The organism is Rathayibacter sp. AY2B7, from assembly GCF_002931635.1.
Lineage (GTDB): Bacteria > Actinomycetota > Actinomycetes > Actinomycetales > Microbacteriaceae > Rathayibacter.
Genome location: NZ_PSUC01000011.1, coordinates 1 through 51,884, shown reverse-complemented (window position 1 = coordinate 51,884; position 51,884 = coordinate 1). Strand labels below are relative to the sequence as shown.

Genomic DNA, 51,884 nt, shown 5'->3' with positions numbered 1-51,884 from the left:
CTGTCGCGAGAGCGGGAGGCGATCGGCGAAGGGCAGTGACATCCGGGGCTCATTTCGTGACGGGGGCCGCGAGGACCGCTGTCGCGGGCCTTCGACGGCATCGGCGGGACAGCGCGTGGCGGCGGGCCGGCCGGGCACGAGCCGCCTACCCTGGAAACCATGGCCAGATCCCATCTCACTCTAGCCGCGCTGGCCACCTCGGCCGTCGAAGGCCCGCGACAGCGGTCCTCGCGGCCCCCGTCACGAAATGAGCCCCGGATGTCACTGCCCTTCGCCGATCGCCTCCCGCTCTCGCGACAGGCGGCCGACCGCGACGGCGTCGGACGCTCACGGCCCGCGCTCTTCGACGAGCTGCTCGCCGATCCCGCCACCCGCGTGCTCGTCCTGCACCACGACCGGACCCTGGTCGAGACCGACCGCCTCCTCCTGCGCCGCCCCGAGGACGTGACCGCCGGCACCCTCCGGATCTACCTCGGCCGCACGCTCGCCGAGGCCCCCGGCGAGCCGGTCGGAACGCCCGTCATCGCGACCGTCCTCACCGACGCGGCCGCCGCCGAGCTCGAGCCCGACGAGGAGCGGTGGAGCGGCCTGCGCCCGATCGCCGAGCGCCTGAGCGACCGCGACGCGGGCCTGTTCACCGAGGCCCTCGCCATCGCGAACTGGCACGCCTCGCACGGCTACTCGCCCCGCAACGGCGACCCGACCGTGGTCGAGCAGGGCGGCTGGGTCCGCCGCTCGCCCACCGACGGCAGCCAGGTCTTCCCGCGCACGGATCCGGCGATCATCGTCTGCGTCCTCGACGCGGACGACCGCCTCCTCCTCGGCTCGAACGCGATGTGGGGCACCGGCCGCTTCTCCCTGCTCGCCGGCTTCGTCGAGCCGGGCGAGTCGCTCGAGGCCGCGGTGATCCGCGAGATCGGCGAGGAGTCGGGCATGCGCGTCGTCGACCCGCAGTACCTCGGCTCGCAGCCCTGGCCCTTCCCCGCCTCCCTCATGGTCGGCTTCACCGCCCGCCTCGCCGAGGACCAGTCCCCGGAGGATCTGCTCCCGGACGGCGAGGAGATCGTCGAGCTGCGCTGGTTCACCCGGCAGCAGCTGCACGACTCGCTCGAGTCCGTGCTGCTGCCCGGCCGCTCGTCCATCGCCCGCGCGATGATCGAGGACTGGTACGGAGGCGAGCTGGAGAACGGCCCGATCGCGTGACCCTGCTCGACGGACTCGACGAAGGGCAGCGCGAGGCTGCGGAGGCGCTGCTGGGGCCGGTCTGCGTCCTCGCGGGAGCGGGCACCGGCAAGACGCGGACGATCACGCACCGCATCGCGCACGGAGTGGCGACCGGCGTCTACACGCCCGGTCGCGTCATGGCCCTGACCTTCACCAGCCGCGCCGCGGCCGAGCTGCGCTCGCGCCTGCGGGTGCTCGGCGCCGGCGGCGTCCAGGCCCGCACCTTCCACGCCGCCGCCCTCTCGCAGCTCGGCTACTTCTGGCCGCAGCTGGTGGGGGGCACGATGCCCCAGCTGCTCGACGGCAAGGCGCGCCTGCTCGGGCACGCGGCCGAGCGGCTCCGCCTGAAGCTCGACACGGCGACGCTCCGCGACCTCTCGGCCGAGATCGAGTGGCGGAAGGTGTCCGCCCTCTCGCTCGAGCAGTACGCCGTCGCCGCCCGCACGCGCCCCCTGCCCGGACGGCTCACCCTGGAGCAGACGGTCGCGCTCGTGGACGAGTACGAGGGGCTGAAGGACCAGCGCCGCCAGATCGACTTCGAGGACGTCCTGCTCGTGACCGCCGGGATGCTCGAGTCCGAGCCCGCGATGGCGATGCAGGTGCGCGAGCAGTACCGCTTCTTCGTCGTCGACGAGTACCAGGACGTCTCGCCGCTGCAGCAGCGGCTGCTGGAGCTCTGGCTCGGCGACCGGAGCGATCTCTGCGTCGTCGGCGACGCCAGCCAGACCATCTACTCCTTCGCGGGTGCGCGGGCCGACTACCTCCTCGACTTCCCGTCCCGCTGGCCGGCCGCCACCGTGGTGCGCCTGGAGGAGAACCACCGCTCGGCCGTGCCGATCGTGCAGACCGCGAACCGCCTCATGCGGGGCAGGCCCGGGGCCCTCTCGCTCCACGCCGTCGCCGCCGCCGAGGCGCCGGAGCCCGCGATCGACGCCTACCCGGACGACATCGCGGAGGCGCGCGGGATCGCGGCGCGGGTCGCGGCCGACATCGAGGCGGGGGTGCGCCCCTCCGACATCGCGGTCCTCTTCCGCACCAACAGCCAGTCGGCGGTCATCGAGCACGCCCTGCACGAGCGGGGAGTGAGCGCGCACATGCGCGGCGGCAAGCGCTTCTTCGATCTCCCCGAGGTCAAGCAGGCCGTGATGCAGCTGCGCGCGGCGTCCGTGTCGATCAGCGGCGAGCCGCTGTTCAAGTCGGTGAGCGACGTCCTCCGCTCGCTCGGCTGGAGCGCCGAGCCCCCGTCGGCGCCCGGTGCGGTGCGCGACCGGTGGGAGTCGCTGGACACGCTGGCCCGCCTCGTCGACGAGGCCCCTGCCGGATGGACCTTCCGCCAGTTCACCGACGACCTGATCGCACGCCAGCAGGTGCACCACGAGCCGGACCGCGGCGCGGTCACCCTCGCCACGCTGCACTCGTCGAAGGGCCTCGAGTGGGAGTCGGTGCACCTGATGGGGCTCGCCGAGGGCCTGCTGCCGATCTCGTACGCCGCCGGCCTCGAGGCGATCGACGAGGAGCGGCGCCTCCTCTACGTCGGCATCACCCGGGCCCGTCGGCGCCTGCGCCTCTCGTGGGCGCGCTCGACGGTCGGCCGCGTCACGCGGAGGGAGCCGTCGCGCTTCCTCGAAGAGCTCGGCACGCGCACTCGGGGTGCGGCTCCCGCTCCCGCACGGTGAACGCTCCGGAGGCGTCGCTGTAGACCCGCTCGGCCGCGCGGAGCCCTCGCCAGCCCGCGAGCAGCCGCCGCAGCACGGCGTCGGCGGCCGCCACGGCGATCGCCGCGCTCGCGAGCGGCGTGCGGGTGGGGGCTGAGCGGCCGAGCACCTGGATGACGAGGCGCGCGCGATCCGGGTCGAGGTCCATCCGGTCCCGCTCGGCGCAGTGCAGGCACGGTCCGGACCCCGGCTCCACCAGGGGTCCGAGGCGCACCGATTCGTCGCCGAACACCACCGCCAGGTGCGGCACATCGGCCGCGAGCCAGTGCGCGGCGCGGGCGGGGGCGACCGCGAAGTAGGCGATCAGCACGGCGAGGTCCGGCGTCCCGTCGTCGGCGAGCAGAGAGCAGCCCTCGCTCCGGAGCAGCGTGCGCAGTGCGTCCGGTGCCGCGCCCGTCCCCTCGACGACGACCCGCGGTGCCGGGGGAGGGCCTGGCTCGACGCTGCGCAGCAGGACCGGCCGGAGCGCCTCGAGCACCTCGTCGACTCGCGCCTCGCTCGCTCCGGCGCGCGCCGCGATCAGGCGGACGGTGCCGGCGCTGGTGCCCACGCGGAGGGCGTCGAGCAGCAGCTCCTCCGGGTAGCCGACGCCGTCCAGCACCGCGTGCGGCCGGTCGAGGCCGAGCTGCACCGCGGTCGCGGAGCGCCAGAGCAGGGGGAGTCGGGGATCGAGCCGGAGCACCATCCGGCGATCATGGCCGAGACCGGCTCGGCGCCGCGCGAGTTGTCCACAGGCGGGCGCCGGACGGGGGGTCAGACGGGGCGGTCGCCCGTGGGGGAGGAGCCGCGGTCGTCGTCGTCCGGCGAGCCGGCGTCGTCGGTCGTGTCCGGAGCGTCCCCGGAGGCGCCGTCGCCCTCGCGCGGCATCGTGCCGTTCAGCAGGTCCTCCAGCGCGCGGTCCATCTCGTCGGGCTCCGGGGTCTCGCCGCGGGCCTCGGCCGTGAGCCGGGCGACGAGCGCGCTCGGGTCGTCCAGGTCCTCCGAGCCGGGGAGCAGGTCGGGGTGCGACCAGAGGGAGTCGCGGGCCTCGGGCCCGACGGCGTCGGTCACGGCCTGCCACATCGCGGCGGCCTCGCGGAGGCGGCGCGGGCGCAGCTCCAGGCCGACGAGGGTGGCGAAGGCGGATTCGGCCGGCCCGCCGGAGGCGCGGCGGCGGCGGACCGTCTCGGCGATCGCCCCGGCGCTGGGCAGGCGAGTGGTCGCCGCCGCGGTGACGACGTCGACCCACCCCTCGATGAGGGCGAGGACGGTCTCGAGGCGGCCGTGCGCGGCGAGCTGCTCCTCCGTCTTCGGCGGGATGAGCGCGCCGGAGGTCATCGCGTCGCGGAGCTCCTCGGGGTTCGACGGGTCGAAGCCCTCGGCCAGCTCCTCGAGGCGGGTGGTGTCGATGCTGATCCCGCGCGCGAAGTCGGTGATCTGCGAGATGAGGGCGAGACGGAGCCACTTTCCGTGCCGGAAGAGGCGGGCGTGCGCGAGCTCGCGGACCGCCAGGTACAGCTGCACCTGGTCCAGCGGGATGTCGAGGCCCTCGCCGAACGCGGCGACGTTCTGCGGCAGGATCGCCGCGTCGTTCTCCTCCAGCAGCGGGATGCCGATGTCGCCGCCCGAGACGACCTCGGCGGCGAGCTGCCCGACGACCTGGCCCAGCTGCAGGGCGAACAGGGTGCCGCCGATCCCGCGCATCATGCCCTCGGCACCGGCGATCATCGCCTGCATCTCCTCCGGGGCCTGCTCTCGGAGCACGCGGGTCAGCGCGTCCGAGATGCTCAGCGCCACCGGCTCGGCGAGCTGGGTCCAGACCGGCATCGTCAGGGAGATCCACTCGAGGCGGCTGATCGAGCGCGGCGTGCGGCTCAGCTCGGAGACGTACGCGACCTCGTCGAGCCAGAGCGCGGCGACGCCGAAGGCCGCGTCGATCGGAGCCCGCACGGAGTCGGACACCGGCGCGGACTCGGCGCGCGCGAGCTGCTTCGCCTGCTCGAGCGAGAGCGTCCAGTTGACGCCGCCGTCGCCGTTCTGCTGCATCGCGCTCTGCAGCTGCGAGAGCAGGTTCTGCAGGGCCACCGGGTCGTTCGGCAGGCCTGCCGCTCCGGCGAGCTGCGAGGGGTCGACCGGGCCGTTCCCCGAGAGGAACTGCCGCAGCATCTCCCGGAACTCGTCCTCGGAGCCGCCGCCCGCTCGGTCCGCACTGTCGCCATCGGCCATCGGGATCAGCCCTCCGTCGCTCACCTGAATCCGGTCGCCGCACCGCCTCCGCGGCCCTGCACAGGGCGCCGGTTCCGGCGCGACTCCCAGTCGTGCAAGCTACGTTAGCCCGAGCGCCCGGGGCCTCGGCGTGCAGAGCACCGCTCGGGCCCAGCCCGCTTCCGCCCGCCGCGAACATCCCGGCGGAGCCGCTCCACCCGTTGCCAGAAAGGCCCCCGTGTCGCTGTTCTCCGACGACCCGCGCCCCTCCTCCTCCTCGCGCCGCCCGTGGGTCGGACCGGTCGTCCTCCTCTCGGGTGTCGCCGTCGTTGTCGGTCTGGGCGTCGCGCCCGCCCCCTACGTGATCGAGCAGCCCGGCCCCGTGTTCGACACCCTGGGCAGCAGCAAGGACGTGCCCCTCATCTCGATCCCGGACCGCACCACCTATCCCACGGCCGGCACGCTCGACATGCTCACCGTGTCGGTCGTCGGCAACCCGCAGAGCCTGCCCACCTGGGTCGAGGTCGCGAGCGCCTGGTTCGACAGGACCAAGGCGGTCGTCCCGGTCGACGCGATCTTCCCTCCCTCCTCCACGGTCGAGGAGCGCGACGAGGCGAACCAGGCCGAGATGACCGACTCCCAGCAGGAGGCGATCGCCGCCGCGCTCACCGAGCTCGGCTACCCCGTCGAGCAGCGCGTCTCGGTCGTGCAGGTGCCCGAGGGCTCTCCGGCCGAGGGCGTCCTGGAGGCGGGGGACGAGATCCTCGCGGTCGCGGGCACCCCCGTCGCCGACGCGACCGCCCTGCGCGCGACCCTGCAGACCCTCGGCACCGGCTCCCCGGTGCAGGTCAGCATCGAGCGCGAGGGCGCCCGGCGGGAGGTGGAGGTCACGCCGCGCGACTCGAACGGCGCCGCCGTCATCGGCGTCCTCCCCGGAGCGGCCTTCGACTTCCCGTTCGAGGTCGACATCCAGCTGGACGACGTGGGCGGGCCGAGCGCGGGCATGATGTTCGCCCTCGGGATCATCGACAAGCTCACCGAGGGCGAGCTCAACGGCGGGCGGAGCGTCGCCGGGACCGGCACGATCGACGCGGCCGGCGAGGTCGGCGCCATCGGCGGGATCCGCCAGAAGCTCTACGGGGCGGAGGGCGCCGGAGCCGAGTACTTCCTCGCCCCCGCGACCAACTGCAACGAGGTCGTCGGCCACGTCCCCGACGGGCTCGACGTGCTCGCGGTCTCGACCCTCGACGACGCCCTCGCCGCCCTGAAGGGCATCGCCGCGGGCGACACCTCCGGGCTGCCGGACTGCAGCACCGCCGCTCCCCTCGACTGATCCCGCCCGCCGACCCCGGGTCGACGCCCAGGTGAGCCGGACAGCCGTCGCATAGCATGGGTGGCCTCCCCTCACATCTCGACAGCAAGAGGCCCTCACGTGAGTTCCACAGCAACCGAAACCCCGCCGCGGAAGAGACGGAGCGTCCTCGCCGTCACTGTCGTGGTGGTGGCCGTCCTGGTGGTGGCGTTCTTCGTCTTCGCCGGTCTGTACACCGACATCCTCTGGTACGACCAGCTCGGCTTCCTCTCCGTGCTCACGACGCAGTGGGCGGCCGCGGGCGGGCTCTTCGTCATCGGCTTCGTCGCCATGGCCGTGCCGGTGTTCATCAGCCTGATGCTGGCGTACCGCCTCCGGCCGGTCTACGCGAAGCTCAACTCGCAGATCGACCGCTACCAGCAGGTCGTGGAGCCGCTGCGGCGCCTGGCCACCTTCGGGATCCCCGCGGTGCTCGGCCTCTTCGCCGGCGTCTCCTCCGCCACCCGCTGGCAGACGAGCCTCACCTTCTGGAACCGCACGCCCTCGGGCACCACGGATCCGCAGTTCGGCCTCGACACGTCGTTCTACCTCTTCGAGCTGCCCTTCTACCAGAGCATCGTCGGCTTCGCGTCGGCGGTCCTGCTGATCTCGGCGTTCGCGACCCTCGCCACCGGCTACCTCTACGGAGCGATCCGGGTGAACGGCCGCGAGATCCGCATCTCGAAGGCCTCGCGCATCCAGCTCGCGGTCATCGCCGCCCTCTACCTCGCCGTGCAGGCGGTCAGCCTCTGGCTCGACCAGTACGCGACGCTCGCGCAGCAGGGGCCCCGCATCACCGGCGCCACCTACTCCACCGTCAACGCGACGATCCCGGGCCTGCAGATCCTGGCCGGCATCGCGGCGCTGGTCGCGATCCTCTTCGTCGTCACCGCCTTCATCGGCCGCTGGCGCTTCCCGGTCATCGGCACCGCGCTGCTGATCGTGTCGAGCCTGCTCGTCGGCTCCCTCTACCCGTGGATCGTGCAGAAGTTCCAGGTCGAGCCCAACGAGCGCACGCTCGAGCAGCCCTTCATCCAGAACAACATCGACATGACCCGCCAGGCCTACGGCGTCAGCGACGTCGACGTCATCCCCTACGACGCGACCACGGACGCGGAGCCGGGCGCCCTGCGCTCGGACGCCGAGACCACCGCGAACATCCGCATCCTCGACCCCGCCGTCGTCACAGACGCGTTCTCGCAGCTGCAGCAGTTCCGCCAGTACTACAAGTTCGGCGACACGCAGAACGCGCTCGACGTCGACCGCTACTCCATCGACGGATCGACGCAGGACGCCGTGGTCGGCGTCCGCGAGCTGAACCTCAACGGCCTCGGCACCAACCAGACCTGGTACAACCAGACGCTCGTCTACACCCACGGCTACGGCCTGGTCGCCGCGTACGGCAACCAGCGCTCGGCCGACGGCGAGCCGGTGTTCATCGAGTCCGGCGTCCCGACGACGGGCGACCTCGGCGACTACGAGCCGCGGATCTACTTCGGCGAGAACTCCCCGCCGTACTCGATCGTGGGCGGCAACGACTCGCGCGACATCGAGCTCGACTACCCCTCGGGCACCGACGGCGCGCAGCAGACCTACACGACCTTCGACGGCGAGGGCGGCCCCGCTCTCGACAACGTCTTCAAGAAGCTCGTCTACGCGATCAAGTTCCAGTCCGAGCAGATCTTCCTCTCGGACGGTGTGAACGACGACTCGCAGATCCTCTACGACCGCGATCCCGTGCAGCGCGTCCAGAAGGTCGCGCCGTACCTCAAGCTCGACTCCGACGCCTACCCGACCGTCGTCGACGGCCGCGTGAAGTGGGTCGTCGACGGGTACACCACCTCGGCCGACTACCCGTACTCGGAGGTGCAGAGCCTCTCGCAGGCGATCGCCGACACGAACACGCAGCAGCAGTTCCCGACCGACGACGTCAACTACATCCGCAACTCGGTGAAGGCGACCGTCGACGCGTACGACGGCAGCGTCACGCTCTACGCGTGGGACACCGAGGACCCGATCCTGCAGACCTGGCAGAAGATCTTCCCGACCACGGTGAAGCCCGTGAGCGACATGTCGGGTGAGCTGCTCAGCCACGTCCGGTACCCGGAGGACCTCTTCAAGGTCCAGCGCGCGGTCCTCGGCACCTACCACGTCACCGACGCGGGCTCCTTCTACTCCCGCGAGGACGCCTGGGCGACGCCGAACGACCCGACCAGCGGAGCCGCGACCACGGCCGCCGCGACCGGCACCAGCCTGCAGCCTCCGTACTACCTGACGCTGCAGACGCCGGACCAGGACGTGCCGTCGTACTCGCTCTACTCGACGTACATCCCGGCGAGCGTCCAGGGCGCGCAGGCCAGCCGCAACGTGCTGACCGGCTACCTCGTGGCCGACTCCGACGCCGGCTCGACGGCGGGCTCCGTGGCCGACGGCTACGGCACGCTCCGCCTGCTCGAGCTGCCGAAGGACGACACGGTGCCCGGCCCCGGCCAGGTGCAGAACGCGTTCACCACCGACCCGACGGTCGCGAACGAGCTGAACATCCTCTCCCGCGGCGACACCACCGTCACGAGGGGCAACCTGCTCACGCTGCCGGTCGGCGGCGGCCTGCTCTACGTCCAGCCGATCTACGTGCGCTCCAACGGAGACACGAGCTTCCCGCTCCTGCAGAAGGTGCTGGTCGCGTTCGGTGACGACATCGCCTTCGAGGACACCCTCGACGCGGCCCTCGACAGCCTCTTCGGCGGCGACTCGGGAGCCGACGCGGGCGACACCGGCACGCCGACGACTCCGGACGCCGGCACCGGCACCTCGGGCGGCGACACCGGAGGCGACGCGGGCGGCACGACCGGCGGCACCGGCTCCACGCCGGCCACGGGCGACCAGACGGCGCTGCAGCAGGCGCTGAACGACGCGCGGGACGCACTCACGGCTCGCGAGAACGCCCTCAAGGCGGGCGACCTCACCGCCTTCGCGGCGGCGGACGAGCAGCTGACCGAGGCGCTCTCGCGGGCGCTGCAGGCCGAGGGCGGCCAGTAGCCCGCATGGTGCAGGTCGACCGCGGCGAGCACCTCCGCTCGGGGGAGTGGCTCGAGCTGAACCGCACGTACTGGGTGGAGCGCACCGGCGAGGGTGCGCTCCACCCGGAGCTCGTCACCGCGACGCTCCTCGACCCCGGGCCGAGGATCCTCCAGCTCGGCTCGGGCGGCGGGCTCGACGCGCTCGAGCTCGCCGAGCGCGGCGCCCGCGTGGTGGGCGTCGACTTCTCGATGCCCGCCGTGCGCCGAGCACGCGCCGCCGCCGCGGACAGGGACCTCGCCGGCTCCGCCCGCTTCGTCTGCGCGAACCTCTACGAGCTGCGGCACATGCTGCCGGAGCCCGACTCGTTCGACGTCGTGCTCTGCAGCGCCGGCGTCGTCTCGTGGCTCCCCGACCTGGAGGAGTGGGCGCGGCTGGTGGAGTGGTTCGTCGCCCCCGGCGGCGCGGTGCTCGTCGCCCCGTCGTCGTCCGCTCCCGTCGGCGCCGACGTCCGCACCTGGTCGCGCACCTCGTTCGAGCTCGCAGCCGCACTGACGGCGGTCGGGCTGAGCGTGGACGGGAGCGCCGTGCTGCGCGCCGCCAAGCCCGCCTGAGACCGGAGCCCGCTCCCGCCGCCGCGTCGATTTGCACCGGCGCCGGAACGCGTGTAATGTCTCTTCTTGTGCCGCGGGGTGGAGCAGTTCGGTAGCTCGCTGGGCTCATAACCCAGAGGTCGTAGGTTCAAATCCTGCCCCCGCAACAAGAAAGCGAAAGCCGGTCCTGAGAAGGGCCGGCTTTCGTCGTTTACGGGGGTCGCGGACGTGCTGCCCGCGGCTGACGGTGTTCGGGCCGAGACCTAGTCGCCCTCGATCACGCTCAGCACGTTGCCCGCCGGATCGCGGAACCAGCAGATCGTCGGCCCGTGGCCGCGCATCACTCCGTCCGCATCGGTCGGCAGCGACGGGTCGTCGTAGATCGCCGTGGTGACGCCTGCCGCGTGCAGCTCGGCGACCGCCGCGTCGACGTCCTCCACCGAGAAGTTCAGGATCGTGAACGACGCCGGCTCGTGGTCCGGCTTCGGGTACGCGATCGCGCGACCTCCGCCCGGCAGCCGGATGTCGAGGATCCCCATCGCGTTCAGCTCGACCTCGAGCCCGAGCACTCCGCCATAGAAGGCCCGCGCCGCCTCCACGTCGTCCACGCTGAAGCCGCTGAAGGCCCTCTCGCTCCGGATCATCGCCGTCCTCCGTCCCGCGGCCGCACCGTCGCGCCCGCTCCGCTCCGGACGCTACTCCGGTCGCCCGTCCGCGTCACCGTCGGATCCGCCCGGCGCCGCCGCCGACTTCGTGCCGGGCTCGCGCGACCCGCATCCGCGGACCGGCCTCCCGACGCTCCGCGCCGGCGCGTGTGCCGGACCGGCCCGCACGTTAGGCTCGACCCCGATGCGAGGGGTGCTGCTGTGAGGGACGAACGCGGGGACGACGGCTCGAACGAGGGGCTCGGCGACCGCCCGACCCGGCGGAGCCCGCGGCAGGCGCCGCACGCGCTGCCCGCAGCACGCGTCACCACTCCGGTCCTCACGCCCGTCCGCCCCGTGCGGCGCCGCCGGGGCCGTGTCTTCCGCGCGACCGTCAGCACGGTCGCCCTCGCCGCCATCGCGGGCCTCGTGGCGGTCTCCGCGCTCCCCGCCTACTCCTTCGACCCGGCACCCGATTCGCAGGCCGCCGTCGAGGCCGCCGCCCGCGTGCAGGCGCTCGGCAACCAGAAGCTCACCGTCGCGCCGACCGCGGTCCAGGAGCAGGTCATCCGCGACTCCTTCACCGCACCGACCCAGGCCCAGCTCGACGAGGCGGCCGCCCAGGCGCGCGCGCTCGCCGCTGCCGAGCAGGCCGCCCGCGACGCCGAGACCGCCCGCCTCGCCCAGGAGGCGCAGGCCGCGGCAGGCACGACCGGCGCGGACGGCGCCGCCGCGGGCAGCGGCGGCACCAGCACCTCGGTCACGCCCCGCGAGGAGGGCGACGACTACCCCTGGCGCGACCAGCTCACCGACGACCAGGGCGGCGGCCTCTCGCCGCTGCGGTACTACTACCGCGAGTGCGTCGACTTCGTCGCCTGGCGGATCAACCGCGACCAGGGCTCGACGAGCGCACCCTTCAAGTGGACCTGGGGCAACATGACCCCGGGCGGAGGCAGCGCCTACGCGTGGGCCGGCCAGTGGGCCTCACACGGCTGGGTGACCAGCAGCACGCCCGTCCCCGGCGCGGTCGCCTGGTTCACCGGCAACCACGTCGCCTACGTGCAGGCCGTCAACTCCGACGGCACGGTCTCGCTCGAGGAGTACAACTGGGGCAACGACCACGCGTACCACAAGCGCACCATCCCGGCCTCCCAGGTCGCCCTCTTCCTCTACCCGCCGAGCTGATGACCGGCGCCGTCGGCATGGCCGTGGCGCAGTTCGCCCCCTCGTCGGACCGGGAGGCGAACATCGCGACGATCGAGCGCCTGGCCCGGATCGCCGCCGAGCGCGGCGCGAGCATGGTGGTGCTGCCGGAGTACAGCTCCGCCTTCAGCGATCCGCTCGGGCCCGAGCTGGTCGCGGCGGGCGAGGCGCTCGACGGCCCGTTCGTCACGGCTCTCGCGGCCCTCGCGCGCGAGCTCCGGATCCATCTCGTGGCGGGCATGGTCGAGGCGGTGGACGGACGCCGCATCGCGAACACGCTCGTCGCGCTCGACCCCGAGGGCGCGCTCGTGGCCCGCTACCGCAAGCTGCACCTGTACGACGCCTTCGGCCAGACCGAGTCGGAGTGGGTCGCCGCGGGGGAGATCGCCGCACCCGAGACGTTCGAGGTCGGCGGCCTCGTCGTCGGGCTGCAGACCTGCTACGACCTGCGCTTCCCGGAGGTCAGCCGCTGGCTGGTCGACGCCGGGGTCGACGTCATCGCGGCACCGGCCGAGTGGGTGCGCGGCCCGCTCAAGGAGGCGCACTGGCGGACGCTGGTCACCGCCCGCGCGCTCGAGAACACGGTGTACCTCGTCGCAGCCGACCAGACCCCGCCGATCGGGGTCGGCACGAGCATGATCGTCGATCCGATGGGCGTCGAGACCGTCACCCTCGGCGAGGTCGAGGACGTCGCCGTCGCCTGGGTCTCGCGCGAGCGGATCGACGCGGCGCGCGCGAAGAACCCCGCTCTGGCGCTGCGGCGCTTCCGGGTGCTGCCGTTCTGACCGCCGCCCCCGGCCCGACGGCGCCGGGCATCCGACCGCATCCGCTGAGGCCGGCTCCTCAGCGCGCCATGCGGGCGAGGCCCGCGACCGCGGTCTCCAGCACCTCGAACCGCTTGCAGAAGGCGAAGCGGACGAGCGAGCGGTAGGGAGCGGCGTCCTCGGGGCGGCAGAACGCCGACACGGGCACCGCCACCACTCCCGCGAGATCCGGGAGCGCCCGGCAGAGCGCGACCCCGTCGTCGTAGCCGAGCGGTGCCGCGTCCGCGACGACGAAGTAGCCGCCCGAGGAGGGCGCGACGCCGAAGCCCGCAGCAGCCAGGCCCGTCGACAGCAGGTCCTTCTTGGCCGCAAGAGTCTGCGCCGCGCCGGTGAAGAAGGCGTCCGGGAGCCCGAGCCCGAGGGCGACGGCCCCCTGGAACGGCGAGCCGCTGACGTAGGTGAGGAACTGCTTCACGGCGAGGACGGCCGTGATCAGCTCGCGCGGGCCCGTGACCCAGCCGATCTTCCAGCCCGTGGTGCTGAAGGTCTTGCCCGCCGAGGAGACGGAGAGCGTCCGCTCGAAGGCTCCGGGAAGGGAGGCCAGCGGGACGTGCGGAGTGTCGAAGCGCAGGTGCTCGTAGACCTCGTCCGTCAGGATCACGGCGTCGTGCCGCTCGGCGAGCCGCACGATCAGCTCGCGGGTCACGGCCGGGAGGACGGCACCGGTCGGGTTGTGCGGGTCGTTCACCAGGATGACGCGCGTGCGGTCGCTCACCGCGGCGGTCAGCTCGTCGTGGTCGACCGCGAAGGAGGGGCCGCGCAGGAGCACGGTGCGGTGCACCCCTCCGGCGAGGGCGATCAGGGCTCCGTAGGCGTCGTAGTGGGGCGTGAAGGTGACGACCTCGTCGCCCGGCTCGAGCAGGCCCAGCAGAGCTGCGGCCAGGGCCTCGGTGGCGCCCGTGGTGACGAGGACCTCGCCGTCGGGGTCGAGGGCGATCCCGGAGAAGCGCAGCCGGTGCGCGGCGATCGCCTCGCGCAGGACGGGGAAGCCGGGACCCGGCGGGTACTGGTTGAGCCCGGACGCGATGGCGTCGCGCGCGGCGTCGAGGATCTCGCGCGGGCCGTCCTCGTCCGGGAAGCCCTGGCCGAGGTTCACCGCTCCGGTGCGCAGGGCGAGCGCGCTCATCTCGCTGAAGACGGTGGCGGCGACCTCGCCGCCGGGGCCGAGGAGGCCGGCGCCCGCCGCGGCGCGGGACCAGGATCCGGGAATGCTCACGTGCCCAGTGTGCCCGCTCGAGCAGCCCGGCCGGTTTCATTTCCCGCTCGCAGGCCCGTCATAAGAAACCCCCAGGTACGATCGCCAAGCTATCCCCGCTTGGAAGGAGCAGCACCCATGACCGAGAGTCACGAGGGTCCTCGTCAGCCGGAGGAACCCACCACGCCGACGGAGTCCGGCGCCCGAGAGGCGACCGAGCGCACCCCCGGCGAGAGCTCCGGAGCGTCGTCCTCGACCACCGGGCCCACCGAGCCGATCCACCGGGGCGGAGCGCACCGCGAGAGCGAGAACCCGACCGTCCCCTACCCCTCCTCCTCGGCCCCCCAGCCGCCGTACACGCCGAACGCGACGGCCGGCAACGAGGCGCAGCCCGTCTCCCAGCCCGCCCGCTACGGGCAGTACGCGCCGCCCGCCGCGAACACCCTGCACGGCTCCGAGGAGCCGCCCTCCTCGAGCCCCTTCGGCCCGGGCGCCGAGTACACCCCCGCCCCCACCGCCACGAAGCGCCGAGCCGGAGTGGGCGTCGTCGCGGCGCTCGCCATCGGCGCGGTCGTGGGCGGAGTCGCGGGAGCGGGCGTGTTCGGCCTCTGGTCCGCCTCCAACGGCGGCGGGACCCGCGTGGTCTCCGCCGGCGGCTCGCAGACGATCACGGTCAACAACGCCGAGGACGCGACGACCGCCACCGCGGTCGCCGCCAAGGCCACTCCGAGCGTCGTCACCATCGCGGTGAGCGGCAGCTCGTCCGCCGGCACCGGCTCCGGCATCGTGCTCTCGAAGGACGGCTACGTCCTGACCAACACCCACGTGGTCACCCTCGACGGCGAGATCGCGAACGGCACCGTCTCGGTCACGACCAGCGACGGCCGGATCTTCGACGCGACCGTCGTCGGCACCGACCCGACCCTCGACCTCGCCGTCATCAAGCTGACCGGCGCGACCGACCTCAGCCCGATGACGTTCGCGGACTCCACCAAGATCAACGTCGGCGACACGGCGGTCGCCATCGGCGCCCCGCTCGGCCTCTCCGGCACCGTGACCGACGGCATCGTCAGCGCGCTCAACCGCAGCATCCAGGTCGCCTCCTCGGCGGCTCCGGACGACTCGGGCGACAGCTCGAGCGGCGGCACCGAGAGCCCGTTCAACTTCGACATCCCGGGCCAGCAGGCGCCGACCCAGGCGAAGAGCACCATCTCGCTGCCCGTCATCCAGACCGACGCGGCGATCAACCCGGGCAACTCCGGCGGCGCGCTGCTCGACAGCGACGGCGAGCTGATCGGCGTGAACGTCGCGATCGCGAGCGCCGGCCAGTCCTCCTCGAGCGGCCAGTCCGGCAACATCGGAGTCGGATTCGCGATCCCCAGCGCGATCGCCGAGCGCATCGCGAAGGAGATCATCGCGAACGGCTCCGCCTCGCACGGCCTGCTCGGCGCGAGCGTCTCCGACTCGACCGCGGACGTCCTCGGCGCCCGCATCGAGGAGGTCTCCGGAGGCGGTGCCGCGCAGGCGGCCGGTCTCGCCAAGGGCGACATCATCACCGCGATCGACAGCACTCCGATCACGAGCGCGTCCGACCTCACCGCGCAGGTCCGCGCGCAGGCCGCGAACGCCGCGGTCGAGCTGACCTACGTCCGCAACGGCCAGAGCTACCAGGCGAAGGCGACGCTCGGCCAGATGGCCGCCGGCTGACCCTCCGCCGCCGCGCACAGCCCCTCGAGGATCCGTCCCCCGGGGGGCTGTGCTCCGCCACCGCGCACAGCCCCTCGAGGATCCGTCCCCGGGGGGGCCGTTCCGCGTCCGGGCCCGGCCCGGGGCGCGGCGCTCCCCGCTGGTAGGGTGGTGGATCCCTGCGCCCGCGCTCCTCCCGCACGAACTGGACCCATGCAGCACGAGATCCCGGAAGACGACCTCTCCGACCTGCCCGGCGTCTCCTACGTCATGCCCGTCCTCAACGAGGTCGCCCACGTGCGCGCCGCGGTCGACTCGCTGCTGCATCAGGACTACACCGGCCCCTTCGACGTCGTCCTCGCCGTCGCCCCGAGCATCGACGGCACGGAGCAGCTCGTCGCCGAGCTGAGCGCGGCCGACCCGCGGATCCGCGTCGTGCCGAACGAGGTCGGCTCCACTCCTGCGGGCCTCAACGCCGCGATCCGCGCCTCGCGCCACCCGGTCGTCGTCCGGGTCGACGCGCACTCCGTCCTGCCGCCCGAGTACGCGCGCACGGCGGTCGAGGCGCTGCAGCGCTCCGGAGCGGCGAACGTCGGCGGAGTGATGGCGGCGGAGGGCCTCACCCCGTTCCAGCGCGCGGTCGCCCGGGCCTACGGCTCCCGCATCGGGCTGGGCGGCACGCCCCACCACGTGGGAGGCGAGGAGGGCCCAGCCGACACGGTGTACCTCGGCGTCTTCCGCCGCTCCGCCCTCGAGCGCGCCGGCCTGTTCGACGAGCGCTTCAAGCGCGGGCAGGACTGGGAGCTGAACCGGCGGCTGCGCGAGCGCGGCGAGGTCGTCTGGTTCACTCCGCGCCTCACCGTCACCTACCGGCCGCGGCCCTCGATGCGCGCGCTGCTCCGGCAGTTCCTCTCGACCGGGATGTGGCGGGGCGAGCTCACCCGGATGTTCCCGGCCTCGCGGTCGCTGCGCTACTTCGCTCCGCCCGTGCTCGTCGCGATGCTCGCGATCGGGCTGCTCGTCGGGCTGGCGGGAGTCGTCCAGGTGCTCGCCGGAGCCGCGCCCTGGCTCCTGCTCGGGTTCGCGGTGCCCGCCGCCTACCTCCTCCTGGTGGCGGCGGCCACTCTCGTGGTCGCGCGGCCGGACGGCGCGCGTGCGATGCTGTGGTTCGCCGTGGTCATCCCGGCGGTCCACGTGGCCTGGGGGACCGGCTTCGTGCTCGGCTTCGCCGGGCTGACCAGCAACATCTCCGCCCACCGCCACCAGCCGCGGTCCGACTCGCCGAGGGGCGCATGACCACGACGACGAGACCCCGCTCCATCGCCGAGCTGCGCGCCGTCGCGCAGCCCCCGGAGGTGCGCGGGCGCCGCAACGCCGAGCACTGGACGGCGTCGCTCTACCTGCGCCGCTTCTCGCCCTACCTGACCTGGCTGCTGCTGAAGACCTCGATCTCGGCGAACGGCGTCACCGGGCTGATGATCCTGGTCGGCTGGAGCGCGGCGGCAGCCCTCCTGATCCCGGGGATCGCCGGAGCGGCGCTGGCGCTGCTCCTCGGCCAGCTGCAGATGCTGGTGGACTGCTGCGACGGCGAGGTCGCGCGCTGGCGCCGCACGTCCTCGCCGGCGGGCGTGTTCCTCGACAAGGTCGGGCACTACACGACCGAGGCGCTGATCCCGATCGCGCTCGGGCTGCGAGCGGCGGGCGTCCCGTTCGAGGCACCGGCGGACTTCCTCTGGACCACGATCGGCTTCGCCCTGGCCCTGGTGATCGTCCTCAACAAGGCGCTCAACGACATGGTGCACGTGGCGCGCGCGAACGCCGGTCTCACGAAGCTGGCCGACACGAAGGGCGAGGCGGTGCCGTCCTCGTCCGGGCTGGCGGGGCTTCGCCGCGCGGCCCGCTTCCTGCCCTTCCACCGCCTCTACCACTCCGTCGAGCTGACGATGCTGGCCTTCGCGACCGCCCTCGTGGGCCTCGTCGTCGGAGCGGGCACGGCCGACCGGGTCCTCGTCGGGGCGCTGCTGCCGCTCGCCCTCCTCGCCCTGGTCGGCCACTTCGTCGCGATCATGGCGTCCAAGCGTGTCCGCTCCTGAGCCGCGGGTCGGCGTCGTCGTCCTGACGCAGGGGACCCGGCCCGACGACCTCGCCGCGGGGCTGGCCGGCGTCCTCGCGCAGGAGGGCGTCGAGCTGGACGTCGTCTGCGTCGGCAACGGCTGGGAGCCCGACGGCCTGCCCGAGGGAGTGCGCGCCCTGGCGCTGCCCGAGAACCTCGGCATCCCCGCGGGCCGGAACGCCGGAGTCGACGCCGTCGCGGGGGAGTACCTCTTCTTCCTCGACGACGACGCCCGGATCCCGTCTCCCCGCTTCCTCGTCGACGCGATCGCGCTGCTCGCCTCGAACCGCCGCATCGGCCTGGTGCAGCCCCGCGTCGACAGCACGGACGGCACGCCGAGCCCGCGGCGCTGGATCCCGCGGATCCTCAAGGGCGACCCCCGCCGCTCCGGCCCCGTCTTCTCGGTCTGGGAGGGAGCGGTCGTGCTGCGGCGCGACGTGTTCGCCCGGACGGGCGGCTGGGCGGCTCCGTTCTTCTACGCCCACGAGGGCATCGAGCTGGCCTGGCGGGTCTGGGACACGGGTCGCACCGCCTGGTACGCGGGAGAGCTCGTCGCCCAGCACCCGGTCATCCAGCCGACCCGTCACGCCGACTACTACCGGCTGAACGCGCGCAACCGCGTCTGGCTCGCCCGCCGCAACCTCGCCGCACCTCTGGCGCTCGTCTACGTGGCGTCCTGGACCGCGATCCAGTGCCTCCGCTGGCGTCGCGACCCGGCCGCCCTGCGCGCCTGGTTCGCCGGCTGGCGGGAGGGATGGCGCTCGGATCCGGGCGGCCGGCGCGTCCTCTCGGCCCGCACGGTGCTCCGGATGGCGTTCGCCGGGCGTCCGCCGATCGTCTAGCATCGGGGAATCCGCCCCCGCCGGGGCCCCCGAAAGGACGACGGTGTTCGATTCGACCCAGCTCTCCCCGCCCGAGCGCGCCGAGGCGGAGGCGACCCCTACCGGACCGGACCTCCTCACGACGGTCCGCGAGCGCCTCGGCGCCGTCGACGACGAGTTCTCCGGCCGCCTCGACGAGCACCTCCCGCGCCTGGTCGATCTGCTCGCCACGGTGTACGCCGGCCGCGACGACCTCGAGGACCAGCTGGTCGCGATCGTCGAGCTCGCCGCCGCCTCCTGGGAGGAGCGGCCCGAGGAGCTCCGCGCGCTTGACCGCGCCCGCGAGCAGCACCCGACCTGGTTCCTCTCGAACAGGGCTCTGGGCGGGGTCTGCTACGTCGACCGCTATGCGGGCGACCTCGAGGGGCTGCGCGCCGAGATCCCGTACTTCCGCGAGATCGGCCTGAACTACCTGCACCTGATGCCGCTCTTCGATGCGCCCGAGGGCGAGTCGGACGGGGGCTACGCGGTCTCGAGCTACCGGCGCGTGCGCCCGGACCTCGGCGACATGGAGCAGCTCCGCGGGCTGGCCTCCGAGCTGCGCGAGCAGGGCATCGCACTCGTGGTCGACTTCGTCTTCAACCACACCTCGAACGAGCACGAGTGGGCGCAGCGCGCGCTGGCCGGCGAGCAGCGCTTCGAGGACTACTACTGGATCTACCCGGACCGGGAGCAGCCCGACGCCTTCGAGCGCACGACGCGCGAGATCTTCCCGGACGACCATCCCGGCTCCTTCGTGCAGCTGGAGGACGGGCGCTGGGTCTGGGCCACGTTCCACCGCTACCAGTGGGACCTCAACTACTCCAACCCCGAGGTGTTCCGGGCGATGGCGGGAGAGATGCTCTTCCTCGCCAACCAGGGGATCGACGCCCTGAGGATGGACGCGGTCGCGTTCATCTGGAAGGAGCTCGGCACCACCTGCGAGTCGCAGCCGCAGGCGCACCTCCTGCTGCGCGCGTTCAACGAGGTCTGCCGCCTGGCCGCTCCGGCGCTGCTGTTCAAGTCCGAGGCGATCGTGCACCCCGACGAGGTGATCGAGTACATCGACGTCGAGGAGTGCCAGCTCTCGTACAACCCGCTGCAGATGGCGCTCACCTGGGAGGCGCTCGCCACGCGCGACGTCCGTCTCCTCTCACAGGCCCTCGAGCGCCGGCACGCCCTCCCCGAGGGCACGGCCTGGGTCAACTACGTGCGCGGGCACGACGACATCGGCTGGACCTTCGCCGACGAGGACGCCGCCGAGCTCGGGATCGACGCGGCCGGTCACCGGCGCTTCCTCAACGACTTCTACACGGACCGGTTCGACGGCACCTTCGCCCGCGGAGTGCCGTTCCAGGAGAATCCGCGCACCGGCGACCGCCGCGTCTCGGGCACCACCGCGTCCCTCGCCGGAGTGGAGGCGGGTGACCCGTACGGGATCGACCGTGTGCTTCTCGCGCACTCGATCGCCCTGAGCACCGGCGGGCTGCCGCTGCTCTACCTCGGCGACGAGGTCGGCCAGCTCAACGACCACGGCTACCTCGACGACCCGACGACGGCCGGCGACTCGCGCTGGGTGAACCGGCCGCGCCGCCCCGCGGAGCGCTACGACGAGCGCGAGGTCCCGGGGACGGCCGCGAGCGAGGTCTTCGGCGGGCTGCTGCACCTCATCGCCGTGCGCAAGGCCGTGCCGATGTTCGCGGGCACCGAGCTGAGCGTCTTCGACCCGGTCAACGACCACGTGCTCGGCTACCAGCGCCCCGGCGACGGGGAGTCGGTGCTCGTGCTCGCGAACGTGTCGGACGAGGTCCAGGAGGTCGCGGCCGAGCGGTTCGGCGGGTTCGCCGCGGAGGCGGTCGACCTGGTCACCGAGATCGCGGTCGACCTGCGCGAGGGCTTCCGTCTCGCTCCGCTGCAGTTCGTCTGGCTGAGGGTGACCCCGGCCTGATCGGGCCGCGCGAGGCCCCCGGCGCGGGGGCCGTCGCCGGTACCCTGGGGCGGATGACTCCCGCTCCCCGTGCCCTGCTCGCCCGCCTCCGCACCGACGCGCGACTCGCGCGCAAGGTGGGCGGGGAGCTGCTCGCGGCCCGCCGGGCCCGCCACGCGGTGACCCGGCTGCTCGCGGAGCGCGGGCCGCTGCCCGAGGACCGCTTCGAGATCGGCGTCTACTTCGCCGACGGCGACATCAACCTGTACCAGCTGCGGCAGTGGTACCGGCCGCTGGCCGAGCTGGCGGAGACGCACCCGGTCGTGCTGCTCAGCCGCAACGCCGGCGCCGCGGAGGTGCTGCTGCGCGAGAGCCCGGTCCCCGTCGCCTACGTCCGCTCCGTCGCAGACCTCGAGAGCACCATCGCGAGCCAGCCGCTGCGGATCGTGCTCTACGTCAACCAGAACGCCCGCAACTTCCAGATGATGCGCTACGGGCGCCGCTGGCACGTCTTCGTCAACCACGGCGAGAGCGACAAGATGTACATGACGACGAACCAGTTCAAGGCGTACGACTACAGCATGATCGCCGGGGACGCCGCCCTGGCCCGGCTGCGCCGCGTGCTCTGGGACTACGACTTCGACAGGCGCGCCCTCGCCATCGGCCGTCCTCAGGCGGACCACTTCGCCGGCGCCGTGCCGTTCACGCCCGACGAGCGCCGCGTGGTGCTCTACGCGCCGACCTGGGAGGGCGACCGCCCCGCCGCGGGCTACGGCTCGATCCGGAGCCACGGCACGGCCCTCGTGCGCGGGCTCCTGGCCGACCCGCGGTTCCGGCTCGTCTACCGCCCGCATCCGCGCAGCGGCGCGGTCGACTCCGACTACGCCGCGGCCGACCGGGCGATCGGCGCGATGATCGCCGCCGCCAACGCCGCCGATCCGCGAGCCGGTCACGTGCACGACACCGGTGCCGAGCTCGGCTGGCAGCTCGCCGCGGCCGACCTCGCGATCCTCGACGTGTCGGCGATGGTCTACGACCGGCTCGCCACGGGGCGCCCACTGCTGGTCACCCGGCCCGTCAGCGCCGAGGCGCAGGTCGACGAGAGCGGCTACCTCGGCGACGCGGAGTGGCTGCGCGCCGAGGACGCCTCCGCGATCATCGCGCGGATCGACAGCGCCGAGCACGATCCGGAGTCGGTCGAGCGGCTGGAGCGCTGGGTGCACCGCTACTTCGGCGACACGTCGCCCGGAGCGGCCACGCGGCGCTTCCACGAGGCGGTCGAGCACCTGCTCGCGGAGTGGGAGCGGCACGCCGCTCTGCACCGGGGCGACGGCGCGGTCGACGACCACGATCCGGAGGGCTGAGCGGGCGGGAGCACCGCTCGAACCGCCGCGTCAAGGGTCGGCCCGGTCGCCGGGCGGCCTCCCGGCGCCCCGCTACGCTCGTCCCATGATGACCCCGCGCGCCTTCGCCCGCTCCCGCCGGCGCCGGTCGGCACCCGCCCAGCCCGTGGTCGAGCCGGACATCGTGGTCTCCGCCGACCCGGAGAAGCCGGTCTTCACGATCCGCTCCTTCCGCATCGGCCTGTTCGGCGCGCTCGGCGTGCTGGTGGCGCTCGTCCTGGGCGGCCTCGTCGTGCAGCTGGGCACGGTGCTGACCTACATCTTCGTGGCGCTGTTCTTCGCGCTCGGCCTCGATCCGCTGGTCTCCTGGCTCGAGAGCAAGCGCCTGCCGAGGCCGCTCGCGATCACAGCGGTCTTCGCCGCGGTGGTGCTGATCTTCGCCGGCCTGCTGGTCTACATCATCCCGATCCTGGTCGAGCAGCTGACGATGTTCGTCACGAGCGCCCCGCAGATCGTCACCGACATCGCCTCGCAGCAGTGGGTGCTCGACCTCGAGCAGCAGCTGCGCGGCGTGATCGACATCGACGAGCTGATCGAGAGCGTCCAGAGCTTCATCGGCAACCCCAACAACCTGCTCTCGCTCGGCGGCGGACTGATCGCGGTCGGGACCGGGATCGCCAGCGGCGTGACCGGCGCCGTCATCGTGCTGATCCTGACGCTGTACTTCCTCGCGTCGCTGCGCTCGATGAAGGCCGTCGCCTACCGCTTCGCCCCCGCCTCGCACCGCGCGAAGGCGCACGAGGTCGGCGACGAGATCACCGGCGCCGTGGGCCGCTACGTGGTCGGCCAGGTCTCGCTCGCCGGCGTGAACGGCGTGCTCACGTTCATCCTGCTGCTCTCGATCGGCGCCCCGGTGCCGGCGCTGCTGGCCTGCGTCGCGTTCCTCGGCTCCCTGATCCCGCTGGTCGGCACGCTCTCGGGCGCCGTGATCATCTCGCTCGCCTGCCTCCTGGCCTCGCCGCTGACCGCGCTGGTCGCCGCGATCTACTACCTCGTCTACATGCAGGTCGAGGCGTACCTCCTCAGCCCCCGCATCATGAACAAGGCCGTCGCGGTCCCCGGTGCGGTCGTCGTGATCGCGGCGGTCGCGGGCGGCACCATCGCGGGCGTGCTCGGTGCCCTGGTCGCGATCCCGGTCGCGGCCTCGGTGATCATCGTCGTGCAGAAGGTCGTCTTCCCCCGTCAGGACGCCAAGTAGCGGACCGCACCGCGACGGCCGGTCCGCTCAGCGCCAGGTCGGCACCGCGCCGTCGACCGCGGCGGTGAAGCGGCGGACCGACTCCGGGACCGCGACGCCCTCCTCCGCCGGCACCGGCGCGAGCGTGCGGGTGACCAGCGGCACGACGCCCGCCCAGACCCCGGCCTCCGGCTCGTCGCCCGCTCCGTGCGCGCGCACCTTCAGGCTCGCCTCGGCCAGGGGGAGGCGCAGCACCAGCGTGGCCGCGATCTCGCGGGCGGTGCTCGGCCGCACCTCCTCGTCGCGCCCCGGGAGGAGGCGGGCCACCAGCAGGTCGAGGGCTCGCTCCTTCTCCTCTCCCTCCAGCGCCTCGGCCCGGCCGATCACCATCGCCGAGCGGTAGTTCATCGAGCTGTCGAAGGTGGAGCGGGCGACGACCAGCCCGTCGACCAGCGTGACTGAGGCGGTGAGGAGCGAGTGCCGCGCCGCCTCCCGCAGCAGTCCTCCGCCGCTCGACCCGTGCAGCAGGACGGAGTCGCCGTCGCGGGCGAAGAGGATCGGCAGCACGATCGCGGCGCCGTCCCGCACGACGGCGACGTGGGCGACGAGCGCCTCGTCGAGCAGGGCGTGCAGCTCGGCGGGATCGGTGCGCTGGCGGTCGCGGAGACGGGAGACGCGGGTGCGGTCGGTGACGGGGAGGCTGTCCATGTCGGAATCGTCCCGCGCCGACTGGATCTGCCAGGATGCCACTGGGCCGCGATCGGAGTGGTCCAGAGCGGAGCGGTCGATGGCGTCGGGCGATCTGGAGATCCCGCTCCTCCTCGGGCCGTCGCCGCGCGGCTCGGTCCGCGCCGGGCTCGCCGAGGCGCTGCGCCAGGCGGTGCTGGACGGGCGCTACCGGGCGGGCGATCCGATCCCGTCGAGCCGCGTGCTCGCCGAGCGGCTCGGCGTCTCGCGGGGCTCCGTCGTCGCCGCGGTGGACCAGCTGGTGGGGGAGGGCTATCTCGTCGCCCACCCGCGCGCGGCGGTGACGGTCGCCTCCGACGGACTGCTGGCGCCGGCGCCGCAGGAGCCGCGGCCGGAGGCCCGGCAGATCGTCGTCCCGTCCGCCGCGGCGGACCTGAGGCCGGGTCGGCCGGACACCCGCGCCCTCGACACCCCGGAGTGGCGGGCCGCCTGGCGCCTGGCGCTCGCCTCGCCGCCCTCGGCGCCTCCTCGGGGTTCCGGTGACCCGGCCCTGCGGGAGCAGATCGCCGAGCAGCTGAGCCGGTCCCGCGGCGTCGACGTGCAGGCGTCGGACGTGGTGGTGACCAGCGGCACCGCGGGCGCCGTCGCGCTCCTGGCCCGCGCCGCCTCGGCCTCGCTCGGACGCGAGGTGCGCGTCGCCGTCGAGGACCCCGGCTACCCGGCCGTCCGGCGCCGCCTGCGCGCCGACGGGCACGAGGTCGTCGGCGTCCCGGTGCGCGGCGACGGCATCGACCTCGACGCTCTCGCGAGCTCCGGCGCGGACGTGGTCGTCGTGACTCCGTCGCACCAGTACCCGACCGGCGGCAGGCTCGCGCTCGCCGAGCGCCTGGAGCTGGTGCGCCGCGCGTCGGCCGGCCCCCTGCTCGTGGTGGAGGACGACTACGACAGTGAGTTCCGCTACGTCGGCGCCCCGCTGCCCGCGCTCGCCTCGCTCGACTCCGGCGGCGGAGTCGCCCATGTCGGGTCGTTCTCGAAGACCGTCTCGCCGTGGCTCCGCATCGCCTACCTGGCCGTTCCGCGGGCGTCCTGGCTCCGCGGGGCGCTGGCCGGCCTCGACGACGAGAAGGACGCCTCCGCCTCGGGTCCGACGCAGGCGGCGCTCGCGCAGTTCATGGCGAGCGGGGCGTTCCGGAGGCATCTCACGCGCTCGAGACGGCGCTACGCCCACCGCCGCGAGCTGGTCCGCGCCTTCGCGGAGGCGGTGCCCTGGGGGCGCGCGAGCGGACTCGACGGGGGTCTGCACGTCGTCCTCTCCCTGCCCGCGCCTCTGGACGCGCACGCCGTCGCGGCCGCGCTGCTCCGGGAGGGACTGCTCGTCGCCACTCTGCACGAGTACGCCCTGTCGGGACGGGCTGCGACCGAGGCGCTGGTCCTCGGCTACGGCCATGTCGGCGACCTCGAGCTCGCTGCGGCGCTGGACCTCGTCGACCGGACCGTCCGCGCGCTCGCCGCCGGGGCCGTCCGTGGTATCCCTGGAGGATGACCCGCGACTCCGCCCTGCACATCACCGACGATCCCGACGCCGACGCGCTGCTCAGCCGCGACCCGCTGGCCCTGCTGATCGGGATGCTCCTCGACCAGCAGGTGGCGATGGAGACGGCCTTCTCGGGGCCCCGCAAGATCGAGGAGCGCCTCGAGGCCGAGGGCGCCTCCTTCGACGCCGCGTCCATCGCCGGATTCGACGACGACGCGTTCTCGGAGCTCTGCCGGACTCCGCCCGCGATCCACCGCTACCCGGCGAACATGGCGGGCCGCGTGCAGGTCCTCTGCCGCGCTCTGGTCGACGACTGGGACGGCGACGCCGCGGCGGTCTGGACGCGCGACGAGCCCGACGGCCGCACGGTCCTCGCGCGTCTGAAGGCACTGCCCGGCTTCGGCGAGCAGAAGGCGCGGATCTTCCTCGCCCTGCTCGGCAAGCAGCGCGGATTCTCGGGGGAGGGCTGGCGCTCGGCCGCGGGCGCCTACGGAGAGGAGGGCGCCTTCCGCTCGGTCGCCGACATCGTCTCTCCGGAGTCGCTGACGAAGGTCCGCGCCACCAAGCAGGCCGCGAAGGCCGCCGCCAAGGCGGAGAAGTAGGGCCGGGGGCGGCGGCCGGATGGATCGAGCGCTCGACGACGGTCCCGGTCGCCGTCTCCGCAGTCGCAGGCCGAGCAGCCCGACCCGATGATCCCCGCCGCCACCGCCCGGCTGCGCTTCCGTGAGATGACCGCCGAGGACCTCCCCGACATGGCGGACCTGCTCGGCGACCCGGTCGTGATGCGGTACTACCCCGCGCCGAAGGACCGCGAGCAGGCAGCCGCCTGGATCGAGTGGAACCGGCGCACCTACCGCGAGCACGGCTTCGGGCTGTGGATCGTCGAGACCCTCGACGGCGAGTTCGTCGGCGACTGCGGGTTGACCTGGCAGCGCGTCGACGGCGGGATCGAGCTCGAGGTCGGCTACCACGTGCGGGCCGGTCTGCACGGCCGCGGCTACGCCACCGAGGCGGCTGCGGCCTGCCGCGACCTCGCGCTCGCCCACCGCCTCGCGGGACGACTCGTGGCGCTCGTGCACCCGGACAACGCCGCCTCGAGGCGCGTCGCCGAGAAGACCGGCCTCCGCGTGATCGCCGAGGACCGCGACGACAGTGGACTCGTCCGCACGATGCTCGGGATGCCGCTCGGCGGGCCCGCAAGCCTCCGCGACGAAGGCTGAGCGCCCCCGTCCGCGCCCGAGGGCCGTGGATCGACCGATCAGCCGTCGCTGTGCGGGTCGCGGCCTAGAGCCGGTCCTCCAGCGAAGCGATCAGCGCTGCGCGGTCCTCGCGGAGGATCGACGCCCCGCCCCCCGGAACGGTCCGCACCTCGACGCCGCGGCCGGCGAGGACGCCGCCCAGCGAGCCGTGGCCCAGAGGATCCTCTGGCAGCACGGCGAGCGTCGGCACCGGGAACGACTCGGGAGCCTCGGCCGCGCCGCGCGCCGTCAGCCCGCCGGCCGAGTCCTGGTCCCAGAGCGCGTGGGCCGACACGTCGAGCTCGATCTGCTCGTCCGTCCAGATCGGGTGGCGGTGGCGGAGGGAGTCGGCGTCGCCCTTCTCGACGTGCGCGACCGAGCCGCCGCGGTGGAGCGCGCTCGTCAGTCCTCGGGCGTCCGAGAACGCGGGGTCGAGCAGGACGAGCCGGTCGGCGCCGTACTCGGGGGCGAGCCGGGCGGCGATGACGGCGCCGAGGCCGTGGCCGATGACGAGGTCGGGGGTCTGCAGCACCGAGGCGCGGACGTCCGACGCCCAGCGCTCCGGCGAGTACGCGGGCGATGCCGGCGAGCCGCCGTGACCGGCGAGATCGGGGGCCACCACGCGGTAGCCGTGCTCGTGCAGCGTCGGGACCAGGGCGTACCAGATCCGGGAGTCGGCGCCGAGCCCGTGGAGCAGGAGCGCCACCCGCTCGCCCGGTCCGCCGTAGTCGCGGACGAACAGCGCCAGCGGCTCGGCCGGCGCGGCGGCCAGCGCCTTCCGCTCGGCGCGCGTCGGCTCCAGCACCAGCGTGTTGCCGAACGCCTGCGGCGCCGGTCCGAAGGCGTCGCGCGCGCTCTGGACCACCTTGCGTCCGAGCATCGCGTTGCCGACGCCGCCGAGCGCCGCTCCGATCCCGAACGGCATCGCCCGGCCGACCAGGCCCGCGCCCTGCTGGGCGAGGAAGTGCTTGGCGAAGGACTTCTTCGCGCGGTCCGCCAGCTCGCCCACGAGGAAGGACGGCAGGCCCTTCGTGACCACGGAGCCCCAGTACTGGTTGAGGCCGCTGCCCCCGCCGACGGCCTGCCCGGCCACCTGGCGCACCATCTCGCTGCCGGAGGAGCCCATCATCAGCGTGAGCACGAGGGCCCGCGCGCGGTCCGGGTCCTCGAGCGGGATCCCGTGCACCTCCGTCACCGACTGCGCGAAGAGCGCGCTCGCCTCCAGGAACCCTGCGGCTCCCGCGCCGGAGAGGGCCACCGAGGCGGCCGTGCCGATGCCGGGGACGACGGCGGTCGCCCCGATCGCCGCGCCTCCCGCGGCCACGCTCGAGAGGTACTGCCGTTCGAGCGACGTGATGATCTGCTCCGGAGTCGCCCCGGGACGCCGGCGCCGCAGCAGGCGGATGTTCGCCAGCACGGCCGGGCGCTGCACCGCGAGGAGCCGGTCGAGCAGCTTCGCCAGCTGCGCGTTCTCGGAGCCGTCGGCCTGCTCCACCTCGCCTGCCCTCTCCACGGCGCGCTCGCGCTTGCGGTCCTTCTGGGCCATGTCGTGCACTCCTGCGTCCTCGGGCGCCGCGTGCGGGAGGGGTCAGTCGTCGGAGACGGTGCCCTGGACGGGCGGGCCCTCGGCCGGCGCCGTGCTGCTCCGCGGTGTCGGCGCGTAGTCCTCAGCGTAACGCGCGAGCACCTCCTCGATCGGCGCGTCCAGCACCAGGCGGCCCTTGTCCAGGTAGAGGCCGCGCGTGCAGAAGCGGCGGAGGTCGCGCTCATTGTGCGAGACGAAGAAGAGGGTGCGGCCGGAGGCGAGCAGCTCCTCGATCCGCGCGTAGCACTTCTCGCGGAACGCCCTGTCGCCGACCGCGAGCACCTCGTCCACCAGGATGATCGGCTCCTCGAGCCGCGACACGACGGAGAAGGCGATGCGCACCTTCATCCCGCTCGAGAGGTGCTTGTAGGGGGTGTCGAGGAAGTCGCCGATCTCGGCGAACTCGATGATCGAGTCGAAGCGCGCGTCGACCTCGCGCTTGGACATCCCGTGGAGACCCGCGGTCAGGTAGACGTTCTCGCGGACGCTCAGGTCGGCCACGAAGCCGCCGGTGATCTCGATGAGCGGAGCGACGCCCCCGCGCACCTCCACCGCGCCCTCGTCCGGCAGCACCACGCCGGCGACGAGCTTGAGCAGCGTCGACTTCCCCTGACCGTTCCGGCCGACGACACCGATGGCCTCGCCCGCCCGCACCTGCACGTCGAGCCCGCGGAGCGCCCAGAACTCGCCGGGCCGCGAGCGGCGGGAGCGGCCGGCGAAGAGGTCCTTGAAGGAGCGGCGGCCCCGCCGGTTGCGGCGGAAGCGGATCCCGAGGCCGCGGCACTCGATGACCACGGGGGCGTCGGCCATCACAGCTCCTTCAGCACCGCGCGCTCGGAGCGGCGGAAGACGACGAGGCCCAGCGCCAGCACGAGCACCGAGATGCCCGCGGAGGCGAGGATGAGCGGGACGTCGAGCTCGCTCTCGAAGAACGCGGAGCGGTAGAGGGCGAAGATCCCGCTGAGCGGGTTGAGCGCCGCGAGCGGCCGGATCTGCTCCGGCAGGTTGGCCGTGGAGTAGATGATCGGCGACGCGTAGAAGAGGAACCTGAGCACGAGCTTCACGGCCCGCTCCAGATCGCGGAAGAACACCACGAGCGGAGCCACCAGCAGACCCACGCCGAGCGTGAGCACCGCCTGCAGCAGGATCGCCACGGGGAACAGCAGCGCCGCCCAGGTCAGGTGCGCGCCGGCGATCACGGCGAAGAGCACCAGCACCGGCAGGCTCGCCACGAACTCGATGCCCTTCGAGAGCACGATCCGCCCGACCCAGATGGTCCGCGGGATCGACGTCGACCGCACCAGCTTCGCCTCGCGGAGGAACGCGCGGGTCGCGTCGGAGGTCGCCTGGTTGAACCACATCCACGGCAGCAGGCCCGCGAGCAGGAAGACGATGTACGGGTCCTCGCCGACGGTCCGCTGGAAGACGACGGTGAAGACGAAGAAGTAGATGCCCGACATGACGAGCGGGTCGAGAACCGACCAGACGTAGCCGAGCGCGCTCGTGGCGTACCGGACGGTGAGGTCGCGCCTGGTGAGCAGCCAGAGGGAGTGGCGGTAGCGCCAGGCCCGGGAGCGCCGGTGGCGCAGGGCCGTCTCGGTCGCGAGGGTGTCGGCCGTGCTCACTGCGCGACTCCTCCCGTCGGCTCCGCTCGAGCCGGGGGAGGAGCCGGGAGCGTCAGACGAAGAGGTTCGCGCGCTCGAGGTCCTCGGCGAAGTCCACCTCGACGGCGTAGAGGTCGGAGATGTCCATCGGCTCGACGAGCAGGCGGTCCTGCTCGATCGCCAACTCTATGCCACGCTCGAAGTAGTCCTGGGCGTCGACCCGGGCGAGCTGGCGCACCAGCGCGGCCTTGTCGGAGGCGGACACGTAGTTGATCCCGACCGCCTCGCCGAGGCCGCCGCGCACCGTCTTGGAGAGCTCCTGGATGAAGCCCTCGGCGCTCGTCGTGTACTTGACCTCCTCGTCCGACACCTTCGAGGTGTTGACGGTGACGAAGGAGACGTCCTTCGCGATCAGCGCGGCCGCCCGGTCGAGGATGCGCGGGTCGAAGACGACGTCGCCGTTCATCCAGAGCACGCCGCCCTGCCCGCTCGCCTGCAGTGCGCGGAGGAGGCTCTTGGAGGTGTTGGTCTGGTCGTACTGCTCGTTGTAGACGAACGTCGCCGAGGGGAAGGCCTCGATGATGTGCTCGAGCTTGTAGCCGACGACGATGGTCACCGGGATCCTGGTGCCGAAGGCGTGGTGGATGTTGTCGAACTGCTGCTGCATGATCGTGCGCCCGTCGCTGAGCGGCGTGAGCGGCTTGGGGAGGGAGCGGCCGAGCCGGCTGCCCATCCCTGCGGCGAGGATGACGACGGTGGCGGGGCTGCTGCTCGTCGAACCTGTGTGCATCATCGTGTGTTCTCCTCGAATTAACCGCTGCGTCTCGATCTGATCGACTCCTCGGGTAGAGACCTAGTGTACAGTTCACGCCCCCCGGGGCCAGGGTGGTTGACCTCTCGCCGTGTCGCCGGGTGTCGGCGCGGGCGCCGGGGGCCTGCGGGCGAGTTGGTACCGTAGCCGGATGACGTCCGTGACGAACGCCGAGCCCGCTGAGGGTGCCGCGGATCCGGACGGCGCCTCGCCCGTCGTCTTCGAGCTGCACCAGCTGACCCGGACCTTCGGGAGGACGGTGGCGGTCGACCGCATCGACCTGGCCGTCCGCGCGGGGACCTTCTACGGGATCATCGGCCCGAACGGCGCGGGCAAGACCACCACGCTCTCGATGATGACGGGCCTCCTGCGACCCGACACCGGCCGCGTCCTCGTGCACGGCGTCGACGTCTGGAAGGACCCGTCGGCCGCGAAGCCGCTGATCGGGGTCCTGCCCGACCGCCTCCGGCTGTTCGACCGGCTCACCGGCGCCCAGTTCCTCGCCTACTCCGCCGCGCTGCGCGGCATCGACCTCGCCACGGCGAAGCAGCGCACGGTCGAGCTGGCCGAGGCGCTCGGCCTCTCCGACGCGCTGGAGCGCCTGATCTCGGACTACTCCGCGGGGATGGCGAAGAAGGTCGCCCTCGCGGCGGCGATGATCCACGCCCCGCGCGTGCTGGTCCTCGACGAGCCGTTCGAGTCGGTGGACCCGGTCTCCTCGGCCGCCGTGATCACCGTGCTGCGCCGCTTCGTCGAGGGCGGCGGCACCGTCGTCCTCTCCAGCCACGGGCTCGACTTCATCGAGCGCGTCTGCGACGACGTGGCCGTGATCGTCGGCGGGCGCGTGCTCGCCTCCGGGACGGTCGCGGAGGTCGCCGGCACCGCGACGCTGGAGGAGCGCTTCCTCGAGCTCGCGGGCGGCAAGCAGATCGCCGAGGGGCTGCAGTGGCTGCACGACTTCTCCGGCTGAGGATCGACGTCCTCCTGGGCGCGTTCCGCTCCGGGCCCGCGCGCTCGGCCGGCGCCGTCCTGGGCGTGCTCGTGGTCGTCGCGGTGACGGCCCTGCTGATCGGGGCGATCGGCGCTCTGCGCTCCTCGGACGCGGCGGCGGGCGCTCTCGTGACCGCCGGCGGACTCGTCTCCGTCGGCTTCCTGGTGCTGCCCTTCCTGCTCGGCCCGCTCGACCCGATGGATCCGCGCGCGTTCCGCCTCTTCGGCCTTCCGCCGCTCCGCCTCGCCGGGGCGCTCGCCCTGGCCGGCCTCGTCTCGGTCCCCACGCTCGCCCTGCTGGTGGTCGGGCTCGCGAGCGCGCCGCTCGTCCCGGGCGCAGGCGCCTTCGCCGTGGTCGGCCCGCTCCTCGCGGTGGCGACGGCCTCGCTGTTCGCGCGGATCGGCCTCGCCGCCTCCGCCGCCCTCGTCCCCTCCCGGACCGCCCGCGAGCTGCTGGCCGTCCTCGGCCTGGTGCTGATGCTGGGCGGTCCCGCAGCCCTCGGCGCCGCCGCGCTGGTCGACACGGGGGACACCCCGGTGCTCGAGCGCTGGGGCGCGGCGATGGGGGCCACTCCGTTCGGCGCGGCGTGGATGATCGCCCCGGCCGCCCGGACCGGCGACGCGCTCGGCCCGCTCCTGCTGGCACTGGTGACGCTCGTCGCGGCGGGCGCGCTCTGGTGGCTCGTCGTCCGCCTGCTGACCGGGCGCCCCGAGCGCACGCACCGGCCGCCGCGCGGCCTCCGGCTGGGCTGGTTCGACGTCCTCGGCTCGACCCGGACCGGCGCGATCGCGGCGCGCAGCATCACCTACTGGCTCCGGGATCCGCGCTACCAGGCGTCGCTCGTCGCCGTGCCGGTGCTGCCGGTCGCGGCCCTGCTGCTGCTCGCGGTCGTCGGCGTCCCCTTCCCGCTGCTCTCGCTGCTCCCGGTCCCGCTGATCGCGCTGTTCCTCGGCTGGTTCCTGCACAACGACGTCGCCTACGACGGCTCGGCGTTCTGGCTCCACGTGGCCGCGGGCGTCCGCGGCTGGTCGGACCGGCTCGGCCGCGCCTTCCCGACCCTCCTGCTCGGCGTGCCGGTCGTCGTGCTCGGCTCGCTGATCAGCAGCGCGACCTCGGGGCTCCCCGATGCGCTGCCCGTCGTGCTCGCGGTGAACACCTGCCTCCTGCTCGTCCCTGCAGGCGTCGCCAGCGCCGTCTCGGCACGGCTCGCCTATCCGGCTCCGCGCCCGGGCGACAGCGCGTTCACGCAGCCCCAGGCCCCCGGAGCCAGTGGCGCCGGTCCGCAGTCCCTGGCGTTCGGCCTGGGGCTGCTCCTCTCGGCTCCGGCCGTGGTGCTCGGCGTCCGGGCCCTGTTCGTCGACCCGGAGGCGGCGGGCGACGCCGTGCTCGTCGGCTTCGGCAGCGCCGTGGTCGTCTTCGCCCTCGGCGTGCTCCTCGGCGGCCTGCTGTTCGAGCGCCGCGCGACCGAGCTGGTCGCGTTCACCAGCCGCTACTAGCGCCGCCCGATCCGGAGCGCACGGCCGGGGGCCCGGGCTCCGCGCGTAGGATCGTCGGCATGATTCCGCGCGTCCAGAACAGCAGCACCGACCCCCTCGAGGGAGGCGGAGGAACCGCCACGCTCGACCGCGAGCTCGAGGAGCTCCTCAACCAGGAGTCCATCGAGCCGGGCGACCACGAGCGCTTCTCCCACTACGTGCCGAAGGACAAGATCCTCGAGAGCGCCATCACCGGCAAGCCGGTCCGCGCGCTCTGCGGCAAGAAGTGGCTCCCGGGCCGCGACCCGGAGAAGTTCCCGGTGTGCCCGGCCTGCAAGGAGATCTACGCGAAGATGAAGTGAGCTCCTGACCCGCTCACTCGTAGCGGGTCGGGAGGACGGGCTCGCCGCGGCCGAGCCGGAGCGCGTCGATCGGCAGCTCGAGGACCGCGTTCGCGTGGTGCGCGCGGGCTGCCGCCACTCCCTCGATGCCGAGGTGCTCGGGACGGATCGTCCCGTCCTCGATCAGGGGGACGAGCAGCGCCCGCTCGCCCTCGCCGACGGCACCCTCGGGGCCGGCGCCCACGTGCACGACCTCGGCCTCGGCGACCCCGTCGTCGGAGAGCAGACGGCCGGCGGCCTTCCGCCCGCCGATCGACGCCTTCGAGACCGACTTCTTCGCCACCGCGACCCACTCGCCCGCGTCGTCCTCGTGCGCGACCAGTTTGTAGACCATGCCCGCCGTCGGGTGGCCCGAGCCCGTCGCCACCGATGTGCCGACGCCGTAGGAGTCGACCGGTGAGGCCGCGAGCGCGGCGATCCCGTACTCGTCGAGGTCGTTGGTGACGGTGATGCGCGTGCCGGTCGCGCCGAGCGCGTCCAGCTGCTGCCGAACGGCGGCCACCTGCTGGGGGAGGTCCCCGGAGTCGATGCGCACGGCGCCGAGGCCGGTGCCGGCGACGCGGACCGCCAGGTCGACGGCGGCCGTCACGTCGTAGGTGTCCACCAGGAGGGTCGTGCCGGGGCCGAGCGCGGCGACCTGCGCGCGGAACGCCTCCTCCTCCGAGTCGTGGAGGAGCGTGAAGGAGTGCGCGGAGGTGCCCATCGTGGGCACGCCGAAGCTGCGGCCCGCCTCCAGGTTCGAGGAGGCGCCGAACCCGGCGATGTAGGCGGCGCGAGCCGCCGCGACGGCGGACCGCTCACCGGCGCGGCGCGAGCCCATCTCGGCGAGCGGTCGCCCGTCGGCGGCCGAGACCATCCGCGCGGCGGCGCTCGCCACGGCGCTGTCGTGGTTGAGGACGCTGAGCACTAGGGTCTCCAGCAGCACGCCGTCGGCGAAAGGCGCCTCGACGATGAGCACGGGGGAGCCCGGGAGGTAGACCTCGCCCTCGCGGTAGCCCCAGACGTCGCCCCGGAAGCGGTAGTCGGCGAGCCAGTCCAGTGTGCGGGAGTCGACCACGCGGTTCTCGCGGAGCCAGGACAGCTCGTCGTCGCCGAAGCGGAAGCGCGAGATGAGCTCGAGGAGCCGGCCGGTGCCCGCGAGCACGCCGTAGCGGCGTCCCGGCGGGAGGCTCCGGGCGAACACCTCGAACATGCAGCGGCGATCGGCGGTGCCGCTGCCGAGGGCGCCCTCGACCATCGTGAGCTCGTACCGGTCGGTGAGGAAGGCCGTGGAGTCCATCCGCTCAGTGTTCCACGGCCGCCCCCGCGCGCCCAGGCGCGGGTGCCGGGGCTTGCGCACGCCGCCGGGCCCGGGAACGGCGTGCGGCCGGGACCGGGCCGCAGGGCGCGGGTAGGCTGTTCCTCCGTGACGGACGCACCGCTGGGCATCTTCGACTCCGGAGTCGGCGGGCTCACCGTCGCCCGCTCCGTGATCGACCAGCTGCAGAACGAGTCGATCGTCTACCTCGGCGACACCGCGCACTCGCCCTACGGCCCCAAGCCGCTCGCCGACGTCCGCGCCTACGCCCTCGACACCCTCGACACGCTGGTCGACCAGGGCGCCAAGCTGCTCGTCATCGCCTGCAACACCGCCTCGGCCGCGATGATGCGCGACGCCCGCGAGCGCTACACGCTCGGCCGCGGCATCCCGGTGATCGAGGTCATCCAGCCCGCTGTCCGCAGCGCTGTCCGCGACACCCGCAACCGCCGCGTCGGCGTGATCGGCACGGTCGGGACGATCCGCTCCCGCGCCTACGACGACGCCTTCGTCGCCGCGCCCGACCTGCAGCTGTTCACCGCCGCCTGCCCGCGCTTCGTCGAGTTCGTCGAGGCGGGCGTCACCTGGAGCGACGAGCTGCTCGCGGTGGCGGAGGAGTACCTCGCGCCGCTCAAGGCCGCGGGGGTCGACACGCTCGTCCTCGGCTGCACGCACTACCCGCTGCTGCGCGGTGCCATCGCGTACGTGATGGGGCCGGACGTCCGCCTCGTCTCGAGCGCCGAGGAGACCGCGCTCGACGTCTACCGGACCCTCGTAGCGCACGGCCTGCAGCGCACCTCCGCCGCTCCTCCGACCTACCGGTGGGAGGAGACGGGCTCGAGCGACTTCGTCCGCCTCGCCCGCCGCTTCCTCGGTCCGGAGGTCTCGAGCGTCGACCTCGTCGAGACCGGCACCATCAACCTGCGCGAGCTCGACCGGGCCGCGCTCCCGCACGATCGAGGGAGACCCGAGTGACCGACAGCACCGCATCGAAGGCCGCGCGCAAGGACGGGCGGGCGCCCGACGAGCTGCGCACCGTGACGATCGAGCGCGGCTGGAGCACCCAGGCGGAGGGCTCCGCGCTCGTCTCGTTCGGGAACACCAGGGTGCTCTGCACCGCCTCCTTCACGAACGGAGTGCCGCGCTGGCTGCAGGGCAAGGGCAAGGGCTGGGTCACCGCCGAGTACGCGATGCTGCCCCGATCCACCAACTCCCGCATGGACCGCGAGTCGGTCAAGGGCAAGGTCGGCGGGCGCACGCACGAGATCTCCCGGCTGATCGGCCGGAGCCTGCGCGCGGTGGTCGACACGAAGGCGCTCGGCGAGAACACCCTCGTCATCGACTGCGACGTCCTCCAGGCCGACGGCGGCACCCGCACCGCGGCGATCACCGGCGCGTACGTGGCGATGGCCGACGCGATCGAGTGGGCGCGGGGCAAGAAGTACGTGGGGCAGAAGGCGCAGCCGCTGATCGACAGCCTCTCGGCGGTGTCCGTCGGCATCATCGACGGCGTGCCGATGCTCGACCTGGCCTACGTCGAGGACGTGCGCGCCGAGACCGACATGAACGTCGTCGTCACCGGACGCGGCCTGTTCGTCGAGGTGCAGGGCACCGCCGAGGGGGCCCCGTTCGACCGCCGCGAGCTCGACGCCCTGCTCGACCTCGCGGTCGCCGGTGCCTCCGACCTCGCCCGCATCCAGGCCGAAGCGCTCGCTGCGGAGCCCGGCGCGTGAGCCTGGACCTCGTCCTCGCCACGCACAACGCCGGCAAGGTGGAGGAGTTCCGCGCCATGCTGGCCGGCGCGCTCCCCGGAGTCGGCGTCCGCGCCTACGACGGACCCGAGCCCGTCGAGGACGGCGTGAGCTTCGCCGAGAACGCGCTGATCAAGGCGCGCGCGGCGGCGGCGCACACCGGCCTCGTGGCGCTCGCGGACGACTCCGGGATCTGCGTCGACGTCCTCGGCGGCGCGCCGGGCATCTTCTCGGCCCGCTGGTCGGGACGCGCGCACGACGCGACGGCCAACCTCGAGCTCCTCCTGGCGCAGCTGCACGACGTGAAGGCGGAGCACCGCGGTGCGCACTTCAGCTGCACCATCGCCCTCGTGGTGCCGGACGCCGTGCTCCCCGGCGGGCAGGAGACGGTGGTCGAGGGCCGCTGGGACGGCGCGATCGCGACGGCCCCGCACGGTGCGAACGGCCACGGCTACGACCCGGTGTTCGTCCCCGAGGCCGGGGCGCTCACGGCGGCCGAGCTCGCTCCCGAGCAGAAGAACGCCCGGAGCCACCGCGCCCGCGCCTTCACCGCGCTGCGCGCCGAGCTCGCCGCCCTGTCCGCCCGGCTCTGACCCGGGCGGGATGCCACTCCGGTGCACGCCTGTCGGCGTGCCGCGTGCCGGAGTGGCGCCTCGCGGAGGCGGAGGTCAGGACTTCGGGTGCTTGTCGTCCAGGGTGTCGGCGTCGAGCACGTAGGCGGCCGACTCGGTCGAGTCGGTCTCGGGGTCGGCGGCGAGCTTCGCCTTGCGCTGCTGCTGGAAGAAGTGGAACAGCGTCGGCACCAGCGCGAGCACGACCGCGCCGATCAGGATCACGTCGATGTAGTGCGAGACGAAGTCGGCGACCGGCGGGATGAAGGCGAGCAGCCACCCGATCAGGGTGACCCCGCTGCCCCAGATCAGGGCGCCGATGAGGTTGTAGAGGCTGTACTTGCGGTAGTTCATGTGGGCCACGCCGGCCGCGATCGGCGCGAAGGTGCGGACGATCGGCACGAAGCGCGCGAGGATCACGGCGAGGCCGCCGAAGCGCTCGAAGAACGCGTTGGTCCGCTTCACGTTCTCGATGCTGAAGAAGCCGGACTCCTTGCGCTCGAAGATGCGCGGGCCGGCCTTGTGCCCGATCAGGTAGCCGACCTCGCCGCCGACGAAGGCCGAGAACCCGACAGCCAGGCAGATGAGCCAGATCGGGACGCCGAGGCCGCCGTTCGACGCGTTCTCGTGCGCCAGCAGGCCCGTGATGATCAGCAGCGTGTCGCCCGGGAAGAGGAAGCCGATCAGCAGTCCGGTCTCGGCGAACACGATGAGGCAGACCACGAGCACGCCCCAGGGGCCGAACGAGGTCAGGATCGTCTCCGGATCGAGCCAGGGGACGAGGGCGGCGTGATTCAACGGATCTCCAGTCGACGGGGGCCGGTGGCCGGTCGGCGGTCACGCGAGCGCGCTCAGCGTACCGGCCGATCCCGTGCGGAAGGAGGGACTCGAACCCTCACGCCTCTCGGCACAGGAACCTAAATCCTGCGTGTCTGCCATTCCACCACTCCCGCGTGCGGGCTCCAGTGTAGGAGGAGGGCCCCGCGCCTCAGCCGCGGGAGGCCGCCCGGGGGAGGTACCGCGGGATCCAGCGGGCGAGCGCCCCCGCTCCGCCCAGACCGAGCACCCCCATCACGACGGCGGCGAAGGGGAGGGAGATCAGGGCGGTGAGCGCCGACACGACGATCGGGGCGGCCGCGTTGCCCGCGTCGCCGGTGAAGCGGAACGCGCCGAGGAACGGGGCCGGATCGGCGGGGGGCGCGAGATCGGCGCCGATGGTCATCAGGATCCCGGAGCCGATGCCGTTCGCGGCCGCGAGCACGCAGGCCACGGCGACGAACCAGGGCACCGGATCGAGGGCGAGCACCGAGGCGGCGAGGGCGAGGTGGCCGAGCCCGAGGCCGATCATCGAGGGGATCGCGGTGGCGCCCCGGCCGAAGCGGTCCATCAGCTGGCCGCCGGCGTAGAAGAGGGCGAAGTCGAGCGCGCCGGCGATGCCGATGATGATCGCGGTGTCGGTCTCGGCGAGCCCGATGCTCACCGCCCAGAGGGGGAGGATCAGCGTCCGGCTCGCCCGCAGCGCCCCGATCACGGCGGCGCCGGTCCCCATCCGAGCGAGGACCCCGCGGTGCTCGCGCAGCGTCCCGAGCAGCGACTGCGGCGACTCCGGGACGGTCGCCGACGCCTCCGCGGCGACCACGTCCTCCGGAGCGGCGCGGTCGGCCGCGGCCTGCGCCCGCCGCAGCACCGTCGCGGGGTCGGGCACGAGCAGCAGGACCACGACCGCCGCCACGCAGCAGACGATGTGCACCCAGAAGACGGACTCGACGGAGCCGGTGAGGTGCACCACCCCGGCCGCCAGGAACGGGCCGATCAGCCAGCCGGCGCGGAACGCCCCGGCGAGGGCGCTGAGCGCGCGGGCGCGGTGCGTGATCGGGACGAACGACGTCATGAACGCGTGCCGCGCCAGCGCGAAGACCGCGGTCGCGAGGCCGATCACGAAGACGCCGATCGTCAGCCCGACCCATGACGTCGAGAGCAGGCACACCACGAGCCCGAGGATCGACGCGGCCGAGGCTCCGAGCATCGCGCCGCGCTCGCCGATCCGCGAGACGATCCAGCCGCTGGGGATGTCGCCCGCCAGCTCGCCGATCATGATCATCCCCGCCACGAGGCCCGCCAGGGCCAGCGTCGCGCCGAGGTCGCCGGCCGCGGCCGGCAGGAGGGGGATGATCGCCCCCTCGCCGATGGAGAAGAGGAGGGTGGGGAGGAAGGTCGACAGCAGCAGCGGCCCGACGGGGAAGGGGCGCGGAGCGGTGCTGGTCACCGTCCCCAGGGTACGCCCGGGCCGGAGGGCGGCCCCCGGCCCCCGGTAGTCTGGACGCACCATGCTGGACAACGACTTCACCGAGCAGATCACTGCTCTCCGCTCCACCTTCGCCGACATCCGCGCCGTCATCGACGTGGACGGTCTCCGCTCGAAGATCGCCGAGCTCAGCGAGCAGGCCGGCGCCCCCGACCTGTGGGACGACACGGCCAACGCGCAGAAGGTGACCAGCGCCCTCAGCCACCGCCAGTCCGAGCTCGCGCGGATCACCGCGATCGACCGGCGCCTGGACGACCTCGAGGTGCTCGTCGAGATGGCGAACGAGGCCGAGGACGCCGAGTCCGAGCAGGAGGCGATCGCCGAGCTCTCCTCCCTCCAGAAGGTCATGGGCGAGCTCGAGGTGCAGACCCTGCTCGACGGCGAGTACGACGACCGCCCCGCCGTGGTGACCATCCGCGCGGGAGCGGGCGGCGTCGACGCCTCCGACTTCGCCGAGATGCTCATGCGCATGTACCTCCGCTGGGCCGAGAAGCACAAGTACGCGGCGACCGTCATGGACGCCAGCTACGCGGAGGAGGCGGGCATCAAGTCGGCCACCTTCCAGATCGACGCCCCCTACGCCTTCGGCACGCTCTCGGTCGAGGCCGGAACCCACCGCCTCGTGCGGATGAGCCCCTTCGGCGCCGCGGGCAAGCGCCAGACCTCCTTCGCCGCGGTCGAGGTCATCCCGCTGATGGAGGAGGCCGGGGCGATCGAGATCCCGGACAACGACATCCGAGTGGACGTCTTCCGCTCCTCCGGCCCCGGCGGCCAGTCGGTGAACACCACCGACTCCGCGGTGCGCCTCACCCACCTGCCCACCGGCACCGTCGTGTCGATGCAGAACGAGAAGAGCCAGATCCAGAACCGCGCCGCGGCGATGCGCGTGCTCCAGTCGCGGCTCCTGCTGCTGCAGAAGGAGCAGGAGGCGGCCACCAAGAAGGAGCTCGCCGGCACCATCACCGCGAGCTGGGGCGACCAGATGCGCAGCTACGTCCTCGCTCCGTACCAGATGGTGAAGGACCTGCGCACCGACCACGAGGTCGGCAACCCCTCGCACGTGTTCGACGGCGATCTGGACGGCTTCATCGCCGCCGGGATCCGCTGGCGGAAGTCCTCCTAGCGCGGCTCGGGCGCGTCCCCACCGACGCGCCGCGCGCCCCCTCGGCGGACTCTTCGGGATCGTCGCTTACCCTCGTACCGACATGATTCGCTTCGACAACGTCTCCAAGCAGTATCGGGGCGGCACGAGACCCGCCCTCAACGCCATCGATCTCGAGATCCTCCGGGGCGAGTTCGTCTTCCTCGTCGGCGCCTCCGGCTCCGGCAAGTCGAGCTGCCTCCGCCTGATCCTCAAGGAGGAGCGCCCCTCCTCCGGGTCGATCCACGTGCTCGGGCAGAACCTCGGCAAGATCTCGAGCCGCAAGGTCCCGTACTTCCGCCGCAACATGGGCGTCGTGTTCCAGGACTTCCGGCTGCTGCCGAACAAGTCGGTCTTCGACAACGTCGCGTTCAGCCTCCAGGTGATCGGCAAGTCGAAGGGCTACATCCAGGAGGCCGTTCCGGACACGCTCAAGATGGTGGGCCTCGCGGGCAAGGCGTCGCGCCTGCCCCACGAGCTCTCCGGCGGCGAGCAGCAGCGCGTGGCGATCGCCCGCGCCGTCGTCAACAAGCCGGCCGTCCTGCTGGCCGACGAGCCCACGGGCAACCTCGACCCGACCACGAGCGCCGGCATCATGGCGCTGCTCGAGCGGATCAACGCGGGCGGCACGACCGTGATCATGGCGACCCACGAGGCCGGCATCGTCGACCAGATGAAGCGCCGCGTCATCGAGCTCTCGGCAGGCAGCATCGTCCGCGACGAGAGCCAGGGCGGCTACGGCCAGACCGAGAGCATCACCGTCGTCCACGACGGCGTCGTGGTCGTGGCGGCCGACGACCACGCGGTCGCCGAGCAGCCCGCGCCCCCGGCGATCATCGACAGCGAGCTCGCGCCCGCCGAGGTCCCCGAGATCGACCTGCGCCAGGAGGCCCCGGCCCCGCCGCCCGAGCCGGCCCGCCTCTCGCAGACCGCCGCCCAGCCCCGCGTCCCCGAGGGCCGCCGCTCCGCCGCCGTCGAGCCGGAGCGCGAGCCGGAGCCGGCCGCCGAGCCCGCCGCCGCCCCGCGCGTCGTCGAGCTGCAGAGCCAGACCGGTCCGATCTTCCTCCCCGCCGACACCGGCGCCCTGCCCGAGGAGTCGCTCGCCGCGCGCCTCGGCCTCCGCGCCCACGCGGGCGAGGGCGACGAGACCGGCGACGACCAGCAGAACGTAGGACCCGTCAAGTGAGATTCGCACTGATCTGGTCGGAGGTCGCCAGCGGCCTCCGGCGCAACGTCTCCATGGTCGTCTCGGTGATCCTGGTGACCTTCATCTCCCTCACCTTCGTCGGCACGGCGATCCTGCTCCAGATGCAGATCGGCCAGATGAAGAACTTCTGGTACGACAAGGCGCAGGTCGCGGTGTACATGTGCACCGCCACCTCCGGCGGCTCGAACTGCAGCGGCTCCGACGCCACCGCCGAGCAGATCGACGCGGTGCAGGGCCAGCTCGAGGGCGCCACGCTCGCGCCGTACATCGACCGCTCCTACTTCGAGGACCACGACCAGGCCTACGCGAACTTCCAGGAGCAGTTCGCGGGCAACCCGGTCGCCGAGTACGTCACTCCCGACCTGCTCAACCAGACCTTCTGGATCAACCTGAAGGACCCGACCCAGTCGGACGTCATCGTGGAGAGCCTGTCGAGCGTCTCGGGAGTCGAGAGCGTCACCGACCAGCGGCAGTACCTCGACCAGATCTTCTCGATCCTCAACGCGGCGAGCTACACGGCCATCGGCATCGCCGTCCTGATGCTCGTCGCGGCCGTGCTGTTCATCGCCACCACGATCCGCCTCTCGGCGTTCTCGCGGAGACGGGAGCTGGGCATCATGCGGCTCGTGGGGGCCTCGAACCGGTTCATCCAGACCCCGTTCATCCTCGAGGGGGTCTTCGCCGCGCTGGTCGGCTCGATCCTCGCGGGAGTCGCGGTGGTCGCCATCGTGCAGGTCTTCGTGCAGGGGTTCCTGGCGTACCGGATCCCGCTGACCTCCTTCGTGGGACTCGACGACGCTCTGATCGTCGTGCCGATCCTGATCGTGGTCGGCATCGTACTGGCCGCCGTCTCGGCGAACGTCGCGATCGCACGGTACCTGCGGGTCTGATCCCGGACCGGACGTATACTGGTGGGCTGTCCCGTTCGGGGCGGCCCACCGGTGCATCGCCCCGACGATGCCCGCCCCCTTCATCCGCTCGCGACCCGAGGAGCAGCCATGCCCAGAGAACAGGGACAGAAGGTCGTCGCGACCAACCGCAAGGCGCGCCACGACTACCTCATCGAGGACACCTACGAGGCGGGCCTCGTGCTCACCGGCACCGAGGTGAAGTCCCTCCGGGCCGGCCGCGCCTCGCTGGTCGACGGCTACGCCTTCGTCGACGGGGGAGAGGCGTGGCTCGACGCCGTCCACATCAACGAGTGGGCGCAGGGCACCTGGACGAACCACCCGCCGCGCCGCAAGCGCAAGCTGCTGCTGCACAAGGCGCAGATCCTCAAGATCCACAACAAGGTGAAGGAGGGCGGGTACACGCTGATCCCGCTCTCGCTGTACTTCAGCGACGGCAAGGCCAAGGTCGAGCTGGCCGTGGCCAAGGGCAAGAAGGACTACGACAAGCGCCAGGTCCTCCGAGAGCGCCAGGACCGCCGCGAGGCGGACCGTGCGATGTCGACCCGCCGCCGCCTCGGCGAGTAGGCTCCGGCGGGCACTGTCCGACGGGTGCCGCGCAAGCCTCTTCTTCACGCCCCGCGCTTTGGGAGACTGGGGCGCGTGACCTCCCCCGAGAACAGCGCCCCCGCCGCCCTGAGCGCCGCCGACGAGAAGACGCGGTGGCGCGCTTTCGCGGTGAGCGTCGGAGTCGCGGCCATCACGATCCTCGACCTCTCGAAGGTCAACGTCGGCCTGCCGTCGATCGAGCGCTCGCTCGGAGCGGACGCGAGCCAGCTGCAGCTGATCGTCGCGGGCTACGCGCTCGCCTTCGGACTGGCGCTCGTGCCGGCCGGCCGGCTGGGCGACATCCGCTCGCGCCGCCTGCTGTTCCTGATCGGGCTGACCGCGTTCACGGTGACGAGCCTGCTCTGCGCGCTCGCGCCGTCGATCGAGCTGCTCGTCGTCGCGCGCTTCCTGCAGGGCGTCGCCGCGGGCATCCAGATGCCCCAGGTCCTCGGGCTGGTGCAGCAGATGTTCACCGGCGCCGAGCGGGCCCGGGCCTTCGGGGTCTTCGGCGCGACCATCGGCCTGTCGACCGCCTTCGGCCCGACCCTCGGCGGCCTCCTGATCGCGATCGGCGGCGAGCAGGACGGCTGGCGCCTGCTGTTCTGGATGAACATCCCGCTGGGCGTCGCCGCGTTGGTCTTCGCCTGGAAGCTCATCCCGAAGAAGCGCTCGCGGCCCGAGGGAGACCGGTCCCTCGACCCGGTCGGCCTGCTCCTGCTGGCGGTCGCGATCTTCGCGTTCATGCTGCCGTTCCTGCTGACCACGGGCTCCTCCTCGGACTCGCCCTACCGCTGGTTCTGGCTGGTCCTGGCCGCGGCCGCCGCCGCCGTCTTCGTGCGCTGGGAGGCGCACTACGCCGTGTCGGGGCGGACGCCCGTCATCGACTTCCGCATCTTCCGGACCAGCTCCTACCGCAACGGCATCCTGGTCGCGACCTCCTACTTCGCCGCGATCCCGGCGACCTTCCTCCTTACGACGCTCTTCCTCCAGCAGGGGCTCGGCCTCGAGCCGGTGTTCGCCGGCATGGTGAGCATCCCGTTCGCGCTGACCTCGGCGGTGACCGCCTGGTACGGCGGCAAGCTCGTGCAGCGCTACGGCCGCGCACTGGTGGTGCTCGGCATCGTGCTCGTGGTCATCGGCTTCACGCTCGTGCTGCTCGCCGCCGAGCTCCTCCCGGCCGAGACCGCGGCCTACGGCATGGGTGCCGCGATGCTCGTCGCCGGGGCCGGCGGCGGCTTCGTCGTGTCGCCGAACCAGACGCTCACCCTCGCCGAGATCCCGCCGGCGCAGGGCGGCGTGGCGGGCTCCGTGGGCCAGCTCGGCCAGCGCGTGGGCACCGCGGTCGGCACCGCCTGCGCCTCCGCCGTCTTCTTCGCGACGCTGGCGAGCGAGCAGGGGATGGCGGAGGGGCTGGACCGGTACCACGACGCCTTCCGCAACGGCTACTTCGTCACCCTCGGGCTGATCGCGCTCGCGCTCGTGCTGGGTCTGCTCGATCTGCGCCGCCGCCGGGTGACCGCCCGCGGAGCTGAGGTAGACTAGGACCCGTAACTCCACAGTGTGCGACGAACGACCCACTCCAGCGGCCTCCGGGCCGTCGAGTGCTCGCGGGGATGATCGGTTTCGACATTGCCTGCGAAACTGCGAGAAGCGGGTCGAGGATCCAGGGTCATCTCGTCAACGATCCCTGGAAAACACAGGTGCCGAACAGAAGCGCACCGACTTCGCTCTCGCTGCCTAAGCCAGAGTAGATAGTCCGTCAGCCCGTGGGTGCGTCCTCGCCCCGGATCCTGGCGTCATCTAGAGGACTTGCTGCGTCGTTACGCCTGAGGGCGACGCGGGACTTGCACTCGGGCTGGGCCCGTCGACCGATGCGCCGATGGTAACGGTCGGGGCCGAGCAGAACGCTCTCATCGGCTACACCCGTAGAAGGCGCAGAATCACAGCGATGGACGGGGGTTCGATTCCCCCCATCTCCACCACGGTCGTCGTCGCACACTGGGAGCTCCGCTCCGCCGCCCTCACGACGGGCGCACGTCGAGCTGTCTGATCCGCCCGTAGAGGGTGAGCATCGCCAGCCGGTCGTCGTCGTCGTGCGCCGGGCCGGCGAGAGCCTGCGGCGGGGCCCAGTCCCGGTAGAGCACGCCCGGCGCCAGCACGGCGACGGCGGTGCCGGCCGGGTAGTGAGCGCTGCGGTCCACCGGCAGCTCGGCGAACGCGTCGGGCAGGAGCCGGTGCAGCACCTCCAGCAGAGGACGGAGGCGAACTGCTCGCGCCTCGTGCACGGAGAGGGTCACAGCGTTCATCGCGGCGAGCGCGGCCACCAGGTGCTCGGCGGCGTCGTCGTCGTCGCACCGCTCGGTGACCAGCAGCGAGATCACCCCGCGCGGCTTCAGCCAGCCGAGCGTGGCGGCCTCGGCGTCGCCGTCCACCGAGACGACGCGGTCGGAGGCGTGGGCGTAGTCGTGCAGGAGCCGCGACCAGACGTCGCCCGGGCCGGGCCCGTCGACTTGCGCGACCGCCTCCGCCGCGGCGAGCAGGGAGCTCTGCCGGTGGAGCCTCGGGAACAGGCTGTCCGCCGGTCCCCAGTGCTGCTCGGCCGTGCGCCAGCGCTCGGGGGGTTCCTGGTCGTGCCGGTCCTGCATGTCGACTCCTGAGCCGCCGGTCTCCGCGCCCCCTCGCGCCTGCCGGTCGTCCCTTCACCCTGCGCTCCGCCGGAGCGCGTGTCAATGAGTCGAACGGGGGTCGATCGGAGCCGTGGTCAGCGAGCGGAGCCGAAGAGGCTGCCGGTGGTGGAGTCGTCGGCCGGATCGAGGACCGCGCAGACGATCGTGCGGTCTCCGTGGCGCCAGCCGACCTCGGAGGGGACGAGCGAGCGGTACTCGAGGGCGGAGTCGCCGTAGGCGATCCCCATCACGGCGCCGAACTCCGGCTCGCAGCCCGCCTCGGCCTGGGCGAGCAGCGTGTTGCGGCTGGTGTAGCGGTCTCCGGGCTGCGCGAACGTGTGGAAGACCTCCAGGGCGTGCTCCTCCGCGCACGGGACGACGTCCACGTCGGCGATGCGGTCGTCGCCCGGGTCGGCCAGGCAGTCGCCGCGCCGCAGCGAGAACACGTCGGTGACGCCGGCGGTCGCCACCGTGCCGCCCTCGTCACGCACGGCCTCCGGACCGTCCGGCCCGACGACGGAGGAGCAGCCCGAGAGGAGCAGGAGGAGCGCCGCCGAGGCGAGCGCGGCCGTCCGGCTCCTCATCGCGGCGCCACGATCGCGAGCACCTCGTCGTGCAGCAGGCCGTTGGTGGCGACGGCGCTGCCGTGCCACGGCCCGTCCTCCCCGTCGGCGGAGGTGAAGCGGCCGCCCGCCTCCTGCACGATCGGCACCAGGGCCGCCAGGTCGTAGGGCTTCACGTCGAACTCGCCCGCACCGTCGAGGAGACCTTCGGCGACGAGCATGTAGGGCCACGCGTCCCCGTACGCCCGGTCGCGCCAGACGGCGCCGGCGAGCTCGAGCAGCTGCGGGAGACGGCCCGCGCCCTCCCACTGCTGAATGCTGTTGTAGCTGAAGGTCGCCGAGGCGAGCGTGTCGATCCCCGAGACGCGCAGCGGTCGCGGCTCGGCCCCGGCCTCCAGCTCGACGGCCCAGGCGCCGGAGCCCTCGGCCGCCCACCAGCGCGTGCCGAGAGCGGGAGCGGAGACGACTCCGACGACGGGGACGCCGTCGACCGCGAGCGCGATCAGGGTCGCCCAGATCGGGACGCCGCGGAGGAAGTGGGCAGTGCCGTCGATCGGGTCGAGGATCCACTGCCGCGAGGCCTCGCCCGAGGTGCCGAACTCCTCGCCGAGGATCGCGTCGTCCGGACGCTCGGCGGCGAGCAGCGCGCGGATCGCCTCCTCGACGGCGCGGTCGGCGTCGGTGACCGGGGTGCGGTCGAGCTTCGTGTCCACGACGAGGTCGAGCGCGCCGAACCGCTCCCGCGAGATCGCATCGGCCGCGTCCGCCAGGCGGAGGGCGAGTCGGAGGTCGTCGTCGAAGCTCTGGTCACTGCTCTGCGAGGTCACGCGACCACGATACCGGTGGGTCCCGCGGAGCCTCCGATCGCTGCCGCGGGCGGTCCGTCGCACTCGATTTGACGAGACGGGGGGAGACGCTGGTAATGTGATCCCTCGGTTCGGCACGCACGATCAGCCGGCCGGAACGCACCTCTAGCTCAATCGGCAGAGCAACTGACTCTTAATCAGTGGGTTCTCGGTTCAAGTCCGAGGGGGTGCACCACCAGCCCCGCACCTCCTCGTGAGGTGCGGGGCTTCGTCGTTCCCGGTCCGTGTCCGTTCCCGACCTCCTCGGAGCGCCCGCGGGGGGAGCGCCGGCCCGTGCTCACTTGCTGGAGGGTGCGGCGGTCGACGGGTCGAGCAGCGGCAGGACTCCGCGGAAGCCGACGCTCGTGGAGCCGATCCCGATGTCGAGCGCGTCGGAGGCCCGGGCCTGATCGGCGGCGGCGGCGGTCAGGCTCAGGGTGATGCCCGTCCGCGTGAAGGTCCGGGCGACGGTGCTCCAGGCGAGGTCGACGTCTCCGTCCGCCGACGCTAACAGGCGCCTGAGCATCCGCACGGTGTCCGGCGCAGAATGCGGACCGACCCCCGTTCGCGTGGCAAGATCTCCGTTCGCTTCCGTTTCCCTCCAGAAAGGACCGATGTGCCCGAAGACGTCCTCCCCGTGATCGGCTCGATCGCGCTCGCCGTGGTGATCGCGGTCGTGATCGCCGTGGTCGCGACCGCCGTCGTCGCCCTCGTGCTGCGCTCGGTCGGCAAGCGCAAGACCTGGGCGCGCCTGCTGATCCGGCGTCTGCGCATCCCGTTCCGCGTGCTGCTGATGACCATCGCGGTCTGGGCCGCGCTCGCCGCCACCGTGTCGGGCGACCCCTGGCCGGGTCTCGTGCAGCGGGTGTTCCAGATCGCCACGATCGGCACGGCGGCGTGGGTGATCGGCTCCCTGTTCGTGTTCCTCGAGGATCTGGGCGCCGAGCGCTACCGGACCGACACGGCCGACAACCGCCGGGCACGCCGCCTCCGCACGCAGATGACGATCATCCGGAGGGTCGCCGTGGCGGCCGTCGTCGTCATCGCGATCGGCGCCTCGCTGCTGACCTTCCCCGAGGCCCGCACGGCCGGTGCGAGCCTCCTGGCCTCGGCCGGCGTGCTCTCGATCGTGGCGGGCCTGGCCGCGCAGTCGAGCCTCACGAACATCTTCGCCGGGATGCAGCTCGCCTTCAGCGACGCCATCCGCCTGGACGACGTGGTGATCGTCGAGACCGAGTGGGGGCGGATCGAGGAGATCACGCTGACCTACGTCGTCGTCCACCTCTGGGACGACCGCCGCCTGGTGCTGCCCACGAACTACTTCACGACCCAGCCGTTCCAGAACTGGACCCGCACCGGGTCCGAGCTGCTCGGCGCCGTCGAGCTCGACCTGGACTGGCGGGTGAGCCCCGAGCAGATGCGCGACGAGCTGCACCGCATGCTCGAGGAGACCGACCTCTGGGACCGGCGCACCAGCGTCCTGCAGGTGACCGACGCGACGGGCGGCTTCGTCCGGATCCGGGTGCTCGTCACCGCGAAGGACGCGCCGACGCTCTTCGACCTGCGCTGCTACGTGCGCGAGCGGCTCGTCTCGTGGCTGCACGAGAACGACCCCGTCGCCCTCCCGCGTCAGCGCGTCGAGATGGAGCGGGAGCCCGCTCCCGCCGCGACCCCGCGTCGGCACGGGTCCTCCGCCCCGGACAACCTGTTCTCGGGCGACGAGCGCTCGAACGAGCGGGGGGCGATGTTCACGGGTCTCATCGACCTGCGGGACACCCCGAAGCGGGAGCTGCCGCCGCGGGACTGACTCCTGCGAGGACGCCGCTCCCACGGCCGCACCCGGGGTGCGCGCGGCGAGCGGCGTCCCGCAGGGCGGTCAGCGGTTCACGGAGCTCATGTCGGCGTAGCGATCGCCGACGGGGGCCTCGAGCGCGCCGAGGACGTCGAGCTGCTCCGCGGTCAGCACGAGGGCGTCCGCGGCCGCGTTCTCCTCGATGCGCGAGACGCGCTTGGTGCCCGGGATCGGAGCGATGTCCTCGCCCTGGGCGAGCAGCCAGGCGAGCGCCACCTGCGCGGCGGTCGCGTCCGCCTCCGCCGCCACACGGTCGACGGCCTCCACGATGCGGAGGTTCGCCTCCAGCGCTCCGTCGGCGAAGCGGGGGTTGTCGCGGCGGAAGTCGTCGCTGCCCAGCTCGGCGACCGAGCGGATGCTGCCCGTGAGGAAGCCGCGGCCCAGCGGCGAGTACGGGACGAAGCCGATGCCGAGCTCGCGGAGGACCGGCAGCACCTCCGCCTCGGGGTCGCGGGTCCAGAGCGAGTACTCGGACTGCACAGCGGTGACCGGGTGCACGGCGTGAGCACGCCGGATCGTCGCGGGCGCCGCCTCCGAGAGGCCGTAGCCGCGGAGCTTGCCCTCCTGGATCAGCTCCGCGAAGGCCCCGGCGGTCTCCTCGACCGGGACGCCCGGGTCCATGCGGTGCTGGTAGTAGAGGTCGATGCGGTCGGTCCCGAGGCGCGCGAGCGAGCCCTCGACGGCGAGCCGCAGGTTCTCCGGGGAGCCGTCGAGTCCGCGGCCCCCATCGCCGCGGTGGCGGATCATGCCGAACTTGCTCGCCAGCACGACCTCGTCGCGGTGGCCGGCCAGCGCGCGGCCGAGCAGCTCCTCGTTGGTGTACGGGCCGTAGATCTCGGCGGTGTCGAGGAACGTGACGCCGAGATCGAGGGCGCGGTGCACGGTGCGGATCGACTCCGCGTCGTCGGTGCCGGCGCCGGTGTAGAACGCCGACATGCCCATCGCGCCGAGACCGAGGCGCGAGACCTCGAGGGCGGCGACGTCGGATCCGAGGGTGATCGTCTTCATCAGTGGGTGGTCCTCTCCTGGTACGCCGCGATCTTGATGTCGATCGCGGCGAGGCTGGCGTGTGTCCGGGCGAGCTGCGCCTCGACCTCCTCGCGGTGCGTCCGCAGCAGCGCGAGGCGCTCCGGCTCCGTGGCGGGCCCGATCCGGAGGAGCCGGGCGTACTCGCGGATCCTCGCGATCGGCATCCCGGTCGCGCGGAGCTTGGTGAGGAAGTCGACCCAGCCGACGTCGGCCGGCCGGTAGCGGCGGTGCTGCGACGAGGCGCGCTCGACCGGGTCGAGCATGAGCCCGGCGCGCTCGTAGTAGCGCAGAGTGTGCACGGTGAGACCGGTGACGGCGGCGACCTGCGAGATCGACAGCACCTCCGGCTCGGCCGGGGCGGCGGTGGCGGTGGACATGGCGTCAACCTACGACTTCGAGTGCGCTCGAGGTCAAGCGGGAGCGGACGACTCAGCCGACCTCGCGGCTGAAGCCCAGGAGGGCCTCGGCGATGCGGGTGTCCGCCTCCTCGTGGCTGATGGTCGCCTCGCCGTCGCCCGCCTGCGGCCCGTACCAGCCGAAGTCGGCGTGGTTGGCGCCGTCGATCTCGACGAGGTCGGCGGAGGAGGGCAGCCGGACGCTCGCGTCGGCGACCTTCTCCGGCGTGCTGAGCCCGTCCTCCGATCCGCTGACACTGAGGACGGGGAGCCCGGAGCCCGAGAGGTCGTTCGCGCAGTAGCTGCCGAGCAGCACCAGGCCCGCCACCGCCGGGTCCTCGGCCCACTGGCAGGCCTTCACGCCGCCGAGGGAGTGGCCGCCGACGAGCCAGCGGTCGACGCCCTCGGCCTGGCTGGTGAAGGTCTCGAGCGAGCGGAGATCGAAGAAGGCCAGGTGCAGGATCGGCCGCGTGATCACGACGGTCGCCCCGGCCTCGACCAGCGGAGCCAGGGTCGCCTCGTAGGAGGAGGCGTCGACCTTCGCTCCGGGGATGAAGACCAGGCCCGTGCCGGCCAGCTCGCCGGTCGAGGTCGGCGTCATCACGAGCGCGTCGTCCGTGCGCTCGACCGCGATCGCCGGATCGGCGCGCACGCGGGCGAGGGCGTCCTCGTCGGGGCCGCTGACGATCGAGCTCCAGGTGAGGAAGCCGAGGACCGCGACTCCGAGGACTCCGCCGATGCTCGCGAGAACGACGCGGCGGCGCCTCATCGGGCTGCCGCGATCGCGTCGGCCGCCTGCACCAGGGCGAGGTGGGAGAGGGCCTGGGGAGTGTTCCCCGCGTGCCGGCGGCCCTCGACGTCGTACTCCTCCGAGAGGAGGCCCACGTCGTTGCAGAGCCCGACGAGCCGGTCCATCAGGGTCCGCGCGTCGTCGATCCGGCCGGAGTCGGCGTACTGCCGGACGAGCCAGAAGGAGCAGGCGAGGAACGGGTGCTCGCCGCCGGCGAGGCCGTCGACCGAGGACTCGGTCCGGTAGCGGTGCAGCAGGCCGTCCTGCAGGAGCACGCGCTCCAGCTCGGCGACGGTGCCCAGCATCCGCGGGTCGTCGGCGGGGACGAAGCCGACCATCGGCAGCACGAGGAGCGACGCGTCGACCTCGGGCGAGCCGTAGGACTGCACGAAGTGGCCGCGCTCGATCGGGGCGTCCGCGCCGTGCGCGAGAACGGCCTGCCCGGTCCGGTCGAGACCTGGGAGCGCCTCCGCGACGAGGTGCGCGCCGAGAT

At 72.8% G+C, this 51,884-nt stretch carries 49 protein-coding genes, 3 tRNA genes and 1 other RNA gene; 32 read left to right on the top strand and 21 right to left on the bottom strand.

Translation table 11 applies throughout. The annotated features are described in order from the left end of the window. Window positions 1-258: 258 nt before the first annotated feature. Both nudC and C5C27_RS03980 read left to right on the top strand, forming a co-directional pair. On the top strand, window positions 259-1,203 hold the full coding sequence (gene nudC, locus C5C27_RS03985; RefSeq protein ID WP_104313680.1) for an NAD(+) diphosphatase: 945 nt from the start codon (window positions 259-261) through the stop codon (window positions 1,201-1,203). After that, window positions 1,200-2,900 carry an ATP-dependent helicase gene (locus tag C5C27_RS03980; protein ID WP_104313679.1) on the top strand — a complete coding sequence of 567 codons (1,701 nt, stop codon included), beginning with the start codon at window positions 1,200-1,202 and terminating at the stop codon, window positions 2,898-2,900. Before nudC ends, C5C27_RS03980 begins: the two co-directional genes overlap by 4 nt. Here the strand turns inward: C5C27_RS03980 and C5C27_RS03975 are convergent. Continuing rightward, a complete protein-coding gene (locus tag C5C27_RS03975; RefSeq protein ID WP_104313678.1) occupies window positions 2,821-3,624 on the bottom strand; it encodes a hypothetical protein in 804 nt (267 codons plus the stop codon). The genes C5C27_RS03980 and C5C27_RS03975 overlap by 80 nt on opposite strands. Window positions 3,625-3,692: 68 nt before the next feature. Then, on the bottom strand, window positions 3,693-5,144 hold the full coding sequence (locus tag C5C27_RS03970; RefSeq protein WP_104238192.1) for a zinc-dependent metalloprotease: 1,452 nt from the start codon (window positions 5,142-5,144) through the stop codon (window positions 3,693-3,695). A 217-nt stretch (window positions 5,145-5,361) separates the two neighbouring features. Between C5C27_RS03970 and C5C27_RS03965 the strand changes: the two genes are divergently transcribed. The 4 genes from C5C27_RS03965 to C5C27_RS03950 all read left to right on the top strand — a co-directional run bounded on the left by C5C27_RS03965 (window position 5,362) and on the right by C5C27_RS03950 (window position 10,252). After that, window positions 5,362-6,456, top strand: a complete 1,095-nt coding sequence (locus C5C27_RS03965; protein WP_104313677.1) for a PDZ domain-containing protein — start codon at window positions 5,362-5,364, stop codon at window positions 6,454-6,456. 99 nt (window positions 6,457-6,555) lie between these two features. After that, window positions 6,556-9,513, top strand: a complete 2,958-nt coding sequence (locus C5C27_RS03960) for a UPF0182 family protein (protein WP_181027225.1) — start codon at window positions 6,556-6,558, stop codon at window positions 9,511-9,513. Window positions 9,514-9,518: 5 nt separating this feature from the next. After that, on the top strand, window positions 9,519-10,106 hold the full coding sequence (locus tag C5C27_RS03955) for a bifunctional 2-polyprenyl-6-hydroxyphenol methylase/3-demethylubiquinol 3-O-methyltransferase UbiG (RefSeq protein WP_104313676.1): 588 nt from the start codon (window positions 9,519-9,521) through the stop codon (window positions 10,104-10,106). Window positions 10,107-10,178: 72 nt separating this feature from the next. Next, window positions 10,179-10,252 (top strand) — tRNA-Met (locus C5C27_RS03950). A gap of 96 nt (window positions 10,253-10,348) precedes the next feature. Here the strand turns inward: C5C27_RS03950 and C5C27_RS03945 are convergent. After that, a complete protein-coding gene (locus C5C27_RS03945; protein ID WP_104226951.1) occupies window positions 10,349-10,729 on the bottom strand; it encodes a VOC family protein in 381 nt (126 codons plus the stop codon). A 222-nt stretch (window positions 10,730-10,951) separates the two neighbouring features. Here C5C27_RS03945 and C5C27_RS03940 point away from each other — a divergent pair, with 222 nt between their 5' ends. Together C5C27_RS03940 and C5C27_RS03935 are read left to right on the top strand one after the other, a co-directional pair. Beyond that, window positions 10,952-11,914 carry a CHAP domain-containing protein gene (locus tag C5C27_RS03940; protein WP_104313675.1) on the top strand — a complete coding sequence of 321 codons (963 nt, stop codon included), beginning with the start codon at window positions 10,952-10,954 and terminating at the stop codon, window positions 11,912-11,914. Next, window positions 11,914-12,717, top strand: coding sequence for a carbon-nitrogen hydrolase family protein (locus C5C27_RS03935; protein ID WP_104313674.1), 804 nt, complete (start codon window positions 11,914-11,916; stop codon window positions 12,715-12,717). The genes C5C27_RS03940 and C5C27_RS03935 overlap by 1 nt, the downstream gene beginning before the upstream one ends. Before the next feature lie 58 nt (window positions 12,718-12,775). Here C5C27_RS03935 and C5C27_RS03930 read toward each other — a convergent pair whose 3' ends face one another. After that, complete coding sequence (locus C5C27_RS03930) at window positions 12,776-13,972, bottom strand: aminotransferase class I/II-fold pyridoxal phosphate-dependent enzyme (protein ID WP_104313673.1); 1,197 nt, start codon at window positions 13,970-13,972, stop codon at window positions 12,776-12,778. A gap of 117 nt (window positions 13,973-14,089) precedes the next feature. Here C5C27_RS03930 and C5C27_RS03925 point away from each other — a divergent pair, with 117 nt between their 5' ends. From C5C27_RS03925 to C5C27_RS03895, 7 genes are all read left to right on the top strand, one after another. Further along, a complete protein-coding gene (locus tag C5C27_RS03925; protein WP_104250126.1) occupies window positions 14,090-15,658 on the top strand; it encodes a S1C family serine protease in 1,569 nt (522 codons plus the stop codon). 192 nt (window positions 15,659-15,850) lie between these two features. Continuing rightward, window positions 15,851-16,933, top strand: a complete 1,083-nt coding sequence (locus C5C27_RS03920; protein ID WP_181067779.1) for a glycosyltransferase family 2 protein — start codon at window positions 15,851-15,853, stop codon at window positions 16,931-16,933. After that, window positions 16,930-17,730, top strand: a complete 801-nt coding sequence (locus C5C27_RS03915) for a CDP-alcohol phosphatidyltransferase family protein (protein ID WP_104223579.1) — start codon at window positions 16,930-16,932, stop codon at window positions 17,728-17,730. Before C5C27_RS03920 ends, C5C27_RS03915 begins: the two co-directional genes overlap by 4 nt. Next, a complete protein-coding gene (locus tag C5C27_RS03910; protein ID WP_104313672.1) occupies window positions 17,717-18,592 on the top strand; it encodes a glycosyltransferase family 2 protein in 876 nt (291 codons plus the stop codon). The genes C5C27_RS03915 and C5C27_RS03910 overlap by 14 nt, the downstream gene beginning before the upstream one ends. Before the next feature lie 43 nt (window positions 18,593-18,635). Beyond that, the gene (locus C5C27_RS03905) at window positions 18,636-20,558 is read left to right on the top strand and encodes an amylosucrase (RefSeq protein ID WP_104313671.1); all 1,923 of its coding nucleotides are present in this window, start codon (window positions 18,636-18,638) and stop codon (window positions 20,556-20,558) included. Between the two features lie 53 nt (window positions 20,559-20,611). Then, window positions 20,612-21,901: a CDP-glycerol glycerophosphotransferase family protein gene (locus C5C27_RS03900; protein WP_258066492.1), complete on the top strand. Its 1,290-nt coding sequence runs from the start codon at window positions 20,612-20,614 to the stop codon at window positions 21,899-21,901. Between the two features lie 85 nt (window positions 21,902-21,986). Beyond that, window positions 21,987-23,138, top strand: coding sequence for an AI-2E family transporter (locus tag C5C27_RS03895; protein WP_258066491.1), 1,152 nt, complete (start codon window positions 21,987-21,989; stop codon window positions 23,136-23,138). A 27-nt stretch (window positions 23,139-23,165) separates the two neighbouring features. Here the strand turns inward: C5C27_RS03895 and C5C27_RS03890 are convergent, their stop codons facing one another. Then, entirely contained in the window at window positions 23,166-23,825 is a 660-nt protein-coding gene (locus C5C27_RS03890; RefSeq protein WP_104313669.1) for a pyridoxamine 5'-phosphate oxidase family protein, read from the bottom strand. A 79-nt stretch (window positions 23,826-23,904) separates the two neighbouring features. Between C5C27_RS03890 and C5C27_RS03885 the strand changes: the two genes are divergently transcribed. From C5C27_RS03885 to C5C27_RS03875, 3 genes are all read left to right on the top strand, one after another. Further along, window positions 23,905-25,347 (top strand): PLP-dependent aminotransferase family protein, encoded by a 1,443-nt coding sequence (locus tag C5C27_RS03885; protein WP_181133438.1) that lies wholly within the window; start codon window positions 23,905-23,907, stop codon window positions 25,345-25,347. After that, complete coding sequence (locus tag C5C27_RS03880) at window positions 25,344-25,940, top strand: HhH-GPD-type base excision DNA repair protein (protein ID WP_104313667.1); 597 nt, start codon at window positions 25,344-25,346, stop codon at window positions 25,938-25,940. The genes C5C27_RS03885 and C5C27_RS03880 overlap by 4 nt, the downstream gene beginning before the upstream one ends. 87 nt (window positions 25,941-26,027) lie before the next feature. Next, window positions 26,028-26,558 (top strand): GNAT family N-acetyltransferase, encoded by a 531-nt coding sequence (locus C5C27_RS03875; RefSeq protein WP_104313666.1) that lies wholly within the window; start codon window positions 26,028-26,030, stop codon window positions 26,556-26,558. Between the two features lie 64 nt (window positions 26,559-26,622). Here C5C27_RS03875 and C5C27_RS03870 read toward each other — a convergent pair whose 3' ends face one another. From C5C27_RS03870 to C5C27_RS03855, 4 genes are read right to left on the bottom strand one after another with little or no spacing between them, the layout of a single operon-like run. Next, on the bottom strand, window positions 26,623-28,122 hold the full coding sequence (locus C5C27_RS03870; RefSeq protein ID WP_104313665.1) for an alpha/beta hydrolase family protein: 1,500 nt from the start codon (window positions 28,120-28,122) through the stop codon (window positions 26,623-26,625). 42 nt (window positions 28,123-28,164) lie between these two features. Beyond that, a complete protein-coding gene (locus tag C5C27_RS03865) occupies window positions 28,165-28,971 on the bottom strand; it encodes an ABC transporter ATP-binding protein (protein ID WP_104223571.1) in 807 nt (268 codons plus the stop codon). Continuing rightward, entirely contained in the window at window positions 28,971-29,786 is an 816-nt protein-coding gene (locus C5C27_RS03860; protein WP_374953048.1) for an ABC transporter permease, read from the bottom strand. The genes C5C27_RS03865 and C5C27_RS03860 overlap by 1 nt, the downstream gene beginning before the upstream one ends. A 52-nt stretch (window positions 29,787-29,838) precedes the next feature. Then, window positions 29,839-30,555: an NTP transferase domain-containing protein gene (locus C5C27_RS03855; protein ID WP_104313681.1), complete on the bottom strand. Its 717-nt coding sequence runs from the start codon at window positions 30,553-30,555 to the stop codon at window positions 29,839-29,841. 172 nt (window positions 30,556-30,727) lie between these two features. On the opposite strand from C5C27_RS03855, the gene C5C27_RS03850 reads away from it, so the two are divergent. The 3 genes from C5C27_RS03850 to C5C27_RS03840 are packed head-to-tail and all read left to right on the top strand — an operon-like array spanning window position 30,728 to window position 33,404. Then, a complete protein-coding gene (locus tag C5C27_RS03850) occupies window positions 30,728-31,546 on the top strand; it encodes an ABC transporter ATP-binding protein (protein WP_104223570.1) in 819 nt (272 codons plus the stop codon). Further along, window positions 31,522-33,063, top strand: a complete 1,542-nt coding sequence (locus C5C27_RS03845) for an ABC transporter permease (RefSeq protein WP_104313664.1) — start codon at window positions 31,522-31,524, stop codon at window positions 33,061-33,063. The genes C5C27_RS03850 and C5C27_RS03845 overlap by 25 nt, the downstream gene beginning before the upstream one ends. Before the next feature lie 59 nt (window positions 33,064-33,122). Further along, window positions 33,123-33,404: a DUF3039 domain-containing protein gene (locus C5C27_RS03840; protein ID WP_104223568.1), complete on the top strand. Its 282-nt coding sequence runs from the start codon at window positions 33,123-33,125 to the stop codon at window positions 33,402-33,404. A gap of 13 nt (window positions 33,405-33,417) precedes the next feature. On the opposite strand, the gene C5C27_RS03835 is transcribed toward C5C27_RS03840, so the two are convergent. After that, window positions 33,418-34,722, bottom strand: coding sequence for a nicotinate phosphoribosyltransferase (locus tag C5C27_RS03835; RefSeq protein ID WP_104267045.1), 1,305 nt, complete (start codon window positions 34,720-34,722; stop codon window positions 33,418-33,420). A gap of 126 nt (window positions 34,723-34,848) precedes the next feature. On the opposite strand from C5C27_RS03835, the gene murI reads away from it, so the two are divergent. From murI to rdgB, 3 genes are read left to right on the top strand one after another with little or no spacing between them, the layout of a single operon-like run. Next, window positions 34,849-35,715, top strand: coding sequence for a glutamate racemase (gene murI / locus C5C27_RS03830; RefSeq protein WP_104223566.1), 867 nt, complete (start codon window positions 34,849-34,851; stop codon window positions 35,713-35,715). Continuing rightward, a complete protein-coding gene (gene rph / locus C5C27_RS03825; protein ID WP_104233199.1) occupies window positions 35,712-36,473 on the top strand; it encodes a ribonuclease PH in 762 nt (253 codons plus the stop codon). Before murI ends, rph begins: the two co-directional genes overlap by 4 nt. Next, a complete protein-coding gene (gene rdgB / locus C5C27_RS03820) occupies window positions 36,470-37,084 on the top strand; it encodes an RdgB/HAM1 family non-canonical purine NTP pyrophosphatase (RefSeq protein WP_104238167.1) in 615 nt (204 codons plus the stop codon). Before rph ends, rdgB begins: the two co-directional genes overlap by 4 nt. A 75-nt stretch (window positions 37,085-37,159) precedes the next feature. Here the strand turns inward: rdgB and C5C27_RS03815 are convergent, their stop codons facing one another. The 3 genes from C5C27_RS03815 to C5C27_RS03805 all read right to left on the bottom strand — a co-directional run bounded on the left by C5C27_RS03815 (window position 37,160) and on the right by C5C27_RS03805 (window position 39,368). Next, complete coding sequence (locus C5C27_RS03815; protein WP_104238166.1) at window positions 37,160-37,900, bottom strand: DedA family protein; 741 nt, start codon at window positions 37,898-37,900, stop codon at window positions 37,160-37,162. Between the two features lie 74 nt (window positions 37,901-37,974). Continuing rightward, window positions 37,975-38,055 (bottom strand) — tRNA-Leu (locus C5C27_RS03810). Window positions 38,056-38,090: 35 nt separating this feature from the next. Further along, window positions 38,091-39,368: an MFS transporter gene (locus tag C5C27_RS03805; protein ID WP_258059482.1), complete on the bottom strand. Its 1,278-nt coding sequence runs from the start codon at window positions 39,366-39,368 to the stop codon at window positions 38,091-38,093. A gap of 61 nt (window positions 39,369-39,429) precedes the next feature. On the opposite strand from C5C27_RS03805, the gene prfB reads away from it, so the two are divergent. The 6 genes from prfB (at window position 39,430) to ssrA (ending at window position 45,233) form a co-directional block, all read left to right on the top strand. After that, window positions 39,430-40,530 (top strand): peptide chain release factor 2, encoded by a 1,101-nt coding sequence (prfB, locus tag C5C27_RS03800; RefSeq protein ID WP_104226967.1) that lies wholly within the window; start codon window positions 39,430-39,432, stop codon window positions 40,528-40,530. Window positions 40,531-40,612: 82 nt separating this feature from the next. After that, complete coding sequence (ftsE, locus tag C5C27_RS03795) at window positions 40,613-41,734, top strand: cell division ATP-binding protein FtsE (protein WP_104233202.1); 1,122 nt, start codon at window positions 40,613-40,615, stop codon at window positions 41,732-41,734. Further along, on the top strand, window positions 41,731-42,645 hold the full coding sequence (gene ftsX, locus C5C27_RS03790) for a permease-like cell division protein FtsX (RefSeq protein WP_104313663.1): 915 nt from the start codon (window positions 41,731-41,733) through the stop codon (window positions 42,643-42,645). Before ftsE ends, ftsX begins: the two co-directional genes overlap by 4 nt. 108 nt (window positions 42,646-42,753) lie before the next feature. Further along, on the top strand, window positions 42,754-43,230 hold the full coding sequence (gene smpB / locus C5C27_RS03785; RefSeq protein ID WP_104223558.1) for an SsrA-binding protein SmpB: 477 nt from the start codon (window positions 42,754-42,756) through the stop codon (window positions 43,228-43,230). 75 nt (window positions 43,231-43,305) lie between these two features. Then, on the top strand, window positions 43,306-44,793 hold the full coding sequence (locus C5C27_RS03780) for an MFS transporter (RefSeq protein WP_104313662.1): 1,488 nt from the start codon (window positions 43,306-43,308) through the stop codon (window positions 44,791-44,793). Window positions 44,794-44,860: 67 nt separating this feature from the next. Beyond that, window positions 44,861-45,233, top strand: a transfer-messenger RNA (tmRNA) gene (gene ssrA / locus C5C27_RS03775). Between the two features lie 39 nt (window positions 45,234-45,272). Here ssrA and C5C27_RS03770 read toward each other — a convergent pair. From C5C27_RS03770 to C5C27_RS03760, 3 genes are all read right to left on the bottom strand, one after another. Next, on the bottom strand, window positions 45,273-45,896 hold the full coding sequence (locus tag C5C27_RS03770; protein WP_104313661.1) for a hypothetical protein: 624 nt from the start codon (window positions 45,894-45,896) through the stop codon (window positions 45,273-45,275). Window positions 45,897-46,012: 116 nt separating this feature from the next. Next, on the bottom strand, window positions 46,013-46,501 hold the full coding sequence (locus C5C27_RS03765; protein WP_104238162.1) for a septum formation family protein: 489 nt from the start codon (window positions 46,499-46,501) through the stop codon (window positions 46,013-46,015). Next, window positions 46,498-47,307 (bottom strand): inositol monophosphatase family protein, encoded by an 810-nt coding sequence (locus C5C27_RS03760; RefSeq protein ID WP_104313660.1) that lies wholly within the window; start codon window positions 47,305-47,307, stop codon window positions 46,498-46,500. Before C5C27_RS03760 ends, C5C27_RS03765 begins: the two co-directional genes overlap by 4 nt. Before the next feature lie 138 nt (window positions 47,308-47,445). Between C5C27_RS03760 and C5C27_RS03755 the strand changes: the two genes are divergently transcribed. Beyond that, a tRNA-Lys gene (locus tag C5C27_RS03755) sits at window positions 47,446-47,521 on the top strand. A 102-nt stretch (window positions 47,522-47,623) separates the two neighbouring features. Here the strand turns inward: C5C27_RS03755 and C5C27_RS03750 are convergent. Beyond that, window positions 47,624-47,851 carry a hypothetical protein gene (locus C5C27_RS03750; protein ID WP_104313659.1) on the bottom strand — a complete coding sequence of 76 codons (228 nt, stop codon included), beginning with the start codon at window positions 47,849-47,851 and terminating at the stop codon, window positions 47,624-47,626. A gap of 90 nt (window positions 47,852-47,941) precedes the next feature. Between C5C27_RS03750 and C5C27_RS03745 the strand changes: the two genes are divergently transcribed. Continuing rightward, entirely contained in the window at window positions 47,942-49,132 is a 1,191-nt protein-coding gene (locus tag C5C27_RS03745; RefSeq protein WP_258066490.1) for a mechanosensitive ion channel family protein, read from the top strand. Window positions 49,133-49,201: 69 nt separating this feature from the next. On the opposite strand, the gene C5C27_RS03740 is transcribed toward C5C27_RS03745, so the two are convergent. From C5C27_RS03740 to C5C27_RS03725, 4 genes are all read right to left on the bottom strand, one after another. Then, complete coding sequence (locus C5C27_RS03740) at window positions 49,202-50,185, bottom strand: aldo/keto reductase (protein ID WP_104313657.1); 984 nt, start codon at window positions 50,183-50,185, stop codon at window positions 49,202-49,204. Beyond that, the gene (locus tag C5C27_RS03735; protein WP_104223551.1) at window positions 50,185-50,583 is read right to left on the bottom strand and encodes a MerR family transcriptional regulator; all 399 of its coding nucleotides are present in this window, start codon (window positions 50,581-50,583) and stop codon (window positions 50,185-50,187) included. The genes C5C27_RS03740 and C5C27_RS03735 overlap by 1 nt, the downstream gene beginning before the upstream one ends. Before the next feature lie 52 nt (window positions 50,584-50,635). Next, complete coding sequence (locus C5C27_RS03730; protein ID WP_104313656.1) at window positions 50,636-51,370, bottom strand: alpha/beta hydrolase; 735 nt, start codon at window positions 51,368-51,370, stop codon at window positions 50,636-50,638. Further along, a partial coding sequence (locus C5C27_RS03725; protein WP_258066489.1) for a glycoside hydrolase family 15 protein occupies window positions 51,367-51,884 on the bottom strand: 518 nt, incomplete at its 5' end. The genes C5C27_RS03730 and C5C27_RS03725, both read right to left, overlap by 4 nt.

Excerpts from the sequence above, each read along its gene's own strand:
- nudC (WP_104313680.1), top strand. The coding sequence starts at position 259 with ATGTCACTGCCCTTCGCCGATCGCCTCCCGCTCTCGCGACAGGCGGCC.
- C5C27_RS03975 (WP_104313678.1), bottom strand. The coding sequence starts at position 3,624 with ATGGTGCTCCGGCTCGATCCCCGACTCCCCCTGCTCTGGCGCTCCGCG.
- C5C27_RS03970 (WP_104238192.1), bottom strand. The coding sequence starts at position 5,144 with ATGGCCGATGGCGACAGTGCGGACCGAGCGGGCGGCGGCTCCGAGGAC.
- C5C27_RS03955 (WP_104313676.1), top strand. The coding sequence starts at position 9,519 with ATGGTGCAGGTCGACCGCGGCGAGCACCTCCGCTCGGGGGAGTGGCTC.
- C5C27_RS03945 (WP_104226951.1), bottom strand. The coding sequence starts at position 10,729 with ATGATCCGGAGCGAGAGGGCCTTCAGCGGCTTCAGCGTGGACGACGTG.
- C5C27_RS03935 (WP_104313674.1), top strand. The coding sequence starts at position 11,914 with ATGACCGGCGCCGTCGGCATGGCCGTGGCGCAGTTCGCCCCCTCGTCG.
- C5C27_RS03925 (WP_104250126.1), top strand. The coding sequence starts at position 14,090 with ATGACCGAGAGTCACGAGGGTCCTCGTCAGCCGGAGGAACCCACCACG.
- C5C27_RS03920 (WP_181067779.1), top strand. The coding sequence starts at position 15,851 with ATGCAGCACGAGATCCCGGAAGACGACCTCTCCGACCTGCCCGGCGTC.
- C5C27_RS03915 (WP_104223579.1), top strand. The coding sequence starts at position 16,930 with ATGACCACGACGACGAGACCCCGCTCCATCGCCGAGCTGCGCGCCGTC.
- C5C27_RS03900 (WP_258066492.1), top strand. The coding sequence starts at position 20,612 with ATGACTCCCGCTCCCCGTGCCCTGCTCGCCCGCCTCCGCACCGACGCG.
- C5C27_RS03895 (WP_258066491.1), top strand. The coding sequence starts at position 21,987 with ATGATGACCCCGCGCGCCTTCGCCCGCTCCCGCCGGCGCCGGTCGGCA.
- C5C27_RS03890 (WP_104313669.1), bottom strand. The coding sequence starts at position 23,825 with ATGGACAGCCTCCCCGTCACCGACCGCACCCGCGTCTCCCGTCTCCGC.
- C5C27_RS03885 (WP_181133438.1), top strand. The coding sequence starts at position 23,905 with ATGGCGTCGGGCGATCTGGAGATCCCGCTCCTCCTCGGGCCGTCGCCG.
- C5C27_RS03880 (WP_104313667.1), top strand. The coding sequence starts at position 25,344 with ATGACCCGCGACTCCGCCCTGCACATCACCGACGATCCCGACGCCGAC.
- C5C27_RS03875 (WP_104313666.1), top strand. The coding sequence starts at position 26,028 with ATGATCCCCGCCGCCACCGCCCGGCTGCGCTTCCGTGAGATGACCGCC.
- C5C27_RS03870 (WP_104313665.1), bottom strand. The coding sequence starts at position 28,122 with ATGGCCCAGAAGGACCGCAAGCGCGAGCGCGCCGTGGAGAGGGCAGGC.
- C5C27_RS03865 (WP_104223571.1), bottom strand. The coding sequence starts at position 28,971 with ATGGCCGACGCCCCCGTGGTCATCGAGTGCCGCGGCCTCGGGATCCGC.
- C5C27_RS03855 (WP_104313681.1), bottom strand. The coding sequence starts at position 30,555 with ATGCACACAGGTTCGACGAGCAGCAGCCCCGCCACCGTCGTCATCCTC.
- C5C27_RS03850 (WP_104223570.1), top strand. The coding sequence starts at position 30,728 with ATGACGTCCGTGACGAACGCCGAGCCCGCTGAGGGTGCCGCGGATCCG.
- C5C27_RS03840 (WP_104223568.1), top strand. The coding sequence starts at position 33,123 with ATGATTCCGCGCGTCCAGAACAGCAGCACCGACCCCCTCGAGGGAGGC.
- C5C27_RS03835 (WP_104267045.1), bottom strand. The coding sequence starts at position 34,722 with ATGGACTCCACGGCCTTCCTCACCGACCGGTACGAGCTCACGATGGTC.
- prfB (WP_104226967.1), top strand. The coding sequence starts at position 39,430 with ATGCTGGACAACGACTTCACCGAGCAGATCACTGCTCTCCGCTCCACC.
- ftsE (WP_104233202.1), top strand. The coding sequence starts at position 40,613 with ATGATTCGCTTCGACAACGTCTCCAAGCAGTATCGGGGCGGCACGAGA.
- smpB (WP_104223558.1), top strand. The coding sequence starts at position 42,754 with ATGCCCAGAGAACAGGGACAGAAGGTCGTCGCGACCAACCGCAAGGCG.
- C5C27_RS03770 (WP_104313661.1), bottom strand. The coding sequence starts at position 45,896 with ATGCAGGACCGGCACGACCAGGAACCCCCCGAGCGCTGGCGCACGGCC.
- C5C27_RS03765 (WP_104238162.1), bottom strand. The coding sequence starts at position 46,501 with ATGAGGAGCCGGACGGCCGCGCTCGCCTCGGCGGCGCTCCTCCTGCTC.
- C5C27_RS03750 (WP_104313659.1), bottom strand. The coding sequence starts at position 47,851 with ATGCTCAGGCGCCTGTTAGCGTCGGCGGACGGAGACGTCGACCTCGCC.
- C5C27_RS03740 (WP_104313657.1), bottom strand. The coding sequence starts at position 50,185 with ATGAAGACGATCACCCTCGGATCCGACGTCGCCGCCCTCGAGGTCTCG.
- C5C27_RS03735 (WP_104223551.1), bottom strand. The coding sequence starts at position 50,583 with ATGTCCACCGCCACCGCCGCCCCGGCCGAGCCGGAGGTGCTGTCGATC.
- C5C27_RS03730 (WP_104313656.1), bottom strand. The coding sequence starts at position 51,370 with ATGAGGCGCCGCCGCGTCGTTCTCGCGAGCATCGGCGGAGTCCTCGGA.